The organism is Brevibacillus antibioticus, assembly GCF_005217615.1.
GTDB classification, from domain to species: domain Bacteria; phylum Bacillota; class Bacilli; order Brevibacillales; family Brevibacillaceae; genus Brevibacillus; species Brevibacillus antibioticus.
Window position 1 is genome coordinate 1,436,682 of record NZ_SZNK01000001.1, and the last position, 57,671, is coordinate 1,494,352.

The window sequence follows — 57,671 nt, forward strand, 5'->3', positions numbered from 1 at the left end:
CAGGACCGCCCCTGCCAGTTCCTAATGGATCGCCTGTTTGAATCATGAAGTCTTTGATAATGCGGTGGAACTTGATGCCGTCATAGAACTTGTCCTTTGCAAGGAAAACAAAGTTATTGACTGCAAGCGGGGCATCTTTTTCGAATAGATCAATCGTAACGTCTCCCATTGAGGTACTGATGGTTGCATGATAATCTTTCTTTTGATCAATTGTCATTGCAGGATACTCCTTATATTTTCCCGGAGTAGCTGGGTGTGCTGGCGCGGTGTCTTTTGGCTTTTCCTGCTGCACAGGTTGCCCCTGATTGTTTTGCTCAGGCGCGGCAGAATTGCTACACCCCACAAGTAGACTTATTGAGAGTAATACTGAACTTACAGTTATCAAAGTGCGTTTCATCTAACCGTCATCCCTTTCTATTTATGTTACGTGTTCCAAAACAGATTATAATAAAAAATAGGGAGAGGTCAAACTTGACAAGTTCTTGTTAGGGTGTTGATTTCTTGATTTTACTCAGTAGCTGGCAATATCGGGGCTAGTAAATGTAAAAAAATGAATAAATGGAAGGTGAGTTCATTGAAATCAAGTTTAAAAATTACCATTCTACTATGTTTCACACTCGTTGCTTGTACACAGAATAATGATAAACAGCCAATTAAGATCCCTGTTGAAATTTCAGAAGTAAAAACATTCTTGAATGATATTCAAGCAGAGAAACCACTCGGCATACAAGGTAACAAGATGATTGTTGATGGGACACCTGACGCATTGGATGAATTAGATAAAAAGATGGATGAATTACTTCCAACACTTGAGCCTGTTGAAAAAGTAAAGCTCGAAAAAGCCCAAGAGCAGACAAGTATCATGATTAGTTTCGATCATGTGTACTTTTATTTCCCCTTAAATGAATCGAAGCAAGAAAAACTTTACCTGAAAATCTCAGACGATGAAATATACGAGTTAAAAGGGGATGTGCAAAAAATTAAGGAAGTCAAATCATTTGCCGCAAAGAAAGGTATAATTTAAAAAAGACTGAATGTTGGAAAAACATAACGAAAAGTATATAAATGGAATGGATTGCCTGTTTGAATCAAGAAGTCTTTGATAACGCGGTGGAACGAGATGCCGTCATAGAACTTGTCCTTTGCATTGCCAATCTGCATAGCCGGAGCCTTCTCGTATGTCTTCTCTCCGGTTGGACCCGGTGGGCTAGCTGGCTCGGTTTCGATTACAACACAAATCGTCGAGCTTTTGCCAATCCGTTAGTTTCCTTTCCAATCTCACATGGTATGATTGGGGGAAGAGGGTGATCAATGTGGCAGAGCGATTTGAGACCAAAACGGTACATATTGGACATGACGCTTTGCGGGGAGTAAAGAGTAAAACTACACCGATTTATCAAACCTCTGTTTTTGCCTTCGAAGGCTTGGAAGAAGTAGAACAGTACTACGTCGGCGAAGGAGATTACTTGTACACCCGAAATGGCAATCCCAACCAAGCGGAGCTGGCTCGAGCAATCGCTGTTTTAGAAGGCGCAGAGGCAGGTGTCAGTGCTGCCTCCGGTATGGGAGCGATCATGGCGGGTTTCCTTGCCGTTCTGTCCCCTGGCGATCACGTTCTGGCTTCCCATGAAATTTATGGCGGTACATACGCTTTACTGCACAAGGAGCTGTCGCGATTTGGGATCGAGCTTGAGTGCATTCAGCTTGGTCAAATGACACAGCTTGCTGATCATGTTCGCCCAACGACGCAGCTGTTTTTCGTGGAGACCATCACCAATCCGCTATTGACTGTTGTAGATCTGCCTTACTGGATCAAGGAAGCGAAGAGTCTTGGCTTAACCGTCATGGTGGATAATACGTTTGCGACACCGTATTTGGTACAACCCATTTCATTTGGAGCAGATCTCGTGGTACATAGTGGAACCAAATATATAGGTGGACATAGCGATGTGACGTCAGGTGTTCTGGTTGGATCACAGACCACGATCAAGCGTGCCATAGAGATCGTAATCAATTATGGTGCATCGCTCAGTCCTTTTGAAGCCTGGTTGACATCACGCGGTTTGAAAACATTGGCAGTGAGAATGGAGCGTCAATGCGAAAATGCTAGCCAGATCGCTGCGTTTCTTCGTGAGCATCCTGCAGTTGGACAAGTGTATTACCCAAGTCCTACGGATACCTTCTTTTTTTCACGGCAAAAGCAGGGGGCAATGGTATCCTTTGTTCTGGCAGACGAGACGAAGATCTACGACTTTTACCGGGGACTTGACTGGATCAAGCTGGCTCCGTCCCTTGCAGGTGTGGAGACGAGTGTCTCTCATCCTGTTACGACGTCCCACCGTGCTTTTTCTGAAGAGCAGCGCAAGGAAATGGGAATCACGATGGGACTGGTACGGTTATCGGTCGGAATCGAGGCAGTTCAAGACATTCAGTTAGCATTAGATGCAGCATTAGGGAAATAATTCAAAAAACTTTGCCATATTATGAAACTTTCTTCCTAAGAAATACGTAATACTTAGTTAGAGTAGTCTTAGAATGCAGTGGAGAACGTCCATTCTGAGAACATGCTTTAGTCTGGAAGAAACCGAGGAAAACGCAAATGGGAATGGCTATGAAGCAACCGTCGGGGCCATCATCCGGAGATTATTATGAATCTCGTCCATTTACGGAACTGTATGACGAATATTTTGATCGCGTCAACCGGTATTTACGATGCCGGGTTCAAAGTACGTGGGATGCGGATGATTTGACCACCGTGGTTTTTTTAAAAGCGCTAGAAAAATTCGAGCAATATAGCAGAACAAGTCCTTTCGCATCATGGATTTTTCGTATTGCTCACAATACATATGTAGATTTTATGCGGAAAAACAGGGAGTTACCGGTTGACCAGGAAGATTTCCTAGGAGCAGAACCGGACGACACATGGCAGCCGGAACGGCAGGCGTTGACGAATGAAGAGATTCGTCTGCTTCGTGATCGTCTGGACTTGTTGTCTCAGGATCAACGGGACGTGTTGATGCTCCGGTACTTTGCTGACCTCAAAATCAGCCAGGTAGCTGAGGTGCTCGGCAAAACAGAATCGAGTATCAAAATGATTTCTTATCGCGGATTACAGAAACTTCAGAAGATGTATGAGAGGGGGGACTCCGAATGAGAGAAGAGGAGAAGCGCCCCCAGGATCATCAATCGGATGATCAGACCGTAACCCAACTCCTGACCCATTTGAAGCAGATGCGCGGATCGGTTCCAGTCAATTATCAGCTAAAATCAGACCTCAAAAATCAATTACTCCAGAAAATGAGAGAACTTGAAGCCAAACAGGCAAAGGTCCCAAATGTCGCACCCAAAAAGTTTGGGAAGTTGGTTTGGAGCGGAATCGCTGCTGCTGCTCTCACCCTTGCCATAGGCGGATTTGTGTGGTGGAACGATACCTCTTTTGCCGTTCGAAAGCATGAAGTACTCAAGCTGCCAGCACAAGCAGCCGTGGAGCTTGTTGATATTGACTGCAAAGCCACTCAGCTAGCTTATATCAATCACAATACAGAGCTGAAAACCATTCCAATCGACGAGGAATTAAAGCCAGTTACGATCAAGTTACCACCAACGGAAGGCAAGTACACGGGGGTAGCGTGGTCTAATTCTGGGAAGCAAATCGCTGTCGTTGAGCAGGATAAAAAATTATCGCGGATATGGATTGTGGAGATGCCGACGCCTTACAGCATGGGAAGCAGCCGATTGCTGAAGGAAGAAGAAGGGGTATTGTATTCTTCACCAAGCTGGTCTGAACATGATGATTCGCTTGCCTTTACACGCTCTAAAAATGGCGTAGAAGAAATTTGGGTGAGCAGCACAATTTCATTCCAAGAATGGAAGCTTGTAGAAGGCTCTCAGCCTGAATGGTCACCAGATGGCAGCTTGCTTGCCTTCAATAAAGCCGGTGAAGTACAGCTTATGGAAATGCGAACGGGGAAAGTTACCTCGCTTGCAGTGGGACAGTGGGCATCGTGGAGCTCCGATACGAGATTGACCTATACACACCCAAATGGAACGTTGATGGAAGTAAACGTGGGTGTAGAGCCTTTTGTGACACGCGAGCTACCATTGCGAAACCAGTCATCTGAAGAGCTGATCAAAGGAAACTGGGCAAACAAAGGTAAGTACTTACTGCTTATCTCACGTCATGATCAACTGCAACAACTGGTTATCTCTTTGGCGTCACGAAAATGAGCGGAGGAACAAGCATGAGATGGAAATGGGTGTTAATCTTTGTCATCACATGGCTTAGCTTTTCGATACGCCCAGCTATGGCAGAGAGCAACGTAGACATACAATTCGAAATACCTTTAAGTGGGATTGTCAAATATGAATCATGGATGAGACTAAACGTAAAGGTAACCAGTCAGGAACAGAATTTCACTGGAGCTGTAGAGTTATCGCAGCGACAAGTTAAAAAAAATAATGAATTGAATCTTCGGCGTCCAATAAAGCTCGAGCAAGGAAAGAGTACAACCGTATACTTTGATATGCCTTCCCAAATATTGCTCGATGATTGGTACGTCCAGGTGACGAAAAACGGTCAAGTTGTCAAAAGTGAAAAGCTGCGTATCTCATATCCAACAGACGGGCGCACCATTGGTGTGATCAGCGAGGAGGGGAATGCGTTTCATTTCCTAGCCGTCAATCAATCACAATCTAAAATGAATCGCCCCTTGTCCGTACAAAATCTCACGGAACAAATGTTGCCTGACCAATCATGGATTTACGAAAACATAGACATGTTAGCGCTGGCAGGCAACAGTGGCTCCACGATTAATGATCAACAGATGGCAGCGATCAAGGAGTGGATCCAGCTGGGCGGGATCGTGGTTGTTTCCGCTGGTCCCAATCAAGATGGAATGATCCAGCGATTTGCTGATATTCTCCCTGTGGAAGCCGGAAAAGCTGGTGATATTGAGTTGCAACAAGCACTCAGTGAGTATGACATTGCAAAAGTCGCGCCAAATGGCAGTATCGGTGTATACAACCGTGACTTGCCCTTATTTGTGTCAAAATCGCACGGCAGAGGGTTGCTGCTATTTGTTAACTATGATGTGACAGCAGAGCCGTTGGCATCGTGGCAGTTCAACTCACAACTGTGGCAGAATGCCATGACCCACCATGGGGCCAAGAAGATTTTTGAAGAGAAGCCTTATAAGGATCAAATGACCCGGCCTTTTCTCGACTTGAGCAAGAAGATTCCGGAAGTACAAACTCCTCCGCCGATTTGGATGGTGGCGTTGTGGGGCGGATATGTAATTGTACTCGCACCATTGACATACTTCGTTCTAAAAAGAATGAGAAAACCTGAATGGGCGTGGGGAGTCATCCCGCTAGGAGGAATTTTCTTGACCGTCGCTATATTCGCGGTCGGAAAGCCTGCTGTTGTGAAAACGAGTACCAGCTACGCCGTAACCAAGATCGACATATTAGATGAGTCTCTTGCTCATGTTCGCTCAGCCGCAACGTTTTTAGGAGTGGATCAGCACGAATACGATGTTCAGCTTGAACCTTCGATTGTTGCACTGCCCTTGACAGTTGGGCGAAATGATTATCAGCCAGAGGGGCTAATGGATGGCGGTGAGGTTCTCTCTTTCCGTAATCTCCCCTATTTGACACCGAAACAGGCAATCGGTATCGGGGTAAAGCACGACATGGGGGCTTTTGAGGCTTCTTTGCGTATCAATGAGAATCGTCTGCAAGGGCATGTGAAAAACAATACGGAGTTTGCCTACGATCAAACTTATATTCAAATTGGTTTTCAACGAATATCGCTTGGGTCATTGAAAAAGGGAGAAGAAAAGCAGATTGACAGTGTGCTTGAGCCCCTGTTCATGCCAAGAAAACCACAATCAACAAACGAATCGCAAACGATGGAAGAACGAATCAAAGAAATGCAGGAAAGAGTCGTTGAGTATGAAGACGGGAATCAGATAAGTATCATCGGCACAACGAAAGAGCCTCTTCCTCTGATGACAATGCAGGTGCCTCATCAAGCGCAATACTGGAATGTCATCCAGCAGCCTATTCAAGTCCAGCCGAATGAACAAGGCTTAGTGACTTTTCCTTATGGCCTGCTTGATGCCGACATGTACGAAGTGACAGGAGACTTCGACAGTACCGGGTACATTTGGCAGCTTGGAAAGGGCAGCGTTACATTTGAGCTGCGTACAGACAAAGCCGCGATCAATATGAAGCGAATAACGGTACCGTTGAATCACAGTTCATTCAAGCCTTTCCGGATCGAATACTTCCACCAAAAGAGCGGTAGGTGGATACCTGTTGAGCGCGGGAGGAGACTTGTCCTCGATAATGAACTCCAGCAAATATTGACGCCCAATCAAACATTATTGCTTCGTTTTTCCCACAATGGAACGTCGCGATTAGCTCTACCAGAGCCAATTTTCCAGGTAGAGGGGGTGCGGAAATGGTAATCGAAACCGTTCATTTAGGAAAAAGATACGGCAATTTACAAGCGTTGACGGATTTGAACCTTTCCATCGAGCCAGGAAAGGTGTTCGGTTTCATTGGTCCAAATGGCGCCGGAAAATCTACCACGATGCTTATCTTGTCTACCCTTTTGGAACAGAGTGAAGGGGAAGCATTTGTCTGTGGCTATAATGTACGAAAAGACCCTGCAAGTGTGCGCCAATCTGTTGGCTACATGCCTGATTTTTTTGGTGTATATGACAATTTGACAGCGGTGGAGTATTTGGAGTTTTATGCCGGAGCGTACAAAATTCCTGCCTCGAAAAGACGAGCACTCGTCGGTGATCTTTTAGAACTGGTGAATTTGTCTCACAAAGCAGACGCTTTCGTCGATTCTTTGTCTCGAGGCATGCAACAGCGCCTGGGGTTAGCTCGTTGTCTGGTACATGATCCGGCCGTGCTGATTTTGGATGAACCCGCATCAGGACTGGACCCACGAGCTCGTATCGAATTGCGCGAAATTTTGAAGCAACTACGCGGAATGGGCAAGACGATTATTATCAGCTCCCATGTTTTGCCGGAGCTAGCCGAGCTGTGTGATGATATTGGTGTCATTGAAAAAGGCAGATTAATTGCGTATGGATCTGTGCACGAGGTAAGTAATCGGGACACAGGGCAAAGTCGGATGCAACTAAGAGCCCTGCGGAACTTGGACAAAGCGGGACTTCTGTTAGCGAGCTCACCGTATGTGCATCAATTGACGGAGTATATGGGAGGCTTTCGCTTCTACTTTCAAGGGACGGAGCAACAAAAAGCTGAATTGCTTCAAGAACTGCTGGATGAGCAGGTCGCAGTCGTCTACTATGGCGATTCCAAGAAAGATTTAGAAGACGTCTTCTTAGCGATTACGGAAGGAGTCGGTATGGAGTGAGCGACTTCTTGTTCAACCCTCTTTTGGTAAAAGAAATGCGGGAAAGATTCCGCTCGAGAAAGACCATGCTCATATTAGCAATTTACTTATTGGTCATGGGGGGGATACCGATGGGCTTTTTGCTCATGGACCCCGTAAAGGCCGAATCGTTAGGAGATAACCGGGATTTGTTTCTGATATCCGCGGGGATACACTACGCGATGGTTTGCTTTGTGGCACCTGCACTGACTGCTGGTGCGATTAGTGGGGAGAGAGAACGCCAGACCTTGCATATTTTGCTGACGACCCAATTGTCGACACGCACGATTATTTTGAGCAAGCTCATTACGTCTTTGGCGTTCTCCACACTGCTTTTGGTTGCCTCGATGCCTTTGTACAGCATCGTGATGCTGTACGGAAGCGTCTCCCCGGAACAAATGGCCCAGCTCGTCCTTTTTCTCGCGGTGAATATGTTTTTTCTCGGGTCGTTGGGATTGTTCTGCTCTACTTGGATTAAACGAACGTCGATCTCGACGGTCACCACATACGGCATTGCCTTCTTTTTTGTGGTAGGTACTGGCTTGCTGTTCTTTTTTATTGGGGAGTCGTTGCAACAGGCGTATCCGGAACGGTACGTCAATTCGAATGTTTGGAGCATGTATGAGCTACAAATGTTGGCAGGCATGAACCCTATCATCGTGTTGTTCGATATTTTGGGCGAGTCATTCGATCAATCCGATGACATCACTTTTGCACCGTGGTTGTTTTTTACATGTGTGTACGTGGTTCTTTCCTTTGTGCTCGTTATCTGGAGCGCTTATTTGTTAAAACCAATTCGCCGAAAATGGTGGAGTTGGAAGAAACGACCTGTTCGTGTACAATGAAAAAGGTGCATGGGGAAAGGGAGGTTTTTTTATGAGCGATCAAGATGTACAGATCATTGATTTTGAAGAACTGCTTCGTGCGATTGAGAGCCGTCTGGCATCTGCTGGCATGTATGTCAAACGTGAAGCGATCGTGACGATTCTTCAGGCAGAAGAAGCATTTTTGCTTGAAAAAGGTGTTCTTCAAGAATATAGTGAGTAATCAGCTAACAACCTGCCTACCGTGGTAGGTTGTTTTACATGGCCAGGAAAGGTACAGAGTTATTCGCCGGTTTGCTTCTCCCGGAAAAAAACGGTATGATGGAACAGAGTACGAATATCTGCATAAGGACGTGAACACATTGACAGAAGAGAACAAAGACCTCGAGTTGGGCGATATCATTACATTGGACGATGAAAATGGTGAACCGTTAGGGGATTTCGAAGTATTGGCTATGTTCGACCTGAACGGTAAAGAATATATTGCCTTGGCTGAAGCTGTGGAAGATGAGGAAAGCGAAGAAGACGAAGAAGTAGATATCTTCGTATTCCAAGTGGACGGCGGCGAAATGGTACCATTGGAAGAGGACGAGGAGAGCACAGTTTACGCGAAGCTGAACGAAGTGCTGGAAGGCATCGAACTCATTAAAGAAGACAAGTAATCTCGGCATGAATGAAACAAGCCACTGCTGGCGTTAGAACCCAAGCAGTGGCTTTTTCTTGCGGTCGATCAGTCATTCATTTTAATAATGTTATCCTTAAGGTCTCGTACAACGAGAAGGCATGTATAGTCCGTATCTTGCAGTTCCCGAACCAATGCTGAGCACTCGTCTTTGGTTAGACCTAGCTTTTCGAGACGGGTACGGAGTTCTTCGCCGCCATTGTCAAAGAAATGCGCCATGCTGTCAATATGACCGACGGCACTTTCAAAGTGGGTACTGTATTTATAAAAATTGTTTCGTTGATTAGAGTGATTTTTATCAGGATTCCATTTCAAAACCCAGATGTCATCACTGTTGTACCCGGAAGAATTTAAGGCATGAACGTCAGAAGCTAGCTCAGCATCATACTTATGGAATTTGACAAACGGCTTGGTAGCACTGATCAAAAGTATTCCCCCCTTTTTGGCCTCAGGAATCGATGCCTTAGTAGGATGCCCAAAGCCAAAGAGCGAATGAATGGAAATACCTGAGGCATATTTTCCTTGATAGTAGCAGGATTTACGTAGATGGGGGAAGAAATAGAGAAAGGGAAACAGATGTTTTGGTTTTTCATTTTGACCAATCTTCACCATTAGTGCTACACTAATTAATGGAATATGCTTGTCATGCACAGAACGAATGAGAAACGAGGAATACTGAGAAGAATCGGCCATCTCGCTAGGGGCGAGGTGGCTTTTTTGCCCCATTTTGCTACTGGCGTTGAATACTATGGGAACCATACGGTACAATAGCGATTAAGTGTTCGCTTTTATTAGGAAAACGTTCCTCTCATGGGGATTGAATCATCTCGGCGTTTTTCAAAAAAGGTGAATACGTCGCTAGCCATCAGTAAAAAAGGCATGATCGTTTTTCTACGTGTCCGAAGAGTAGAGGGGAGAGCGCGATTGAAGGAAACAGAAACACAGCAAACATTGACGTATACGGAAGAAGATATTCAGGTCTTAGAAGGCTTGATTGCCGTTCGAAAGCGCCCTGGAATGTACATTGGCTCCACGGGTTCGCGTGGCCTGCATCATCTGCTGTGGGAAATTGTAGATAACGCCAAAGACGAGGCGCTTGCCGGCGTTAACGATAGCATCATCGTCACTTTGTACAAGGATGGCAGTGTCAGTGTAGAGGACCATGGACGCGGAATTCCAACGGGTATGCATAAGACTGGCCGACCTGTACCAGAAGTTATTTTTACGACGCTCCATGCCGGTGGGAAATTCGGCGGTGGCGGATATAAAAAAAGTGGTGGCTTGCACGGGGTAGGCTCCAGTGTCGTTGTGGCCTTGTCCAAATGGCTTGAGGTCGAGATCCACCGGGAAGGCAAAATCCATAAGCAGCGCTTTGAATATGTTGTGGATGCAAATGGAACGGAGCATGTCGGTAAACCGGTTACCGGTCTTGAAATCACAGGGAACACCAAACGCACAGGAACAACGGTACGTTTTCTGCCGGATGACGCGGTGTTTGGCCATGCTCGCTTTGACTATGAGACGATTCGTGATCGTTTTCGTGAGACGGCATTCCTTCTGAAAAAGCTGCGCATGGTTTTGATTGACGAGCGTGGACCTGAAAAGAAACGGGAAGAGTTTTACTTCGAAGATGGCTTGAAATCATACGTTTCTTATTTGAACGAGGGGAAAAATGCGCTCCATCCGATCGTTTACTTCGAAGGGGAAAAGGACAATATCTATGTCGAGCTGGCTTTTCAGTACAATGACGGCTATGCAGAGACACTCGTGTCCTATGTCAACTCGATTGTAACAACGGACGGCGGAACACATGTCACGGGCTTCCGCAACGGTACGACCCGGATCTTTAACGAATTTGCCCGGAAAAAAGGGTACTTGAAAGAAAAGGACCCGAACTTGACTGGAAACGATTTGCGGGAAGGTTTCCTCGGTGTATTGTCATTGCAAATGGCTGACGTCCAGTTTGAGTCCCAAACAAAAGACAAGCTGGGGAACGAAGAAGCACGGGCAATCGTAGAACAGATTGTTTCGGAAAAGCTAGGCTTCTTCCTCGAGGAAAATCCGGAAATAGGCAAGCTGCTGATTGACAAGGCATTGCGTTCTGCTGAGATTCGCGAAGAGCTGCGCAAACAACGCGAAGCCCTACGCGGCGACAAGAAAGGCAAAACCGCGAAAAAGCGCAAATCGATTTCGGAAAAGTTTACTCCACCGCAATACAGAGACTCCAAGCGCAATGAGCTCTTCCTCGTCGAGGGGGATTCCGCAGGTGGATCTGCAAAACAGGCGCGTAATTCAGAGTTCCAAGCCTTGTTCAGCCTGCGCGGGAAGCCGTTGAACACGGAAAAAGCGAAGCTTTCCGAAGTATTGGCGAATGAAGAGTTCCGCACGATTCTAGAGGTGCTCGAAACTGATATTGGCGAAGAGTTTTCCATCGAAAACTGTGCTTTTGACAAAGTGATTATCATGTCCGATGCGGACGTTGACGGCTCGCACATTCAAACACTGCTCTTAACCTTCTTCTTCCGCTACATGCGCCCAATGATTGCAGCTGGTCACTTGTATATTGCCCAACCGCCTTTGTATCAGGTGAAAAAGCAGAGCAAGGGCAAGCAGACAGAGGCGATGTACTGCTGGAGTGATTACGAGCTGGAACAGGCGTTGAAAAAGGTAGGACGCAATGCTGAAGTGCAGCGCTATAAAGGTTTAGGTGAGATGAACGCCGATCAGCTCTGGGAAACAACCATGGATCCTGAGACGCGCAAGCTCATAAAGGTTGAACTAGAAGACCTCGCTCACTGTGAGAAGCTGGTAACCGTTTTGATGGGTGACAAAGTCCCACCACGACGTGAGTGGATCGAGAACCACGTCACCTTTGAAGTGGGGGAGGATGAATAAGCATGCTGTCCAATCAAATTATTAAACAGAGCTTCGCGGAGATTATGGGAAAGCGCTTCGGGGACTATGCCAACTTGGTTATTCTCTCACGCGCGATCCCGGATGCTCGCGATGGACTAAAACCGGTACAGCGTCGTATTTTGTATGCCATGTACCAAGAAGGCAACACGAACGATAAGCCATACCGGAAATCAGCGAAAACGGTCGGGTACGTGATGGGTACCTATCACCCGCATGGTGACTCGGCGATTTACGAAACGATGGTGCGGATGGCGCAATGGTGGAAAATGCGACAGGTGCTCATTCAAGGTCATGGAAACTTTGGTAGCTTGGACGCAGACCCACCAGCTGCTATGCGTTATACCGAATCCAGACTGTCGGCATTGGCCAATGAGCTTTTGCGCGACATTGAAAAGGATACGGTTACATTTATCCCGAACTATGACAACTCCGCACAACAACCGGCAGTATTGCCTTCACGGTTCCCTAACCTTCTTGTGAATGGTGCTGCCGGGATTGCGGTTGGTTTTGCAACTGACATCCCTACTCACAATTTGGGAGAAGTCATCGATGCGGCTGTTGCACAGATGAAGAACCCGAATATCTCGTTGGATGAGCTGATGCAGCACGTCAAAGGTCCAGATTTTCCGACAGGCGGTATTGTTCAAGGGCTGTCCGGAATTCGCAAGGCGTTTGAGACAGGCCGTGGACAATTCATCATTCGCGGGAAGACCCATGTAGAGGAGCCAAAAGGCGGCAAGATCAAAAAAATCGTCGTTTCCGAAATCCCTTACGAAGTGGTCAAGTCGAAGCTCGTCGGCCAAATTGATGAGCTCGTGATGGACCGCAAAATCGAGGGGGCTCTGGCGGTTCGCGATGAAACGGGTCGCAAAGAGGCCGAGCAGAAAAAAGTCCGTATCGTAGTGGATATTCGCAAGGAAGCGGATGAGCAGGCGATTCTCAACTACCTGTACAAAAATACAGATCTGCAAATCTATTACAATTACAACATGAACGTGATTCATGAGGGGACCATCCGCCAGATGGGGCTCAAGGCTTTGTTAGGTGCGTATATCGACCACCAAAAAGAAGTCGTCACGAATCGCTGCCTATATGATCTGAATCGAAAGCAAAGCCGCGAGCATATTGTAGAAGGATTGATTCGCGCGAAGTCCATTTTGCGTCAGATCGTCGATACGATTATGGATTCGGAAGACCGTGCAGATGCCAAGAAAAACATCATGGAGAAATACGGCTTTACTGAAAACCAAGCAGATGCGATTTTGAGCATTCAGCTCGCTTCTTTGACACGTTTGGATATTGTCAAGCTGGAAAAAGAATTGGCTACTTTGGCAAAAGAAATCGAGGAATTGAAATCGATTTTGGCAAGCGAGAAAAAGCTGATTCAAGTCATTACAGGCGAGCTAAACGAGATTAAGAAAAAATACGCAGAAGAGCGCCTGACCGAAATCCAGGGTGAGATCGAGGAAATCAAAATCGATATTGCCATGCAAATCAATGCAGAGGATTGCATCGTAACCCTCACAAACGAAGGATATATCAAGCGGACGAGCCCGCGTTCCTTCAAATCAGTGGGGGGAACGCTGGAGACATGTGGGGTAAAAGAGGGAGACCGTGTCCGCTATTTCATGGAGACGAATACCTCTCACACTGCTCTCTTCTTTACCCAGGATGGTAAATATTTCGCTACTCTTGTCAACGCCTTCCCGGACGATAAGTGGAAGGATATCGGTTCGGCCCTCGTCAACATCATCCCGCTGGAGAAGAATCAGCGGATCGTTGGCTTTACGATCGTAGAAAACTTCAAACAACCGCTGTATGTATACCATGTCAGTAAAAATGGTTTGATGAAAAAGACGGCGTTGTCCGAATACGAAACGAATCGTTCCAGTGCGTTGGTAGCTGCGAAGCTGAAAGCCGACAATGACGAGTTTGTGAATGTATTTGTGGCGGACGAAGCCGGGGCGATACTCGGTGCGACAAAAGATGGCATGGGCATTCGATTCCAACGCAGTGAAGTCAGCGCAACGGGTAGAGCGTCGAGCGGGGTAAAAGCAATCGTGCTTGCTTCTGGCGACGGTGTCATCACGATGCTTCCGATTGAGGAAGACGATTCTCGTGCCTTTAGCTTGTTAACGGCTGAAGGGGTTGTAAAGCGTACTGCCATTGCTGCGATCCCACTCCAGGCTCGTGCAGGCAAAGGCGTACAGTTGATTCGTAAACGAAAAAATAATCCGCATGAGCTTGTTGCGACGTTTATCGAGGAAACGGTTTATGCCTGGACGTCTCAGAACGAATGGTCCCTTGTCGAGACTGAGCAAGTGATTGTCAACGAACAAGGTGGCATCGGTAGACTACTGGTGGAGGATGGAGTAAAAGCAGTTGCTTTTGAAACTATTTTGCCGACAGATTCACCGAAGGACGAAGCGAGTGCAAAAGGCTCAGGAGACGGAGCTGGCACAGCGGGACAATAGAAAATACCGAATGTCTAGGCTAGCCTGTTCAATGGAGATCGTGAATAAAAGGAATGATGAATAGATGGCGTTTGAAGCCTTTGTTTCACCGCTAAGCTGGCAGCAGGTTTCTCTGCTCCTCGATACTGTGCAATATTTCGAAGACGCGCCGAAACTGCTCTCTCTTCCACAAGAGCAAGGAGCAAGTGTGCCTGTGCCGATTACGTCAGACACATTGAAGTCGATGCTTGATTGTCTGGACCAAGAGGAAGCCTTTAGCCGCAAAGCTTTTTCATTGAGATGGGAAACAACTGAGGACAAAGAGAGTGGCTTTCTCGTTGTCGAGCTCCCGAATGGAGACATTGTGAGACAGCCAGCCGTTCTATCTGCTTTTTCTCCAGTTTAACAAAGAAACGCTTTGGTGACGCGCTTGCATTCATGACAGGATGTGAGCCGATTAGCCAAAGCGTTTTTTTGCATACAAAAAGATTGCCAGCGAATTGGAATATGTGATACAGTTTGAACACGAGTTGTTTCGTAATAAAGTTAGTAACTTACTAAAATGGCATACTTACCACTGGAGGATGGAATCATGGAACAAGTCATCGATCAAAAGGCTTTTATGGACGTCATTCGGGAGCGTCGTTCCGTACGTCATTACGATCCAACAGCAAAAATCTCGCGGGATGAACTAAAGGAAATGCTGGAGGAAGCGACCTTGGCACCTTCCAGCTCTAACCTCCAGCCATGGCGGTTTTTGATAATCGATGAACAGCCATTGAAAGAGAAGCTGCTCCCCATCGCATTTAACCAAAAGCAGGTGGTAGAGTCTGCCGCGATCATTGCAGTCCTGGCTGATTATGAGGGCTACAAGCAAGCCGGGAGCATTTACAAAAAAGCGGTAGAAGCAGGCTACATGACAGAGGAAGTAAAAGCTACACTCATCGACAATATTAACAAGCGTTATGAGAATCGGGATCGAGCCATCATCAAGGAAATTGCTTTGGTAGACGGAGGTCTCGTCTCGATGCAATTAATGCTCGTTGCCAAGGCAAGAGGGTATGACACGGTGCCAATGGGAGGCTATAACAGCGAGAAATTCAAGGAAGCTTTTCAAATCCCAGATCAATATGAAACAGTCATGTTGATTGCAGTCGGCAAAGCGGCAGAGCCTGGTCACCCGACGACTCGCCTGGATGTAGAAGAGATTACGTTCTGGAATGAGATGCCGAGTAAATAAGCGTGGAGAATGGGAATAGCCTTGGCCTGATCTGATTTTTGGGCCTGGGCTTTTTTTCGTTTGCACGCTTCGGAGGGACAGACATGCTGGCAATCAGGTGAAAGGGGGCGTACAATAGGGAGACATGACAGTAACGAAAGAGAAGCCGCAGACGAACGAAAGAAGGGTGTAGGATGAAAAGATTGTTGGCAATCAGCGATATTCATGGGGAATTGGAGAAACTGGAATCGTTGATGGAGCAAATTCAGTACGATCCACAAAACGATCAATTGATCCTGCTAGGTGATTATATAGACCGTGGACCAGAGTCGAAGGGGGTCGTCGAAAAGGTAAAACAGCTCCATGCACAAGGGGCAATTGTGTTGATGGGCAACCATGATCATATGATGGTTAAATCATTCGAGCAAGACCCTGTCTTTATCGAACGATGGTTCCGAAACGGCGCACAAAAGACGTTGGCGAGCTATGGTCATGTAGCAGCAGATACCGAGTCTGGCGCACCGGAGGCATTGGAAATCACCTCTTCAGTCAAAGAGCATTTGGAATTTTTGGCTGGCTTGGACTGTTATTATGAAACGGATGATTATATTTTTGTTCACGGGGGTGTACATCCCGAGACTCCGGTCGCAGAGTCTGACCCGTACCTGCTGATGTGGATACGTGAAGAGTTCCATAAAGGCTACCAGGGTGAGAAGACCGTTGTCTTTGGTCACACGCCAACCAGTTATTTGCACGGTAAACATGATGTGTTTTACGGAGAAAATAAAATCATCGGCATTGACGGAGGTGCCGTATATGGCGGCCGTCTGCATTGCTTGGAGCTTCCCAGCCGAAAGGTTTACTCGGTAGAGTAATAGAACAAAAACAAAAGGCTTTCACTTCTCTTTAGAAAGAGCGGGTGAAAGCCTTTTTTGATAGGCGTCAAGATAAGTTCAGAGTAATATTGTAATGAATTTTATTTAAATAAATTGCAAAAATTAACAATTAAAGGCTTGTCTTCTAATATTTGGGATAGTAAAATATTTCCAAACTACTCATATTCTTATTATTTACCACCATCATATTAACCCACGTGAATATTTGCAAATCAATCACCAATTTCCCCTGCCATACTCACTGCAATGTGACCGTTGCTCTAATCGTCGCTCTTATTCCACTACTAAAAAAGAGAAAAGAACTAGCCATTTTCAAAAAATCATTGATCGATACATTCATTCCTGAAAAAGGTAAGAATCACTCATCTCATTTTTCGGGTTTCTTACTGCTTGCAGCTTCAAAAAAATCAAATAAAGGGAATAAAAGTAAATTCGTGCATCTGGTCGTTGCGTTCCAAAGTATTGAACGAAACAGAAGTGGCTGAGCTTTTTCTTCCGGGTAAGTGGCGCTATCGATTCTAGGTAAAGGTTCCCAATATTCAGAATGAAAAGCTGTTTTCTTATTCCGCGTACCAGCCTGCGTGCTGCCCGGAAAAGAGAGCGGAAAACAGGCGATTCGTACAACGAGTCACAGCAGCTTGGGGAAATTCATTTCTCTTGTATGCACGTGGGGAGCAATAGGGAGCATTTGGAGTGGTTATGCTCACTTGGCAAGCTAGAAACTATCAAACACGGGACAAGGGAGGAACAACGCTTTGCATTTTGTTCAGACATTAGTAGAAGCGCTAGAATTATGGAAGAACGTGGATCGAAAAGGCGTTACCTTCATTTTGGGAGACCAAAATGAGGTGTTTGTTTCCTATAAAGAATTGTATGAAGAAGCCCTCTGCTATTTATTCGTCCTCCAAAAAAATGGAATCAAGCCTGGTGATGAAGTCGTTTTTCAAATTGAGGATAGCAATCTCCGAACTTTTGTCTGCCTTTTTTGGGGCTGCTTACTCGGTGGAATGATTGCTGTTCCTATCTCTGTAGGGGATAACGAAGAGCATCGTCTGAAGCTTTTAAAGGTTTGGAAGACGTTGATCAATCCGTATCTGATTACGACAGACAGCGTCTGGAAACGACTGGAGGATTTCTTTAGTAAACACAATTACCTGACGGAAATGGAATCGTTGAAGTCAAAGTCCTTCCTGCTTGATGAGACCGAGAAAAAAGAGGAGAAGGGTACAATCTATTATCCATCTGCTGATGATGTGGCCTTTATTCAATTTTCATCTGGTTCTACAGGGGATCCAAAAGGGGTTACCCTGACGCATGAAAACCTTGTCCATAATGTGCTTGCGATTAATAACAGACTTGGAACGACTGAGTCTGACTCATTTCTAAGCTGGATGCCCTTAACTCATGACATGGGGATGATCGCGTTCCATTTATCCCCGTTGTATGCAGGAGTTCAGCATTATTTTATTCATACCTCACTGTTTATCAGGAGGCCTACGCTATGGCTGAAGAAAGCAAGCGAGCACAAAGCGACAATTTCTTCTTCTCCGAACTTTGGGTATAAATATGTGTTGTCTAGATTTAAACCGGAAGTGGCAGAAGAGTGGGATTTGTCTACGCTTCGCGCAATTTTAAATGGAGCAGAACCCATCGCTTCAGAATTAATGGATCAGTTTTTGGATCAGATGAGCCCTTATGGATTGAAGAAAACAAGCATGGTCCCATGCTACGGATTGGCTGAAGCCTCTGTGGGAGTAACGATTCCGGATCAGAACCTACATTTTACAACGCTTTCCCTGGATCGTAGGTTTATCCAGGTAGGAAAGCCAGTCAAGATGACGGATCAAACAAATCCAGAAGCTCTCACCCTGGTAGAAGTGGGTTACCCCATCGATTTTTGCGAGGTTAGAATATGTGATGACGAGGATCACGAGCTGCCGAGCGATACGGTTGGCCATATCCAGATTAGAGGGAAGAATGTAACCGCAGGATACTACAACAACCCTGCTGCCACCGCAAATGTAATGGCGGCTGATGGATGGCTCCGAACAGGGGATCTGGGTTTTATGCGAAAGGAAAACCTTGTTATTACAGGGCGTGCGAAAGACATCATTTTCGTGAATGGTCAAAACGTTTATCCGCATGATATTGAGCGGATTGCGGAAGAAGTCGAAGGAGTCGAGCTTGGGAAGGTCGTTGCTTGCGGGGTATTCAACGAGGAAAGCAAAGAAGAAAACATTCTTGTGTTTCTCCTTCACCGGAAAAGTGTAGACGAGTTCATTGCGCTTTCTAAAAAAGTGAAAACGCATTTGAACGAGCGAACAGGCTGGAGAATAAGCGAGGTCTTGCCGATTCAGCGCATCCCCAAAACAACGAGTGGAAAAGTCGAACGATATAGAGTGGCTAGGGAGTATCAGTCTGGAGCATTTCGCGATGTTTCCGAGGAAATACAGCGCCGAATCACCGAAGAGGTAAAAGAGGAGAGAACCGATCAATCACCTCAGTTACGTGAAGAATTAGAAAAACAACTGCTTGCCATTTGTCGCGAGGTGCTTCAATCAGACAGATTGGGACCAAACGACAGTTATTTTGACGTAGGCGCTTCCTCTATGCAGTTGGCCCAGTTAGCAGGGCGGATAGAGGAAGAGATGGCGATCTCGTTGGCGGTAACAGATTTGTTTGCCTATCCGACGATCTCCAAGCTTTTAGGCAGTCTCTTCCACGACGATCAAGCGACTGAACACATAAAAGAGACAGATACGAGCCAACAGAAACAAAAGGATATCGCGATTATCGGGATTTCTTGTAAGTTCCCGCAGGCTCAGGATGTGGATCAATTTTGGCAAAACATCCGGGAAGGAAAGGATTGTATTCATGAGCTTCATGGTCAGAGACGAAAGGACACAGAACAATATGTATCGCTGGTCAGAGGCGAACAGGGCAATTCTAGCCTTGTAGAGGGTGGTTATTTAGAGGAGATCGATAAATTTGATTATCCTTTCTTCTCGATCACCCCGAAAGAAGCGAAGCTAATGGACCCTAACCAAAGGCTGTTCCTTGAAAATGCTTGGCATACGCTAGAGGATGCAGGCTATGGCGGACACAAGCTTTCAGGGGAAAAAGTAGGGGTGTATGTCGGCTTCTCCAAGTTGGGATACGATTACGAACGCCTTTTGTCATTGGTAAGTCCCAAAGATTTGCCTTCTTATGCAGTAGGCAATCTTCCTTCCATTATTGCGAGTCGTATTTCGCACCTGCTTGATTTGCGCGGCCCTGCTGTCACCGTGGATACAGCCTGCTCTTCTTCCTTGGTTGCGGTTCATATGGCGTGTAAGGCAATCCAAAACGGGGATTGTGAGATGGCATTGGCAGGGGGAGTCAAAACCATCCTGCTGGCGCTAAAGGTTGGAATTGGAATGGAATCCTCCGACAACCGCTCAAGGGCGTTTGACGATCAATCTGATGGAACGGGTTGGGGTGAAGGTGTAGCTTCTGTTCTGTTAAAACCTTTGGAAAAAGCCATCGAGGACGGGGATCACATCTATGCCGTGATTAAGGGAAGCGCTGTTAATCAAGACGGGGTTACAGTCGGGATTACCGCTCCGAACTCACAGGCCCAGGCAGAATTAATCGTAGACGCTTGGGAGGATGCGCAAGTCGACCCTGAAACGATTAGCTATATAGAGGCGCATGGAACGGGTACAAAGCTGGGGGACCCCGTTGAGCTGGATGGAATTCAGAGGGCATTCCGACAATATACACAGAAGAAACAGTTTTGTGGAATCGGCACTGTCAAAACGAATATTGGACATTTATATGAAGCAGCGGGAATCGCTGGCTTGATTAAGGCTGCTTTGCAGTTAAAACACAAAGAGCTGCCGGCTCTCGTCCATTTCCAGAAACCCAATCGGAATTTCACATTTGAAAAGTCGCCAGTTTATGTGCAAAACAGACGGGAAAAATGGGAAACGGATGGACATCTGAGGAGATGTGGGGTTAGCTCGTTTGGGTTTAGCGGGACCAATAGTCACGTTATTTTGGAAGAGTATGTGCCGGTGAATGAAGCGGAGATGACAGTCTCAGACGAGGTGCATGTGTTTACCTTGTCGTCCAAATCCGAGTCAGCCCTTCAACGATTAATTCAAAAGTACAGGGAGTTTCTCTCTTCCAGTGGACCGCTTTCTTTATCTGATTTGTGCTATACGGCAAACACCGGGAGAGAAACACTTCCCTATCGGATTGCGCTCATTTTGCATAGCCGCAGCGATTTCGAACAAAAGCTCGACCGATTGGCGGTTCGGCTTGAAAATGATCGAGACGTTTTTGTCTACTCACCTGGGAAAAAGCACATTCCAGAAGAGACTGTTCATCTGTTGAGTCAATCCGCGCGGGATGTACAGGAAAAGTACCACAAGGCGAGTACCGAGATGAAGTATTCCTATGCAACGACATTATGCGATTTGTACGTACAGGGCGCTACGGTTGACTGGGATGCGTTCTACAGGGATGGCAAAAAGAGAAGAAAAATGCCATTGCCGGTGTATCCTTTCGATCAGCATCGCTCTTGGATTACAGATGATATGAGCAGTATCATTCCAGAACAGACGAATTCTATTAGCGGAAATAGAGGTGCTACTGTGTCAGAGATAGGAACTGCGCCAATCGCAAAAGTTCTGAAAGAGTTGGTTCATCAAGCTTCGGGTTTTGCTGTAGAAGAAATTGATCCATCCCTTCATTTTCTGGAGCTAGGCTTAGATTCTATTATGCTCGTACAAATCAATCGTGAAATACAGGAAAAGTTTGGAGTGGTCATTCCGGCTCAAGAGTTGTTTGAAACCATTACCAGCGTTGATAAGCTAGCAGCGCATATCGCACTGGAGTTATCCAGCAGCCCGGCTGTGGCTTCAGCCAAACAAATGGAATGGATGGCAATCGAGCAACCGAAGGCAAACGTAGTTGTGGAACAAAATGACGTTCAGAGCATTCAACAGGCAGAGCCGAGAGAGCAATCCAAGAAAATGCCAGTCCCAATAAACACAGGGGCGGTTGAAACCATTATCGAAAAGCAGATTTCGCTCTTGTCCGAACACCAAAACCACATGGCTACGCTGTTACAAAAGCAATTGGAGCTGTTGAATCAAGAACAAAGCTTTGTACCAAAGCAACAAGTTGAATCTGTGCCTGTTGCTCCTGCGATCAAAAAAACGGAGACAAAACCACCCGTCAAGGTGAATGAAGAGGAACGACAGAAGCCATTTATACCGTATCAGCCATTGATGATCGGTGAACGAGGCAATTTTACACCGACACAAAGAGAGTATCTGAACGCATTCATTCAAAGCTATACGGAAAAGACAAAGCACTCCAAGAAGTATACGCAAGAGCACCGATTCGTTCATGCCAACAATCGTAATGTGTCTGGATTCCGTTCTTATTGGAAGGAAATGGTTTATCCGATCATTACACAAGCATCATCTGGTTCAAAAATGTGGGATCTGGATGGGAATGAATATGTCGATCTGACGATGGGTTTCGGTGTAAACCTGCTCGGTCATAATCCCGCATTTATCATAAATAAGCTGGAGGAGCAGATTCAATCTGATCTGCCTCCGCTGGGTCCTATGTCGGATGTAGCTGGAAGGGTAGCGGAATTAATCAGCGAGCTGACTGGAGTAGAGCGTGTCGCGTTTTACAATTCGGGGACAGAGGCAGTAATGGTGGCACTACGCTTGGCTAGGGCTGTTACAGGCCGCTCGAAAATTGCCTTATTCTCCGGCTCCTATCACGGTACATTTGACGGCATTCTGACTGTTGCTGATCCTGAGTCCCAAGATGGGAAGGCCATACCGATGGCACCGGGTATTACCCAGCATACGGTGGATGACGTTCTGGTCTTAAACTACAATCATCCAAAATCAATTGAGCTGATCAAAAAACATGCTCATGAACTGGCCGCAGTATTAGTCGAGCCTGTTCAAAGCCGTCGTCCAGATTTGCAGCCGGTGGAATTCTTGAAGGAAGTCAGAGAGATTACAAGCCAATCAGGCACTGCCCTTATTTTTGACGAGATCATTACGGGATTCCGTATACATCTTGGTGGTGCACAGGCATGGTATGGAATAGAAGCAGACCTTGTTACGTATGGGAAAGTTCCGGGTGGCGGCATGCCGATCGGGGTTGTAGCCGGGAAAGCTGCGTTCATGGATGCAGTAGATGGGGGAACCTGGAATTTCGGGGATAATTCCCACCCGGTAAATGCCGAGAAAAAGACGTTTGTGGGCGGAACGTTTTGCACGCATCCACTGACGATGCATGCTGCTATCACCACTCTGGAATATTTGAAGGAACAGGGGCCGCAGCTTCAGGAAGCGATCACGCAAAAGACCCTCTACTTGGTAGAAACGCTTAACGCGTATTTTAAGAACGAGCAGATTCCAATCCAGATGATTAATTGTGGTTCCTTGTTCCGCTTCGTATCGTTTACCGATATCGAATTGTTCTTCTATCATCTGATCAGCAAGGGCATTTATATATGGGAGGGCAGAAATTGCTTCTTGTCCACTGCTCATTCTGATGAGGATATTGAGAGACTGATCCAAGCAGTGAAAGAAAGTATTGATGATCTGCGTCGAGGAGGCTTTTTGCCGGAGCCACCGCCAACTTCTCCGAGTGGAGGACGCAAACAAAATCAAGTTATCGAAATGACAAACTTTACGAGACGCGATGAGCAAAAGCCCGAATCAACGCTTGTGGAAAGGGTGGGGGAAGAACTCAGGCTTCCCCTTAGCCCAGAACAGAAACAAATGTGGTTTGCAGTCAAATATCGCGTGGAAGCATCCGCGGCTTTTAACGAGACAGCCTCACTACAGGTCGAGGGAGAGCTTGATATCCCTGTGTTTGAGCAGGCTGTCCAAGCCATGGTGGATCGTCATGAAGCATTGCGAACTATCATTGATACCAACGGAGAGTATCAGGTGGTTCTACCCAAGAGGGATGCACGTGTTCGATTCGTGGATTTGAGCCACCTTTCGTCTGAGGAACAGGAAGAAAAAAAGAATCAGCTGCTGGAGGAACAAACAGGCACGCCATTTGAGTTGTCTTCTGAGGACCCCCTGTATCGGGTAAGTGTCATCAAGCTGGCTCCCGCCAAATTCCTGACTTCCTACACCTTCCATCACATGATTGCGGATGGGTGGTCCATGGCTGTATTTATCAAAGAGCTGGATGATATCTACTTGGCTCTTACACAGAAACGCCCAATATCACTCGAGCCTTCTACACCGTTTTCTGCTTACCGAAACTGGCAAGAAGATCAGATGCAGCAACCAGCGTTCCAGGATGCGCTCGCGTACTGGAACGAAAAATTCGCAGCTCCAATCCCAAAGCTTGTTTTTCCTTTGGAACTACGAGAGACGGGAAAACCATCTTTTACAGGCGAGAGAATTACGTTCAAGATCGACAGCAGCATCACAAGGAAGGCAAGAAAAAGAAGCATTCAAAACAAGAACAGTCTGTTTATTACCTTGCTCGCTTCTTTTAACCTCTTCCTGCATCGTCTTCTTGGAAATAGAAAAATGGTGGTTGCGATTCCTACTGCGGGTCAATCCCATATCGGCAAAATGTCCTTAATCGGAAACTGCGTTAATCTTTTGCCGATTTGCACGGAGATTGACGGCAATGATACGGCTGCGGATTATTTGTCCCGAGTGAAACAGGCGGTTGCGGAGATGGAAAAGCATCAAGTCTACTCCTTTGCAGCATTAGCTGAGAATTTGCCGCATCAAAACTTGCCAGAGCTTTCTGTGTTGTTCAATATGGATCGGCCGCTTCACAACCTGACTTTCGCTCAAATGAAAGCTACACTGCTGCCCAATCAGATCATTTACAGTAAGTACGATCTTTTTGTAAACGTGACAGAAGTGGGCGGAGAGCTTGTGGTTGATGTGGATGCACGAAGCGGGGTAGTGACCACGGAGATTCTTCGCCAGTGGGGTGTCTACTTTGCGAATCTTTTGCATCGTATTGCAGAAGACGATCAGGAAAAAATTCGTGCACTATCACTTTTACAGCCCGACGAGATGAAAAGAATGATTCGCGAATCCAATGGCAACCTGGGCAAATATGTAGCGGAATGGACAGAATTTTTGCAGGATATGCCAGATGATCAGGTGGGACGAGCTTCCCTCTATGTCCTGGATCAGTATCAGCAATTGGCGCCTGTGGGTGCGGTCGGACAGGTGTATCTGGCTGATGGGGGATTCGAGCATGCAGACCCGTCTCATTGGCAGCGAACAACGAAATCTGCTGTTCCACTAGGAAATGGAGAAATCGAAATTGTCCATTTATCCGAAAGGCTTGCCGGGCGAAGAAGCATGAGCGACAGAGAAGTAGAGCCGGCTGGAACGGCGACCGAAGAGACGATCAGAGTCATTTGGCAAGAAATCTTGGGAAGCGCTCCGATGTATCTGGATGATAATTTTTTTGAACAAGGCGGGAACTCCTTACAAGCGACTGTCATGCTCAGCAGAATCTACAAGGAATGCCACGTGCAAATTCCTTTGCATCAAATTTTTCAATCGCAGACGATACGTGAATTAGCCAAATATGTAGACTCATCAAAGCCTCAAGCTTTTACACCCATTCGCACTTGCGAGTTGCAGCCATACTATCAGGCTTCTTCCGCACAGAAAAGGATGTACATCCTCCAAGGGCTGGATGGAGGAACTGCTTATAACCTATCCGGCTACTTACAATTGGATGAAGAACTGGAACTTGATCGTCTGATTCATTCTTTGCAACAGGTTGTACAAAGACATGATTCTTTCCGTACGAACTTTGTCATCAGAGATAATGAAGTCGTGCAAGTTTTACATGACGATCTGGCAGTGGATATTGGGGTCGAACAATTGGCCGAAGAGGATGTAAATGAGGCGATTCGCACCTTTATCCAGCCGTTTGATCTCAGCAAAGCACCACTTATTCGGGCGAAAATCTTCCAAGTGTCAGCCAAACGCTTCATTGTGGCTGTGGACATGCATCACATTATTTCGGACGGCTATTCGGTTTCTCTGTTTATCCGTGAGCTGCTCCATACGTATAGAGGAGAATCACTGCCTGAGCTCGGCGTGACGTATAAAGATTTCGTGGCATGGGAGCAAGAGAGGGAGCAGTCAGAAGAGCTCTTGGCTCAAAAGGAGTACTGGCTTGAGCTATTTGGCCAAGGAGAACTTCCAGTATTGAAACTTCCCATTGATTATCAGAGACCGCCGGTTCAAACCTTTGATGGTGACCGTTTGATAATGGGAATCGGTGAGGAAGTCAGGAAGCAGTTGCTCCAATTGGCTAGGGAAACTGACACGACCTTGTACATGGTATTGCTGGCTGCTTACAATGTAATGCTTTATCGATACACCGGGCAGGAGGAGCTGATTGTCGGTTCTGCTGTGGCGGGAAGACAACACCCTGATTTGGAACGAATGATGGGCATGTTTGTAAATACGTTGGCTATTCGTAACTACCCAACAGGAAGCAAGACCTTTTCGGACTTCCTGAAAGAAGTGAAAAATCAAGCCATCCATGCATTTGAAAATCAGGAATACCCGTTTGAAAAGCTGGTTGATGCTCTTCAACTAAACAAAGATTTGAGCCGCAATCCTTTATTTGATACCATGTTTGATTACCATTATGATTCCTTTGACGACGTGGTCTCAGAGGATTTCAAAGTGACGACGTATGAATATCCAAAGGGCGTGTCCCTCTTTGATCTCAGTCTTGATGTTCATGACGATGGGACAACGCTCACTTGCCAATTTGACTATAGTACTCATCTGTTTAAACGCGATACGGTTGAGCGAATAGCTAATCACTTTATCAAGATTCTTCACTCCATTCTGCAGTCTAGTGAGAGTTGTCTAGCTGATTTGGAGTACTTGTCCAGCGAAGACGTCAAGCAGGTGGTTGTCGACTTTAATCAAGCGAGGAAGCAAATACCCGCTCCTCTCTATCCAACGTTCTATGAATGGTTTGAAGCGGAAGCAGTACGCCATGCGGAGCAAGTCGCTGTTTCTTACGGGGAAGAGCAGATCAGCTATCAGGAACTGAATGCGAAAGCAAACCGCTTGGCACGGACGTTGCGTGATCAGGGTGTAAAACCAAACAGCTCCGTGGCGATTTTGGCAGAACGCTCGATAAACATGGTCGTCGCTGTTCTGGCCGTCATGAAGGCGGGCGGAGCCTATGTTCCGATTGATCCCCAGTATCCGAAGGACCGCATTTCGTTCATGCTGGAAGACAGTCAGGCAAAGGTCATGCTGGTCAATCAAAATGGACAGAGCGGAGTAGACTTTAGCGGCGCCATTATCGATCTGGACGCAGAGACCAGTTACAGGGAGGATTCGTCCAATCTCGACGTCATCTCCGGACCGAGCGATCTCGCCTATATCATCTATACATCCGGCACTACGGGCAAACCCAAAGGGGTCATGATTGAGCATCGCAATTTGGTGAGTGTAGCCAATACATGGCGGTACGAGTACGAACTCGAACAGATGAATGTGAATCTTTTACAGATGGCGAGTTTTTCTTTTGACGTGTTTGCAGGGGATTTGTGCAGGGCCCTTCTACATGGTGGGCATTTGGTGATTTGTCCTAGTGATGTAAGGATTGATCTTCCAGCTCTTTATCAATGGTTGACTCGGTATGAAATTTCCTTGTTTGAATCGACACCTGCTCTTGTTCTTCCTTTTATGGAGTACATTTATCAAAATGGATTGTCGCTCGATTATCTGAAACTACTGATTCTTGGTTCAGATACATGCCAAAGCGAAGCGTTTGTACGCTTGGTCGAGCGTTTCGGGCAGATCAAAATCATCAATAGCTATGGGGTCACTGAGGCTACTATTGATTCCAGCTACTTCCAAATGGCTGGCGATACCGAAATGACAACCGGAAATGTTCCGATCGGAAAACCGCTGCAAAACACAGAATTTTATGTGTTGGATTCCCAATGGCGGCCACAGCCGGTGGGCGTGTACGGTGAACTATATATCGGGGGAGCAGGTGTTGCGCGGGGGTATCTGAACCGAGAAGAATTAACCCGTGAGCGCTTCATCGAAAATCCTTTCCGTCCCGGTGAGCACATGTATAAGACCGGCGATATTGTGCGCTGGATGGCAGATGGAAATATGGAGTTTGTTGGTCGTTCGGACTACCAATTGAAGATTCGTGGATACCGTGTGGAGCTGGGCGAAGTCGAAAATCAGCTGTTACGGCATGAAAAGGTTCGCAATGCCATTGTGCTCCCGCAGACAAAGAGAGATGAGTCTGTTGTATTGTGCGCTTATTACACGACGGATGAGGAAGTAAGTCCATCCGAAATCAAGGGGTTTTTAGCCGATTCCCTGCCTGAGTTCATGGTTCCAACCTTTATCATCCAATTGGCAGAGTTGCCTGTGACGCCAAACGGCAAAATCGATCGTAATGCTTTGCCAAAACCCGATCTGTCTAAGCTGGTGTCTGAGGAATACGTAGCGCCTGCGACAGAAAATGAAAGAAAACTTGCAGGAATATGGCAAGAGGTCTTGGGGATCGAACGAGTCGGCGTTCTCGATCGATTCTTTGAAATCGGTGGACATTCCCTGCATGCTGCCATTCTTCTTGCCAAAGTGAACAAGGAGTGGCAGGTAGAAATTCCGCTGCGAGCCGTTTTCCAAAATCCTACCGTCAGGAGTTTTGCCTACGTCATTTCCGAAGCGACTCAAGCAGAAATGCCGTTGATTCAGGCAGTTGGAAAACAAGAGAATTATGAGCTCTCTCCTTCACAAAAAAGGATTTTTACCGTTCAATCACTCGATGAAACAAGCGTGGCTTATAACATGGCAGGCGCTCTGGTACTCTCCGGGCAGGTGGATTCTGCGGCATTGGAACACGCATTCCAGTCTCTCATCCAAAGGCATGAGGCGTTCCGTACGTCTTTTGACTACATAAATGGTGAGCCGAAACAATTTGTCCATGACTCTGTCCGTTTTGCCATCGATCATGCTAGCGAAAAGGACAGTTCTGAGAGTATAGAAAATCTCATTCGGACGTTCATCCAGCCATTCGAACTGAGCCAGGCACCATTATTGCGCGTCAAATTGGTAAAACTGGTGAAAGACAAGCATTTACTCCTGATTGACATGCACCACATCATTGCAGATGGAACATCGGTGAGCATTGTGATTGATGAGTTGAATCAACTGTATAACGGGCAAAATCCAGAACCACTCTCCGTTCAGTACAAGGATTATTCGGCTTGGTTGAAACAGATCAAGACGACGGGGCAGTCGCATAAGCAGGAGAAGTTCTGGATAGATGAATTCAGCGGGGAATTACCTGTTATGAATCTGCCTACGGACTATCCGCGACCACAGTTTCAAAGTTTTGAAGGGGGTACGGTCGAAAGCGAGATTGAGACGGATGTATCCCGCAGATTGCAGTCCTTGGCGAAGGAAGCAAACGTAACGGTCTTTTCGATTCTATTGGCGGCGTACAACGTTTTGCTGTCCAAATATACCGGGCAAGAGGACATTGTCGTAGGAACCCCAGTGGCAGGGCGAAACCACACTGATGTTCAAAATGTAGTGGGAATGTTTGTAAATACACTTGCCCTGCGAAACTATCCAGTAGGCACCAAAACGTTCCGCGAGTTTGTCCAAGAGCTAAGTGAGAAATCACTCCTGGCGTTTGAACATCAGGATTATCCATTGGAAGACCTGGTAGAAAAGCTTCAAGTTCGACGTGACCCAAGCAGGAATCCGTTGTTTGACACCATGTTTTCCTATGACAATGTGGCCGATACGGCATTTGACTGGAACAGGATTGAGGTCAGCTCATATCCATTCCAAACGAAAATATCCAAGTTAGACATCGTCATGAATGTCGAGTCGAGAAATGAAAGCTTTTTTGTGGAGTGCGAATATAGCACCAGTCTATTTAAGCCTGAAACGATGGAGCGTTTTATCAACCATTTTACCAACGTCCTGCGGCAGGTAGCTGCTAATATGGATATTCTTGTGGGCGAGATTGACCTCATGTCTCTGGAAGAAGTGCAGTTTTTGGAGAAGCTCAGTAATGATACGAAGCGAGAGTATTCTGTGGTACAACCGATCCATGTTGCCATCGAGGAATCAGCCAAACTTTATCCAAATCGAATTGCCGTTTCCTACCAAGGCTCGACAATCACTTACCAACAACTGAACGAAAAAGCCAACGCAGTCGCAGCTGATCTGCTGAAGCGCGATATAGGAAAAGGCAAGTATGTACCTGTGCTGATGGAAAGAAGTTTGGAATTGGTCGTAACGTTATTGGGTGTAATGAAGACGGGAGCAGCGTTTTCACCATTGGACATTCAGTGGCCTGTCGATCGACTCCAGTCTGTTATTGCCGAACTGGGTAGCGAGTTTGTTTTCGTAGAATCTGAACATGCCTTTGCTGAAACGGATTTGGGAGCGGAATTGGTTGCGATTGATCTGGCACACCTGACACCAGAAGTCGAAACCCCAAACCTGTCCGTATCGCTGGAAGACCCCATCTATGTCATCTTTACTTCTGGCTCAACAGGAAAACCAAAAGGAGTCGTCGTACCGCATAGAGGGATCGTCAACCGCTTTCTCTGGATGGATGATTACTTTGGACTAGACGCAGCGCAATCTGTCCTCCAGACCACCAACCATGTATACGACAGTGCCATTTGGCAATTTTTCTGGCCGCTGACCAATGGCGGAAAAACAGTCTTGCCTACTACGGGGATGACAGTCTCGGCTGATTACATGGCTGGAATCATTGAAGACGAACAAATTACCTTAACTGATTTCGTCCCATCTGTTTTTAATGTAATCGTGAATCAGTTAGCTGAAAATCTCGAGCTACAGGGCAAATTACAATCGCTCAAAAAGATCATTATCGGCGGTGAGGAAATTGTTCCGTCTACAGTTTCCAAATTCCTGAAAATATTCCAATATGTATCGCCAGCGAATTTGTATGGCCCGACAGAAGCAAGTATCGGATGCATTTCCTACCAAATCACGGGAGAAGAAGATCGCATTCCAATTGGAAAACCGATATTCAACACGAAAATCCTTCTACTCGATTCGTACGGAAAACGAATGCCGATAGGTGTCCCTGGAGAAATCTACATCTCAGGCATGCCGCTTGGACTAGGTTATTTGCATAACGAGGAGCTAACGAGACAAAGCTTTGTCGATAATCCGTACGCGGAACCGGGCTATGAAAAAATGTATAAGACAGGAGATCTGGCTGTCTATTTACCGGATGGGAACATCCACTTCCTTGGCAGGAAGGATTTCCAGATCAAAATCAGGGGATATCGAATCGAGCCAGGGGAAATTGAAAGCAAGCTGCTTTTGCTAGAGCAAGTAAAAGAAGCAATCGTTATCGCCAGAGAAGAAGAAAATGGAAGCAAGTACTTATGTGCGTATATTGTGACAGAGCATGAGCTTGCGGCTGATGAGTGGAGAGACCTGCTCGCTAAAGATTTGCCCGATTACATGATCCCGTCTTTCTTCGTTCGACTAGACGCTATGCCGATCACCGCTGTTGGAAAAGTAGATCGGAAAAAACTCCCTCTTCCTGATAGCTCTCTCTTGGTGGAGGAAAACATCGTCGAGTCGTCCGATGAACAGGAACAAATCATGGTCACCATCTGGCAGGATGTGCTGGGGCTTGCGCAAGTAAGTGTGACCCACAACTTCTTCGAGCTTGGGGGAGACTCCATTAAAGCACTTCAGATGATTGCGAGATTGAGGAGTCATGGGTATGAGCTCCGATTGAAAGACTTGTTCCAAAATCCGCGTATTCGCAGTGCGGCTAGATATCTCCAGACGCTGACCAGACAAATTGATCAAGGGCCTGTAATGGGAGCAGTCGCGTTGACACCAATCCAGATGAACTTCTTTGAACAAAACCATCAGAACCCTCATCATTACAATCAATCTGTCATGTTGTTTCGCGAAGCTGGTTTCGATCCAGAGCTGGTTCAACAAGCCTTTACGAAGCTGATTGAGCATCATGATGCTTTGCGAATGAAATTCCAAATGAACGAGTTAGACATTGTCCAAGAGCATCGGAAACTGGACGAGTGCCTGGTTCCCATTATGATCAGGGAGTTTTCTGCGCAAAACGTTGAGGAGATGGAGCAAGCTGCTCAGCTTATACAGGAAGGGATCGATTTGACGGATACGGCGTTGGTAAATCTCGGCCTTTTCCGAACAGAAGCTGGCGATCACTTGTTAATCGTGATTCATCATCTCGTTGTCGATGGTGTCTCATGGCGGATTCTTCTAGAAGATTTCCATACAGTGTATGACGCTTTGTTGCAGAAAGAAGAGCCTACTTTGCCTATGAAAACCGATTCCTATCAAACCTGGTCAGAAGAATTGCAAAAATATGCACAGGGAAGCGAGATTCAACAGGAAATCGGATATTGGAAGCAGGTAGAGGAAATGCCATTCTCTCCTCTGGCAAAGGCGGAAACGATTGGCGCACCGCTTATGCAAGATACAACAGATGTCACCATCGAGCTTGATGAAGCCTTCACAGAAAAGCTGCTGAAGCAGAGCCACCAGGCTTATAACACGGAAGTGAATGATTTGTTGCTTACGGCGTTAGGTTCGGCGGTAAAAGAGTGGGCGGGGATAGAGCATGTGCTCGTCAATCTGGAGGGACATGGCAGAGAAGAGATCGTGAAGGGCATCGATATTTCACGCACGATCGGATGGTTTACATCCCAGTATCCATTCGTGCTGGATATGAGCCGATCGGAATCCCTTGGCTACCAGATCAAAATGGTGAAAGACAGTCTGCGACGTGTGCCGAACAAAGGTATTGGATATAGTATTTTACAATATCTGTCTGCGAGACAAGCCGATGTATCGTTAACGTTCCAGGCAAAGCCCGAGATCAGTTTTAACTACTTGGGACAGTTCGATACAGACTTGGAATCTGGGAGCATGACGACTTCCTCCCTTTCTCCGGGCCGAGAAATTAGTCCGACCGCCATTCGCTCCTTTGCGCTTGATGTGAATGGAATGGTCGTGAATCGCAAGCTGACACTTACTTTTACGTATCATCGTGAAGAGTTTGAAGAAGGAACCATTCAGCGCCTCGTGGATGCCTACCGAGAAAAGATCGTAGAAATCATAACGCACTGCTTATCGAAAGAGACAGTCGAGCAAAGCCCAACAGATTTCACATACGATGAGATGTCCATTGAGGAATTAGATCATCTTTCCCAACTGCTGGGTGAAAAAATTCAATGATAGATGGTGATGAGGTTTGAATGGTGTTCAAATTAAAAATATATACCGCTTGACACCTATGCAAGAAGGCATGTTATATCACTTTATCCTTCATCCTGAATCAGAGGTTCACTTCGAACAAACGGTGATTACGATGGAGGAGTCGTTGCGACTTGATCTCCTGGATCAGAGCTTTCGCGACCTCGTCGAAAGATTCGATATCCTGCGAACAGTCTTTCACTATAAAGATAGTAAAAAGCCGCTGCAAATCGTGTTGAAGCAAAGAGAAGCAGCTATTCAGATCGAGGACATCTCTGATCTGACTCAGGATGAACAAGAAGTATTTGTCGAGCAATTTCTTGTAAGGGATCGGGGCAAGAGATTTGATCTGGAAAAAGATCTGTTGTTTCGGATGACTGTAATGAAATTGAGTGAATCGAAATACAAGATGGTGTGGAGCTTCCACCATATTATTATGGATGGCTGGTGCTTGGGGATTGTCGCAAAAGACTTTTTCCATATCTATCGCTCGTATCTTCAAAATAAGAAGGCTGAGCTGGCTCCACCGTATTCCTTCAGTAGCTATGTCACTTGGCTTGGTAAGCAAAATAAACAAGAAGGACTCTCGTTCTGGCGAGATAGTCTGGATGGATTTGATCAGCAATCTCCTTTACCGGTTGAATATATTTCAACCGGTAAAGGGTACCAACGAGAAGCGATCGTGTTCCGCATTGATCGGGAAACGACTGCCCGTTTGGAGCAAATAGCGAGATCAAATGATGTGACACTGAGCATCGTCTTTCATTCGCTTTGGGGATTGTTGCTGCAACGATACAACTATGCCAATGATATTGTCTTCGGATCAGTCGTTTCAGGCCGTCCCTCTGAGCTCGTTGGCGTAGAAGAAATGGTTGGGCTGTTTGTCAATACGATTCCCATGCGGATTCGCAGTGAAGGCAAAGAGACATTTTCAGAGTTGCTTCGGCAGGTGCAGCAATTCTTCACAGCCACAAGCAGCTATCAATACATGTCTTTGGCGGATATTCAGTCCGAAACCGCATTAAAACAAAACCTTATTCAGCATCTCTTGGTCTTTGAAAACTATCCATTGACGGAGGAGGCATCCGGCGAAGATGGAAAAGGCGGTTTATTCGGAATCACGGATGTCCAAGGATATGAGCAAACCAGTTACGACTTTAACTTGTGCATGATTCCTGGAAAGGAATTAGAAATTCACTTTATTTATAATGCACTTGCCTACAGCGATGCCTATCTGCAAAAAGTACGAGCGCATTTGAATCAGTTGATTCAAAGTGTCGTCCGCAATCCCGACCAGCCGATTGCAACAATGCAAATGGTCACGGACGAGGAGCAGGCTCTCATTCTGCAACAATGGAATGACACGGATATGCTGGTTGATCAAACATTAACCATTGACCAGCTATTTAAGGAACAGGTCAAACAGGGACCGCATCACATTGCCGTGGTTGATCAGGAAAGCACCTACACGTACCAGGAATTAGATGACAAATCCGATGCACTTGCCCACGTGCTGCGTGAGAAAGGGGTAAAACCAGGCAGCATTGTTGGTGTGATGGTGGAGCGCTCTACCGTTTACAGCCTTGCCATCTTGGCCGTTTTAAAAGCGGGCGGTGCCTTTCTCCCCATTAGCACAGACCATCCAAGCGAACGGATCGGCTATATGATCGAAGATAGCGGGGCCAGCATTGTTTTGGTCCATGATCCGACTGCAGTGGATGCAGAGCGTATTCTCTCCGCAACAATGTTGATCAATCTTGATGATAGGAGCATATACACCGACGTTACACCTGATGTACAGACCCTTCATCGTTCTAGTGACCTGGCCTACGTCATTTATACCTCCGGGTCAACGGGGAAGCCAAAGGGGGTAAGGCTGCACCACGTCGGAATCGCCAACCTCCAGCAGTTTTTCATCAACGATCTCGGTATCACTAAAAATGACAAGGTGTTGCAGTTTGCCAGCATCTCCTTCGATGCCTCTGTCTGGGAGTTTACGATGGGGGTATTGACGGGGGCGAGATTGGTCATTGTTTCAAAGGATGTCGTACTCGATCCGCAGGCTTTCAGTGAGTATTTACTGCGGCATGAAGTAACGGTCGCGACGCTCCCGCCTACCTTTGTGACGTATTTGGAGCCGGAAAATTTCCCGAAATTGAAAACGTTAATCACCGCAGGTTCCGCAGCAAACTGGGAGCTCGTCCATAAATGGAGCGCCCATTGCCGATACATCAATGCATACGGTCCAACCGAAACAACGATTTGTGCAACGACTTGGACGTATGAAGGACATGAGGAGCTGCCGCAGCAAGTGCCAATCGGAAAGCCCATTGCCAACACAAAAGTATACGTGCTGGATGCGCATGGTCATTTGCAGCCCCAGGGAATTCCAGGTGAGTTGGCAATCGCGGGCATTAGCGTCGCTGATGGCTACATCAATCGCGAGGAATTGACGAACGAGAAATTTGTGGCAGATCCGTTTACTTCCGGTTCAAGGCTCTACAAGACGGGAGATATGGTGAAATGGCTTGCGGATGGAAGTCTGGAATATTTGGGGCGAATGGACAACCAGGTCAAGATACGCGGTTTCCGTATCGAGCTTGATGAGGTTGAAAACGTGATCCAATCCCAGACAGGAGTGAAGGAAGCGGTGGTGTTGGCCAAAAAAGAGCAGGGAGGAGAAGCCAACCTGATTGCTTATCTGGTCTGGGAGCAGCCTGAGTGGAATAGAGATTTGCGTCAGGAGCTTTTGGCCACTCTTCCAGCCTATATGGTACCAACGTATATCCACATCCTTGAGAGAATGCCAGTAACGCCAAACGGAAAAATAGATCGGAGGGCATTACCTGAGCCTGTCATGATCCGGGAGGCAAATAAGCAACTGAATCCACCTGTTACAGAGCAGGAGATGAAGCTGGCGGAAATCTGGAAAGAAGTACTCGACCTCCAGGAAATTAGTGTGGATGACCATTTTTATGATCTGGGCGGGCATTCTATCAAAGCGATCCAACTGGTAGCGCGACTGCATAAAGAAGGAATAGAAGTGAAGATACAAACGATCTTCCAATATGACACAGTCAGAGAGCTAGCAGGATATGTAGATACCGTGAACCGGATTCGCACCACAAAAGCGCAAGATAAAAGAGAGCTGGAAACTTTGATCTACGCTCATTTCCAAGTACGAAGCAACTATGTAGAGGTGCCGTTCGGCAGCAAGCACCGAGCTGTTCTGTACGTAGAGGAAAATGCGCGGGACAAACACCAAGAAATCCTGTCCTTATTGCGTAGCTCTTGTGAGCCTGCAATACAGCCGCACGCCATTCAATATCTGGATCTCTCGCAAAAAGCATGGGAAAAAGAGAAGGATCATTTCCAAGAGGCCACACTTGATGAGAAGGAAACCTTGTCATGGCAGGAGCGCTTCGTCAACGATCTTGATCAGCAGCTCCTTCGTTATTCGGAGGCAATCGTCAATCAGCAGACTTTTATCAGACAGCCGCTGTCACCTTCACAGCGCTATCATGTACAGGAAATGGACATTTCTGGAACAGTGATTCGCTTTGAGCGGATGATCGATCCTAAGACGTTGGAAAAGGCCCTTCTTGACGTCTTGAAGCGGCATCATTTACTGCGATGCACGTTGGCTTTTGAGGAAGGAGAGCCGTATTGGAAAGAATATCCTTGCCCGAGTGAGATAACGCTCCCTGTTGTTGATGTATCGAGTGATTCGGATGACAGAAAAGAAGCAGTGCGCCATCTTTTGCTGAGCGAATACTTTTACAAGCAGCATGATTCGATCGGTTCTTTGTCTTACAAAGCGATCTTGCTGAAAGAGAGCGAGAAAGAGTACTCCCTTATATTCCCGGCATCGCATCTCATATTTGATTTTATTAGCAGTGAGGTTCTGCAAAACGACATGAACCTGTATTACGAAGCAATGGAAAATGGCACAGACCTCTCGGAAAAAGATCGGAATACGTATTGGGACTTTGTCCAGCAAATTACGAAAGGTCCAGTCGGAATCGAAGATCAGCAGCTCATGGAGGAGTTTGATCTTCAAGCATTTGAGAATAGTCTTTTATCCATAGAAACACAGCTTCCATCTTCATCCGGTTTGGACGGATACACGATTGTTACCTGCGAACTGGAAATGGACAACCCGCAGGAGATAGAAAATGCGCGCATTCCAATTGCTCTTTTAGCCAGATTTTGTGAAAGAAGGTATGGAGTCCAAATGGCCCCCATCTTCCTTATGAATTTTGGCAGATCCTTTATGGGGAACCATTTCTTCGATGTGCTTGGCGAGTGCATCGATCATATTCCGCTTCATATTGATTCGTCGTGGAGTCTCGATGAGCTGGAAACGTATGTGAAAGTACGGTTGGATCTCACGAAGGAGAGGAACATCCATTTCACCAATCTCGTGCAAAATCCTGACGTAACGGCAAACTATCCTCTTTCCCATCACTCACTCATCCAATCCTTGCAGATGACGCCAATTATTTGCAACTTCCTGGGTGAGCAGAACAAGAGTCAACCAAGTGAATACGATCACTTGTTTATAAAAGGGAAAAAGCGAATTCTCTTTGAGGCTTCTTATACATCCACGGGTAAAATGACTATTTTTATGGCTTTGCCATATCGAGAGGATGAACGGAAGCTGCGAGCGATCTTGGAGGAGGAAGCGAAAAAATTGATAGGAATGCCTCTAGTCATACGCTAAGAGTGGCCTAGGCATCGCATTGAAAATCGGCAGATGGATTCCGCTCTATTCCGGGTTTATGTCCGTGATGTGTAGCGGGATCATCTTGCCGAAATAAATCGTCACCTAGAGGGATTACTATTCAGGGAGGTTAAGATGGGCAACCAAACATACGGATTGAATATTTTTCTCTTTTCTTTTACTCGTTTCATTACAGAATTAGGTAGCGGTGTATACAAATTTGCTCTCGCCCTGTACATTGCGGATGTGACGGGTTCTTCCGCTGCATTTGCAACTGTTTTGGGCTTTTCATACTTACCAGGAGTGCTAATTAATATTTTTGCTGGCGCCTATATTGATAGACACAATAAGAAAACAATCATGGTCGTCACTGAGCTACTAAGCGGTGCGCTCGTTCTCTTGTTTTTACTATTTTTCCTCCAGTTTCCCACGAATCTATGGCTGTTTGTCGGATACGCCTTCGTGATCAGTACCATTCAGGCTTTTACGTATCTCTCTTTGCAGGCATCCATTCCTGAGCTGGTAGATGAGGACAGAGTAGGAAGCATGAACTCTATTTACCAAGCAATCAGCGCCATTCTCAATGTAGCGGGTCCTTTGGTAGGGGCGATTGCCTATCGTTTAATGGGGATGGAAATGATCTTGCTGATCGATGGCCTTTCTTTTATCGGAGCAGGTATCTTGCAGATGTTCCTTCGTTTTCGCAAGGCCGAGGCAGCACAGGAGACAACGCAAAGCTATACAGAAACAATCAAGGAAGTCTTCCAATATATCCGAGAACAGGTTGTCATCAAGTACTTGTTCCTGATTTTCCTGGTGCTCAATTTTATTTTCCCTCCGCTCATGTATGTGGGGCTGCTGCATATTGCCTATCGAGTCGAACAAGTATCGATGGAGCAATTCTCCTTTATTCAGTCCTCCTGGTTTATCGGGATCATTATCGGAGCGGCTATTGTCTCTATGAAAAGGGTGAGCAAATACGTTGAGAATAAAATCTTCCTCTTGATTCAAGTGCAAGGGATTCTCTTGATGACGTGGGTATTTCCGATTTTTGTTCCGGAAACGAGTAACGCCTCGTGGATCATTACGGGCGTGTTTGTCGGGATTTTAATGGTCTCCGCAATCTTCAACTCCATGGGGAACATCCCGATGTTTACCTTTGTTCAATTGAACACGCCTGAGCATTTGCGTGCCAGCATGTTTGGTGTGGTCGGTACTTTTACCGGAGTGGCCGTACCGTTTGGGATCTGGTTGTATGGTATTTTACTCGAGGCCGTTTATTGGCCCTATCTCTTGTTGGTCTCAGGTGCCATCATTTTCGTGATCGCCTTGATCGCTCATCTGAACAAGCAAGTGAGTCAATACTTTAAGAAAAAAGAAGAACCCGTGGTTGCAGACAAGTCTGCTTGAGCAAGTTCACGATAACGAGAGAGAGAATAGGATGTCAGTTTCAATCAAAAAGACAATGACAAAACTACTGGAGGACTCTACGTGTAGAGTATGCACTATGTCGTTTTGACCGTTGTACTGATGTTCATCACGTCATTCACCTTGTCGACAGCTCGGAAGTGAAGCAAAAGGTCGATGTCCCATTGGATGTGTTGGAAAACTACAAGCAAGGGGGCTCGGCGCTGTTGAACCAGCGTTGTGCCCTCTAACCACTTCATAGAGCCGAATAGCATGATGACAGGTGAGTCGACCAAGGATGAAACACAACAATTTTTTGCAACAAAATATTGGATGATTGCCATGTTGCTTGGTCACACTAAGGTGGGAGGTGTAACCATGGAACAAACCATTCAGGTCAATGGTGAGGATTATCATTTCGAGTCAACATACGATGGGGATTCACAGTATAATGTTCAAGTACGATGTGGCAAGAAAGTGGTATCGAGCTTCAAAATCTCAGCCGGATCGGAAAGTGAAGTGTTTGAGGCAGCCCGTGCTCATTTCAGTGCGGATAAGGAATTGGGCAATCTAAATGGATAGAGACTGGTCTCGGAACGCAGCTTGCGAATGCAGGGCTGCGGTTTTTTTCTTGCGCAAAGGGAAATCTCATGATAAGGTTATTTTGTTTCCGCGGAAACAAAAATCGAAATAGATGAGGAGCTGATGCTGCATTGGACCCTAAAAAGAAAATTTGGAATCGATGGATCACCTTTCTACATAAACAGGAGGAGCGCAGCAAGCTACGTGAAGAAATGCTATTGCGTCAGATCAAAATCAGCGTGCCTGATTATGATAAAGTTGGAAGGTTATCCGTAACAGAGCTCCACGTCCTTCAAGAGGTAGGGGGAAAAGATCGAGTCAATGTTACGACAATTGCACAGCATATTGGGGTAACAAAGAGTGCGATATCCAAAATAACAGTCAAACTTTTGAAGAAGGGATTACTGGAGCGCTATCAGCTCGAAGACAATCAGAAGGAGGTTTTTTTCAGGCTGACATCAGTAGGAGAAATGGTAAACGAGATTCACGAACACTACCATCAACGCCTGGAAAATGACATGTACCGATTCTTGGATAGGTATACCCCTGCTGAATTGGCATTTTTGGATGAGGTCATAAGAGAAGCAACAGAAGATTAGGGGAAACATTCAACTGGTGTTCATTATTTTTTTTACGAAAATTGTTTCCAAGGACACAATATGAACGAGACAAGAGGAGAGCAATCATGAATCCAAAAAAAGTACTGTACCTACTTGGGATAACGCTAATGCTAGGTATGTTCGCGCAAAATTTGTTCATGCCTATTTTACCAGCCATGCAAAAAGAGTTTCAGACGAGTGTAACCATGATTAACTGGACCGTTTCAATCTTTACCGTCATGCTCGCGATTATGCAAATCATCTACGGACCATTTATTGATCGGTTCGGGCGAAAACGTGTCATGATACCTGCCCTGATCCTATATACGATCGCGTCAATCGGATGCTATCTAGTCGATTCTATTGATGGGCTATTATTTTTCCGGGCTTTACAAGGGGCGGGGTTTGCTGCTATTCCGATCGTAGCCGCAACGATCATCGGAGACTTATTTACAGGAATTCAACGTGCATCTGCGATGGGTACTTATCAGATGCTGCTTGCACTCAGTCCGGCACTTGGTCCACTGTTAGGTGGCTGGATTGGCGGCATCGGTGGACATTCTGCAGTCTTTTTGTTTTTGGCGATCTGCGCAGTCTTTCTCGTCGGAATCAATGCTACATGGTTACCCGAAACGAAAAGGACCCAAGCTACATCATCAGGCGGTTTTACATTAGGGTCTTTCCGTAAGATTTTGCTCCACCCAGTCGGTGCATCTGTCATTTTGATCGGTTTTAGCCAAATGTACGCCTATTATTGCTTTCTGCTGTTTCTCCCTGTTCAATTGACGAACAACTACGTAGTCTCTGTTGAAATAATCGGATTGGTTTTCTTGCTCGTGTCAGTCGTCTTTATTATCAGTAGCAAGTTGTCTGCTGTATTGCAAAATCGATGGGGAGCACGTAAAACATTACTGGTGACGACCGGTGCAAATGCTTTGGCAATGTTTCTTTTTATGACTGGGGCTGATGTTTCTTTTCTCCTGCTTATGATAACAAGTACGCTGTTTGCCTTAACCTTGGGGGTAGGTATGCCTGCACATACGATTTTGCTATCCGAAGTATTTGAAGCAGAGCGTGCAACGTCCATTGGTGTGTACAATTTCATCCGCTATACGGGGATGGCTGCAGGTCCGGTTGTAGGTGCGATCCTGTTAGAATGGGGAGGGGTTTGGCTTGAATTTGGTATGGCCGGTATCCTCATTGCTCTGACGACCATATTTGCACGACAAAAGGTGAAAAGAACCGCAGTGAACATGCAAGAGGAGTTCTAATGTTCGGACAGACTTTTCATGTTGGGCTAAATATGCTACAACAGGGATGAAACAATGGAGCGGGAGGAGCAATCAAAAGATGCAGCATCAAGAAGAACGGGACCCAAGGGCACTGATTGCAAGTTTTACTAACAATCCGTCCAGCATCCAGTCACTATCCGAAGGCGAATGCCTGACATTCCTGCAAATGCTTGAACAGCACCGCCAAGAACATCCGGGCGAAGAGCTTGATTTGACGGAAGCGATGGTACTGGCGCGGATGTCTGCTTTGCGGATGCACAAGACAGGAGGCCATACACTAGCTGCTGAATGGGTAGATCGTGCCCTTCAACTAGCCCCTAATTATCGCTACGCTGGAGAGGTTAAGCTCGAGCTGTACTTTTCACAGTTGCGATCCCATGCCTTTCTCACTGAATTCAAGTCTGTGCGTGAAACGGATAACGTCGTCATGCGCAGGAGAACAGTTGAGGTGCTGGAAGAGCAGGCAACCAATGAGCTGGCTGAAATCACGAAATGGCGCTCTCTTGCGGAAGAGACGCAACAGGCAGCGCAAAAGTGGAATGATTCGGAGGCGGAAGCCACGGCAGCTGGCCTCGTGCTGTTATACACGGAGCGACAAAATTTATTAGTACAATTGCAAGAACGTGTTCAAGCGTATGGAGCGTCTTTATCCGGGGTCTTTTATTCCAGTGAAATGCTCATCCAATTGCAAGAGACAATTCGCGCTTTAACTAACCAGCAAGAACAGAAGGAAAAGCTCCTGCCGCAAAGGAACGAAAGGGTAGAAGATCGCGAAAAAGCACCTCAGCAAGATTTGAGTGCTTTAGAGCAATTGGAGCAGTTGATCGGCTTGGACGAGATCAAACATCGGGTTCGGCAGTTGGCGCAATTTCTGCAGTATCGCCAGCTACGTGAAGAAAAGGGCTGGCATATGAAAGACCAGCTCCCCCTTCATCTCGTACTGATGGGGAACCCAGGCACGGGGAAGACGACTTTGGCTCGCTTGATCGCCAAGCTGTATCAGGAGCTCGGACTATTGGCAAAAGGACAGCTCATTGAGGTGGATCGTTCTGCGTTGGTCGGCGCTTACGTGGGACAGACGGAGCAGCGCGTCATGGAAGCGATCAAGCAGGCAGACGGCGGCGTCTTGTTTATCGATGAGGCATACAGCTTGAAGCGTCCAGATAGCTCCGGCAGTGATTACGGACAAGTGGCGATAGACACACTTGTATCCGCTATGACAAGTGGTGAATATGCAGGACGCTTCGTCGTGATGCTGGCGGGCTATCCAGAAGAAATGCGTCATTTTTTGTACGCCAACCCTGGGCTGAATAGTCGTTTTCCAGAGACGGGCCACTTTTTACTGCCGGACTATCAGGCAGACGAACTGGTACAAATCGCAGTAGAAGTAGCCTTACGGAACGATTTTACTCTGACAGAGGCGGCAAAAGTTACGCTGCGCCAGCGCATTGAAAAAGCGCAAGTAGATGAGACGTTTGGCAATGCTCGGGCGGTCACGAATATCGTGCTCGATGCGATCTTTGCCAAAGGACGCGAGACAGACGGTAAGGAACTGAAATGGGATGACTTTACGATTCTCAAACCAGAGGATGTACGTGGCTGCGATCCGCCGCAAAAAGAAAGAAATGCGGGAGCTCGACTGCAAGCGTTGATTGGCCTTGCTCAAGTGAAAACGGAGCTGAAAAAAATCGCTGCGTATGTGTCCGTCCAGCAAGAACGCGCAGTAAGAGGCCTGCCGAAAAGTCCGATTGAGCTCCATGCCGTCTTTACTGGAAATCCAGGCACAGGGAAGACGACGGTTGCCCAACTGTATGCGCAGATTTTGCAAGAAATCGGCTATTTGAAACGCGGTCATCTTGTTACGGCAAGTAGGGCCGACTTGGTAGCAGGGTATGTTGGGCAGACCGCAATACTTACACGCAGAAAAGTTCGAGAAGCTTTGGGCGGCGTTTTGTTTATCGATGAAGCGTATTCGCTACTCGGCGGGGGTGAGCGGGATTTTGGACAGGAAGCAGTTGATACGCTCGTAGAGGAGATGACCAAACACGAAGAGAATCTGGTCGTGGTCCTCGCAGGCTACCCACTCGAAATGAATTCATTATTGATGAGCAACCCCGGACTCTTGTCACGGTTTAAAAAATATATTGCGTTCCCCGACTACACCGTGAAGGAACTTGTGCACATTCTTGAACAGGCTGCAAGTGATGTGGGGTATGCGATTGAGAAGAACGTGCTGGAAATGATCTCGCAGTCTTTGGATAAAGCAGTCAGTGTTCATCGATTGAACGGCAATGGTCGTTTTAGCCATAACCTGTTGCAAGAGGCGATTCAAAACCAGGCTGTGCGACTGATGGATACTCCGAAGCAGGAATGGAATCAGGAAATGCTGATGCAGTTGGCATGGGCCGATTTTCAACCGATTTTACAGTGGACGGTAGAAGAGGATGGGACAAAAAAATAGTTTTTGTCCCATGCCTATGTCTTCTTACTCTTTTGACAATTCACTCTTTCTCTTATAATGGATAGAAATGGTTTCATTATGCCATGGGGGAAGGGTGTTTGGTTTGCGAAAAAAATGGCAAGCAGCTTTATGCACGACACTAGTTCTAACACTATCGCTGGAAGGAATTCCGGTGGATGCCAAAAAAGAGGGAGAGCGTCGGGGCAATATCCAGATCGAAGCGGATAAGGGTCTTGCACTGGACAAGCTTTCGTCGAAAAAGAGAGAATCTGAGCTTGTCGTTATTCAGTTATCTGGTCCTGTTCGTGAGGAGTGGAAAGAAGAACTGGAAAATATCGGCGTCACGCTTGGTGATTACATACCGGATTATGCATTCATCGCGAAAATCGAAGATGAACAGGTAAGAAGGGAAGTCAAAGGACTGTCCTTTGTCGAAGACGTTATGGCGTTTACACCGAAGTCCAAGGTATCATCGGAGCTTCGTTTTGATGGAGGAAAAAGAGAACGGGTCGAAGTCGCCGTCATCGGTTTCAATCAACGGGTGGACATGTATCGAGCGATGACGGAAATGACGGAGGATCAAGATATACGCGACATTCAAACGCCGGAGGATGCTCCACATATATCTATCGCTAAGATGGATCAGCAAACGATTGAACAAGTGGTTGAATCAGATGATGTCATTGCGGTTGTCCCCGTGCCAGAAAACAAGCTGCACAATGATGTAGCAGCTACCATCATTCATTCGGACAAGCTGGCCTCGACAGGGTACACAGGCAAGGGACAAATTGTCGGAGTCGCCGATACCGGACTTGATACAGGGAAGCTCCAAACGATGCATCCAGATTTTAAGGGCCAGATTGAGAAGCTTATTTCACTTGGCCGACCGAATAATGCGACTGATGTTCACGGTCATGGTACGCATGTAGCTGGCTCCATTGTAGGCACAGGTAAAGCATCAGATGGACAGTATAGGGGAACGGCACCGGGTGCGAAGCTCGTTTTTCATGCGATAGAGAACACGAAAGGGAAGCTCAACACGGATGTCGAGACCATTTTGCAGGAAGCTTACGAAGAGGGAGCCCGCATTCACTCTAATTCATGGGGGGCGAATGATAAGGGAGAGTATAGCCTGTCATCGCTACTATTTGATCGCTTTTTATGGGAGCATCCAGATATGACGGTGCTTATTGCGGCTGGAAACGATGGAGTGAAAGGCTATAAAACGATCGGGAGCCCAGCCACGGCTAAAAACGTTATCGCTGTTGGCGCTACGGAAAATGCTCGTCCCAGCTTGGGGAAGAACTCCGATAAAGCGGACGACGTGTGGGTATCGAGCAGTCGTGGGTTAACAGGCGACGGGCGTTTGAAGCCGGATATTGTCGCGCCCGGTTCAGCGATCTTGTCCACGCGCTCTTCACTGGCACCGAGCAAAAATTTCTACAAGCGTTTTAATGATCATTACGCATATATGAACGGAACGAGCATGGCTACGCCAATTTTAGCGGGCGGTGTGGCACAAATCAGGGAATTTTTGCAGGAAAAAGGGGAAAAAAATCCGAGTGGTGCATTAATAAAAGCCATGCTGTTGACGAGTGCAGACAATTTGGATAAAGACATGCGCGAGCAAGGCTTCGGACGAGCCAATCTGGCGAATGCGATTGAAACGAACTACAAGGACGAGAAGGTTGGCATTCGCACGCGTGAAAAGGTTACGTATGAGGTCAATGTCTCGGATGATTCCAAGCCGTTGGCAATTACGCTGGCGTGGACGGATTATCCCGCTGCCATTGTCGCAAAGCGCGCGCTCGTCAACGATTTGAATCTGAAGGTGACGACACCGAGTGGAGAAAAACTGAACGGCAATGACTTTTTTGAGGCCCCGTACAACGATGAAGTGGACAACCTGAACAACGTCGAGCAAGTATGGATTACCGAGCCGAAAAAGGGAACCTACACCGTGACGGTCGAAGGCTATAACATCCCGAAAGGACCTCAGCCGTATGCGCTAGCAACAACGGGAAAATGGCAAAAGACCGATAACGAGGAAGAGGAAGAGGAAAAGCCGGCGGTTGAACAAGAGCCTTTCCGAACAGGAAAGCTGACGAAAAAGCAGGAATACATGGACTATTTAATTCGCGTCAATGAGACGGGGGATTTGGAATTGTCCGTAGACTGGAAAGAGGATGCCGATGTTGATGTGTACGTGTATAACATTCATTCAAAAGAGCTTGCGTCTGCCACGACGTCCAACACTCCTGAGGAACTAACAGTGAATATCGAGCAAATCGGCCTGTACAAAATCCGTGTCGTGCTAACGGAAGGCAAAGAAGCGAAGTATCGCATGTATATGAATAAGCCAGGAAAATAAAAAAAAGACACAACCTTCGTCTTCTGAATCGATGAAAGGTTGTGTCTTTTTTAGTGCTGCTCTTCCTTGCTCAACCATTCCCGCGCACGCATGGCGATCTCTAGGCAAATCCTGTTTTGCGTTGCCGTATAATCCTTACCGAGAATTTCCTCGATTTTTTCCAAGCGATGATAGAGTGTTTGACGATGAATGAACAGTTTTTCCGCAGCTTCTTGTTTGGACAGGTTACTATCTAAATAGACACGCAGCGTTTGAACGAGCGAGGAGCCGTGTGTTTGGTCATAGGCTAACAGCGGGCCGAGGTAATCGCTTATGAAGGTCTTTAACACAGGCTCACTAGGTACGTGGAACAGGAGCCGGAACAATCCGAGATCAGCGAAAAACGGACTGGGTGATTCCTGACAAAAAGCTAGTGCCTGTTCCGCCTCCGCGAGGTGCCGTCCAGCGTCAGACAAACGTTTTCCGGCTCGACTGACACCCATCCAGATTGGAACATCCGCTCCTAGTATTTGCGTCATGATTCTTTTTACATCGCGAAAAGCTATCTCCAGAGTACGCCGGGAATCTACAAGCGGACGCTGCTCGATCAGCATAAAGTAAAAGCGATGGCCCATACAACGTATGAATGGCCGAAAGTGATGACGAGTCAAAAGTGAGCGGAAGATAGCTGTCAGATCGTGCGGCGGCAGGGAATCCTCGGCCAGATTCTTCGGCTTCTCAAACGATAAAAGAATCATGTGATAGGCCGAGGCTTTACCGCTGCCCGTGATACCGAGTAAGGAACGCACTTGTTCCTCTGGTATGGAGCGGTTGGCAATCCATTCATCAAACAGCCGGTTTTCGGTAGCGAGCGCCTGTTCTTCCACAAACATTTTCCGCATTAAAATTTGGGCCATCGCACTGACTGTATTGTCTAAGGTCAGGAGCAAATACTCATCTGGACTGCGTTCATATAAAACAATGCCGACATAGGCGAGCACGTGACCCATTGCCATCACGGGTTGATAGGCAAGCTGCCTGGTCGCAGAGAGAGAAAGGAAGCGGACGCCAGCTTCACTACTATCCAGTTCGGAAAAATGAGACCGCATCAAATCACTCATCTCCACAGCAACATCATGCGGTACCACCGGAGCAAATTGTGGCGAGCCATTTGGAGAGTAATAGAAGACCTGTGTCTGAACTGCCACCTGAAAATGCTGCAATAGCTTAGGTATGCCCGCTGCCTGTAGGCTGAGCTGTTGCAAACTGCGTGAGTAGGCTTCGAGATTGCGGAGTGCTTGCATCTGCGCATGGATCAAATGCTCGTGCAAATCTTGCGTGATATCCACAAAGCGGACAGGCTGATGAAAAACAAGCAACGGAAACTGGTGGTGGTTCGCCAACTCTAGCATATCTTCAGGGATGGAAGGGATGTATCGTCCTAGCTCGATGCATAGCCCGGCTGCTTTTCGCCGGATGAGCTCGGATAAATACGCAAGTCGCTTTTCCTTTTCTTCGCCAAATCCTAGCCCGGTTGATAGAATCAGCTCGCCGCCATTTAAAAACTGTCCGGTATCGGCTGTCTCCAATACGTGAACCCAGCGAACAGGCCGTGACAGGCCGTGATGTCCCGCTACCACTTGGGCATGTTGAAACAATGGTCGCTTGATGATTTCTCCAATGGTTAGGCGCAAATCGTTACTCATCAGGTTCACCTCTTCCATTTACACTCTGTATGATTAACCCTACGTAATGCGTTACGCTTTGTCTAGTGCTTACAGGTGTTATTTTTGGATAAAATGGAATTGTCAATCAATTGATCGTGAGGAGTTGAAGGGATGAACACAGCTATCGTTGGAAATCCGTTGAAAAACTACATCGGCGGCCAGTGGCTAGATTCACTAACGACACGTTTTGAGGATGTACCCAATCCAGCAACAGGAGAATTGCTGTCACGCGTACCGCTATCGACGAAAGAAGATGTGGACAAGGCTGTTGCGGCTGCAAAGGAAGCGTTTATGAGCTGGAGTGCTACCCCTGTTGTGGATCGTGCACGCATTATGTTTCGTTTTCATAGTCTTCTCGTCAAGCACGAGGATGAACTCGCCCGGATGATCACCATGGAGAACGGCAAAAATCTGCCTGAGGCACAGGCGGAGCTATTGCGTGGGCTGGAAATGGTAGAGTTCGCTTGTGGGATGCCAACACTGATGATGGGGGAAACCTTGCCCAATATCGCAAACAGCATCGACAGTCAGGTGATTCGATTCCCGTTGGGGGTAGTCGGCGGGATTACACCGTTTAACTTCCCCGTGATGGTCCCGATGTGGATGTACCCGATTGCGATTACCGCTGGAAATACGTTTGTCCTGAAGCCCTCGGAGCGCACGCCTCTGTCTTCGATTCGAATCGCCGAACTACTAAAGGAAGCAGGGTTGCCAGATGGTGTATTCAACGTCGTAAACGGAGCGCATGATGTCGTGAATGGTCTGTTGGAGCATCCAGACGTAAAAGCGATCTCATTTGTTGGCTCGCAGCCGGTTGCAGAATATGTGTACAAGACAGCAGCGGCGAACGGGAAACGAGTGCAAGCACTGGCTGGGGCGAAAAATCACCATTTGGTCATGCCTGACACGGATTTGAAGCGCGCAGCAAAAACAATTACGAGCTCAGCATTCGGCTGTGCAGGAGAGCGGTGTATGGCAGCCAGCGCTGTTGTTGCTGTCGAGGAGATTGCCGATGAGCTGATCGCGCATCTGATCGACGAAGCCAATGCTCTCGCGATGGGGAATGGTTTGGAGGAGGGCGTCGATCTCGGGCCTGTCATCCGTGATTCGCACTTGTCCAAAGTACATGACTACATTGAAAAAGGTGTCGGATCTGGCGCCGCGCTTGTTCGCGATGGTCGCGAGGATGCGAAAAAGCTGCGGGATGGTTACTTCCTCGGGCCAACGATTTTTGACAAGGCAGATGCCGAGATGGTCATTGTCCGTGACGAGATTTTTGCGCCTGTTCTGAGTGTCATGCGTGTGAAAGGCTTTGAAGAGGGCTTGGAGACGATCAGCCGCTCGCGTTTTGGCAATGGGGCGACCATCTATACGAACAACGGAAAATGGGGAAGAGAATTCGTACAGCAGGTGGAAGCGGGGATGGTCGGTGTCAATGTAGGGGTGCCTGCTCCGATGGGCTTCTTTGCTTTCTCGGGCTGGAAACAGTCCTTTTACGGTGATTTGCATGCTAATGGAAAGGATGGCGTCCTCTTTTTCACGAAGAAAAAAACGGTCACATCCAGATGGTTCGAAGACGGTGATACCAGCATTGACTCGCAAAAAGTTTTTGTAAAATAAACGCTTACGAAATAGAAGGAGGATTGTGCGATGGAGCAAGAACAAGTGACGAAAGATTTTGATAAAGAGAGCTTGCTGGATGCCGACCGTTCGCATATGTGGCACCATATGTCCCCCTACAATCCCAATCCGATGATCGTAACGGAAGCGAGCGGATCGTGGATCACCGATATCGACGGGAATCGGTACCTGGATGGAATGTCTGGCTTGTGGTGCGTCAACGTTGGCTATGGCCGACAGGAGCTCGCAGACGCCGCTTATGAGCAGTTGAAGCAATTGGCTTATTTTCCACTCACACAAAGCCACGTCCCTGCTATTCGTCTATCCGAGAAGATCAGCGAATGGCTTGGAGAGGAGTATCGCGTTTTCTTTTCCAACAGCGGCTCGGAAGCGAACGAAGTCGCATTCAAGATTGCCCGTCAATATCATCACCAGAACGGGGAGCCGGATCGTTACAAATTCATTTCGCGCCATCGCGCTTACCACGGGAATACGATGGGAGCTCTCGCCGCAACAGGTCAATCCATACGCAAGGAAAAATACGAGCCATTAGCGCCTGGCTTCCTTCATGTACCGCCGCCTTACTGCTACCGTTGTCCGGCTGGAAAATCGTACGGCAAATGCAATCTGGAATGCGCCCAATATTATGATCAAGTGATCAATTGGGAAGGAGAAAAGACAGTGGCTGCCGTCATCATGGAGCCGACCATTACCGGGGGAGGCGTCTTGGTTCCTTCACCGGAATACATGCCAAAAGTGCGGGAAATCTGCGATAAGTACGGCGTGTTGATGATCGTAGACGAGGTCATCTGCGGATTCGGCCGCTCCGGTCAAAAGTTCGGCCACCAAAACTTCGGCATCAAGCCAGACATCGTGACCATGGCCAAAGGTATTACGAGCGCCTACCTGCCACTTTCTGCAACGGCTGTGCGGGCAGAAATCGCAGACAAATTCAACGAGCAAGGGAATAATTTGCATTTCCGTCATGTCAATACGTTTGGCGGCAATCCGGCGGCATGCGCACTTGCCCTGAAAAATCTTGAAATTTTAGAAGAGGAAAAGCTGGTGGAGAGAGCGGAGGAGCTCGGTGCAGAATTGCTTGCCAAGCTGGCGTTTCTCGCGGAGCATCCATACGTCGGCGATATACGTAGCTTTGGCTTTCTGATGGGAATTGAGATGGTAGAGGATCGCAAAACGAAGGAACCTGCGGCGCCTGCGAAATTGACACAGGTCATTGCTGAGTGCAAGAAGCGTGGGCTAATCATCGGGCGCAATGGCGATACCATTCCGAGCTTTAATAACGTGCTGACGCTTTCGCCGCCGTTTACTACGACGAGCGACGATATCGATTTTATTGCGCAGGTCATGAAGGAAGCCTTTGATACATTGGCGTAAACGTGTTTTAGATGATGAATGAAAGCAGCGGCTGTTCGCTGAAAATATAGTATTAGACCGGAACTCTTATGGGGAGTTCCGGTCTTCTTTATCACTCGATATTTGAGAATTCGTTTTAGACTGACTCATTTATCTATCGTTCCGCGTTAGTTAAATGATTAATTACGAGTATTCAATGAGTTTCTTTCTTGTCGATTTCTGCAATTTCGCTTCTTTCGCACTCCACTACGATTAAAGAATGGGTTATTGGAGCATCGAGAGAACTGTAAATAAGCTAGTCTATGCGATTCATTGTAGGATAATTCACGGTGAACCGTATCACAAGAGATGGTAAAGGAAAGGTTTGAATTGACGGTACCATATAAAATGATAAAATATGGTTTATATCAAATTTATGTAACTAAAGAGGGATATATGGATTATTTAATTGATAATAAAGAATGGATATTTTCAGGCATTGGGGTTCTAATAATCGGAGCAATAATTAATTTCTTCAAAAAAAGGATGATTCTAAGAATCAAGCAAGCATAAATCAAGGCGGACATAGTAATTTCCAGGTTAATGGGGATGTTTCAAACAGCAATAATATAACAACTTATGTTAATATGGAGCCGGAAAAGGAACTAGAAAAAAAAAAGTCCACTGAGTGAATTGATAAATAAGTTTTATTTTATATTTGAGCAACACGGGGTCAAAAGATCGCAAATCCCCTCCTTTATTGATAAAAAATTCAATTTAAGTTATGCAGATGTGGCTAGTGAAGATTCAATTATTCCTAAACTTAATGATGAATTGCTAGAGTGGGTTTCCTCTAAATTTGGCATTAGAAGAAGCTGGTTTGATACAGTGGATGAGGTCTATTCGAGCAGGTATATCTATGATACGTTAGATTGTTATAAGTGTGTCGGAGCATTTATCAATTTGTTTAGTAAGCTTATAGATGAACTAAATGTTTATCGTTATAGAGATTCACTACATGTTTATTTCTTGAAAAATTTCGATAAATTTAAAGGTGATAAATATGGTGAAACTGAAAAAGCGGATGTTATAGTAATAGTTAGTGTGAAAATTGGTAAAACAACTACTAATTCTGTTGAAAAATATATCTTGATTACGCAAAATCTAAGATGGGATTATTGGAATTCTAGGCAAGATGTAAAACGAATGATCAGAATAGTTGACAAGCTAAAAATTTCCATGACTGGGTATGACATATCGATTGAAGAGTACAATGCAATTGGGTCAGCCGAAGTAGTACCTAGAGCTATACTGAAGCAAAAAAAGAGAGTCACTTGGTATCCCTACGATTATGATGGATCTCATAATGATAGGATTGATAAAGTTGAGTATGAACCCGACAATGAGTTTTATGAAAGCTTAAAATGGATTGATGAAAGTATAGCTCAAATGATTAATGAAAAAGAGATGAATATAGCAGGAGTCTAGACGGCTCAGGGGTAACACCTTTTTATTTACTTCAGATAATCGCCTACTGTACGTTGGGTGAAAACTGCGCGAATCTTCGGCGTGGTTTTTTGCGATACTTCTGAAGTTTGGATAGTGGTATCCGCAACATGAACGAGCATCCATTATTTCAAGGGTAAAACTAGGAATGAACAAGAGAGCATCAGAAGGGAAATGGAACGGTGGAGTAATTTACCGTTACAACTGCTTTGATAAGAAACTCGTTATAAATGAAACGGAGAGCGAAGTTATTCAGTATTTTTAGTATTAGGACAATACTGACGAACCCGACCTATATTGGACAGAATCGGTGGTCATCTCGCAAGCCTGATTGCGGATGAAGCGGATAGCGATCATATGGTCGAATACTACCAACGATGTGTCCCCGCGTATTACAAAGGCTTTTCGGAGTACGCGGATGTATCCTCTATCACTGATCATTGCGTCTACGAGCTGATCCTTCTCGTATTCGGGTACAGGCTTGTGGAGTGGTATCTCCACACAGAGGACGATGACGAGAAGACAAAGCATGTCCATACGCTCCAAAAAATCTATGAAATGAAGACCAGCCCAGCGCTGGGTTGACTCTAAAAAAAGAACTCCGAAAACCCTTGAATGTGGTGGGTTTTCGGGGTTCTTTCATTACTCCCATTCGATCGTCGTCGGCGGCTTGCTCGTGAAGTTTTCAGTCTCCACTGCTTGATAGCGTTTTTGCAGCTTCGCTCGATGCGCGTCCAAGATCTCTTCAAAAGAAACCTCGTATTGGTTTGCCAGCAAGATAAGGTTCCCAAGTACATCACCGAGCTCTTCCACCAGCTCTTGACGCGCCTCTGCTGCTGCCTTCTGGCCTTCATCCGGACGATCTCGGCCAATTTCAATTGCACGTACCGCCCTTGCTAACTCACCTGCTTCTTCCATCAAAAAGCCAACACGAATAAAAGGCCCGTAACCAGTCCAGCCGCGTTCTTGATAAAAATCTCCCACCCATTTTTGAAACTCGGTAATATTCACATATATCTGTCCCTTCCTGATTTTAGTATAATTATATTACACGCAAAGCAATTTATGGGAAAAGCCATTCTACTTCAACAAGTTTTGGGAGGATGACATGAAACGTATTTGTGTTTATGCAGGTTCCAATCCGGGAGTAAATCCACTTTTTGAGCGGTACGCACAGGAGTTGGGAAAAGAACTGGTCGCTCGTGGTCTTGAATTGGTCTATGGTGGTTCTAGCATGGGATTGATGGGGCGCGTTGCAAATGCAGTACTGGAAGGCGATGGAAAAGCGATTGGCGTCATGCCTACGGGATTGTTCCGCGGAGAAATCGTACATAAAGGGCTGACAGAATTGCATGAGGTCCTAACGATGCACGAGCGCAAAGCGAAAATGATCGATCTGTCTGATGGCTTCATTGCTTTGCCGGGCGGATTGGGTACCTTTGAAGAAATTTTTGAAGTGGTGAGCTGGGGTCAAATTGGCATTCACCAAAAGCCGATCGGACTGTTGAACGTGGACGGCTACTATACGCCGTTGATGCAAATGGTGAAGCATGCGACTGAAGCCGGATTTATTCCAGCGATGCAGGGTGAATTGATCCTGTGCGAAAGTGATCCCGCTATTTTGCTTGATCGGATGCGAGATTACACACCGCCAGTGAAAGTGAACAAATGGTCGGAACTGGATAAATAAGAGCGTGAAAAAATAACCCGAAGTCCTCCATTTGTGCGAGGAAGTCGGGTTATTCTAGTTATTGACAGGATGAATGCAGAAGTGCTAATGTAGTTGATTATATCCCTAGTAAACAAATAGGAATAATAGTAATATAATTTGTCTTCATACGTCAGGAGGATACTTCATGAACAGATCAGCGAAATGGCTACAACTCTCCACATCAGCTGCCGTACTCTCAGCGGCGCTCGTTTTTCCAACTGCCGTCGGTGCAACAACGAAAACAACGGTAGAAGCACACGTAGAGTGGAACAGCTTTTTGCAGCAGCAATACGGTGTGAAATTTGACAAGACGGTTACTCGCGAGCAATTTGAGAAAGCATTGCTCAAGATCGTATCTACTACCACAAGTATATCGGAAAAAGACTTGTCAGCCAAAACTTTCTTACCTAAATCCAAAGATGTCTCCAAGCTGATTGTATGGGAAGCAGTCAGTGCTGCCGCAAAAGCTGCAGAGTTAAAAGAACTCGGGTATACATATAGCGAGGAAAAAGTAGCGACTGCCTTGAAAAAAGCAGGAATTTCGTACAAAAAGGGCGGCACGCTTACCTTGCAGGCGGCACAAGAGCTGGCTGTAGCCATTGACACGGGGCTTGTGTCCGCCAATGCTTTGAAGTCGGCAACTGTAGAAGGGGTAGTATCCGCAGAGCTTGCGAGTCAATTGCTAGCAAAAGTAGCAGAGTTCCATGGCTCAGCCAAAAACTATTTGGGTACAATCGCCGATGAAGAGATTTTTGGCAAGCTCGCACAGGCGTGGAATGAATCGCAAATCATTAAAGCCGGTGAATTGCAGGCGCTTGTAGACAAAGGCTTGAAGCAAAACCTGATTACTGGCTACAATCTGAAGGATGCCGCATTCGATCCTCATTTTGATCCACAGCGCACGATTACGTATGGGCATAGTGATCTCGCTCACGCCATTCAATTAATCGGCCTGCTAAAAAGTGAAGGCGTCAATGCCAAAGTTCAATTTGAGCCAAAAACATCTGCCTTCATTTACTTGAAGGAATGGGGAGAGCCCGTTCAAACAGCCGATTATCAAGTCGTTCAGATTGAAAACGGCAACTACATTGCGTATGCCAAGGAGTATGATCTCAGTCTGGAATTCGACAGTGTAGAAGAGAAAAAGAAGTTCCAGCCACTTGTTTTGAAATATGCCAAACGGGATCAAGAGGACATGACCGGATTGCTCAAGGCTTCTTGGTGGCAGCCGCTTTATCATTCCCGTACCGAGCTGGCAGATTATGCTGTCATTACGAACAACGTGTTAAAAGATGGCCGTTATGTCGTGCAGTCCTTCTCCCTGAATGAAGAATCACCAAAAGTCGTGGAAGGCTTCCAAAAGCTGAATGACAAAGTAAAGGTAGAGATATACAAATTTTGGGTAGATCAACCGTTCTTTCATTATCTCAACGGCGAATCGAAGTAAACTCCGTGAATCAAAAAGCGTCCTTCCCTTCAGAACATCGGGGAAAGGACGCTTTATTTTATTACATGGAGGATGGACGATAAATCCTTTTAGCGGATTTTGTCTTTTTCTGGTATCATTTAGGGATAGCCGTTGTTTTATGGCGATGGTTGTATAGACTTGCTGATAGTTTGGGAGGGAATGAAGTGAAAAAGAAAGCGATAATGCTACTGTTGTCCTGCTGTTTGTTCGCTTCGGCAGCATCCGCAGAAAACGCATCAACGACAATGCCAGTCACGCCGAAAAGCGCTACGGGAACATCCGTGCAGGCACCAACAAATTTGTCAAAAGGGCTGCTCGTGAATACCTTCACTTCCCATCAGTGGAAACAAGAGTCGCTTACAAAGCTACTGGGGAAATCCGTGAAAGAATTTGATGATTATGTGTATTATTCACAAGGAATCAGCATGAAGTGGGACGAAAACAAGCAAGCGTTTGCCGTTCTCGTTGAACCTTCCTATAAAGGCGAAGTTATAAAAGGGATTACGACCGCCAAAAGAAAAGACGAGATCGTCCGAATCTTGGGTAAACCACATTTTTCCGATGAAAAGCTTGCGTTGATTGGCTATGCGGAAGAGGGCTATTACTTGTTTTTCACGTTTGCGCAGGATAAAGTAAAAGCCATTTCTATGTATCGTCGTGATCAGATCGCCGATACAACAGCACTTGTTGAAATGGCTAAAAATTTGCAAGACTATGGTGAAAAATTAGGGGCACCCGCTGAATACGCTAATTTTTCTATCTTTGGTGCATGGGGAAAGCCGGACTTTTCGTACCACCTCAGAGGAATCGGTACATACGCCTGGGAATATCCATCCAGAGGCATCGCCTACGATGGTATGCCAGATGATGCAACGCTAACCATCTACAGTAATTTTCCGAGCAAAGACAAGCTCGCTGATTTAAAAAACGTAAAGAACATCGTTTTTTCTAAAGAAGATTCCTTGTTCTTGATCGAAAAACTGAGAATCGAAACGGAAAAAGAAAAAATCGAATTGGCGAAAAAAGCTGGAATCCCATCACCAGACAAGAAAAAAATCGCGGTGATTGATTCAGACAATTTGTACAATACCGCAAATATTCGTTTCTACCAGCCAGATTACACACCGCAAGCTCAACTGTTTCCAGGTTATTTTATTGATGAAGTAACATGGCTGGACAACAACTGGATCTTGTATCAGACAATGATGGGTGTGGGAGTTTATCATGTCGCTACACATGAAAAGATAGAAATTGTAGGGATGGAGAAAAAGGCAAAAGAGCCATTTGATATGTTGGATCTCAATTCAGTCAAGCCTGATCTAACGAAAAAAGCAATTGTGTTTGAAGTCAGCACGAAAGAGAAAAAACAGACGTACACCGTCCGCTATCAAATCACCGGGGACAAAATCAAATTCTCCTGGTAAAGAGAGGAACTAACGTTCTTTTTTGGCGCTGATGGGTGAGCTGGCTGCTTCCTTTTCGGCTAGATACGAGCGCATGCCTCGAACAAACAACTCACGCAGGACTTCCTGCTGCGTTTTGCTGCTGACAAGAGAGCGAATCAGCTCCAGTTCAGCTACCAATTCTGAATCGAGGTGAAGGTTGACAGTCTTTCCTTTGGTTCGTGGGTGTAGTTCGTAGTACTCCGTTGATTTTTTTACGATTCCTTCGATGGCAACAGCTTCGTTTAACCATTCCTGATCGGGGATATACAAGCATGGTGCTTCTAAAATAATATGGGTCAGTTCTTCGCTAAAACGAATGGCGAGGGTCTGGCCCTTTTTTTTATGCAAATCGCGGATTTGTCGTGATCTCTCTTGATTGGCAACTGTATTTTCCAGTGTGATTACGGCCAGTTCCATAGTGCCTCCTTAGGGGATGAGCAGTTCTTCTTCTGGTACCGACAACAATACTTCTCCCGTTTTTTCCAATTGGACTTGATAGATGAAGTGCTGATCGCTTCGCTTGACGGAGGTGATGATTCCCCAGCAGCAAGTGCTATCTCTTATGAGCTGGATACGATCCAACACCTCATAGCTCGGGCGAAGATACCCTTTTTTATATAGATAAGTGAGTACGGATTCTCGAGGAAAAAGAAATCGTTTGTTTCCTTGTTTACTGACCAAAAGGGGAA

At 46.4% G+C, this 57,671-nt stretch carries 35 protein-coding genes and 1 pseudogene (2 of these 36 cut by a window edge); 29 read left to right on the forward strand and 7 right to left on the reverse strand.

The window, feature by feature from the left end:
• Positions 1 to 397 carry the 5' portion of a peptidylprolyl isomerase gene (locus E8L90_RS06955; RefSeq protein ID WP_137028571.1) on the reverse strand. 290 nt of this gene lie to the left of the window's left edge, so 397 of the gene's 687 nt are visible here — the first part of the coding sequence; it begins with the start codon at positions 395 to 397; the stop codon falls past the left edge of the window.
• 177 nt (positions 398 to 574) lie between these two features.
• Here E8L90_RS06955 and E8L90_RS06960 point away from each other — a divergent pair, with 177 nt between their 5' ends.
• The gene (locus E8L90_RS06960) at positions 575 to 1,024 is read left to right on the forward strand and encodes a hypothetical protein (RefSeq protein ID WP_162309062.1); all 450 of its coding nucleotides are present in this window, start codon (positions 575 to 577) and stop codon (positions 1,022 to 1,024) included.
• Here the strand turns inward: E8L90_RS06960 and E8L90_RS31345 are convergent.
• Positions 1,021 to 1,161 (reverse strand): peptidylprolyl isomerase, encoded by a 141-nt coding sequence (locus E8L90_RS31345; protein WP_425267099.1) that lies wholly within the window; start codon positions 1,159 to 1,161, stop codon positions 1,021 to 1,023. The genes E8L90_RS06960 and E8L90_RS31345 overlap by 4 nt on opposite strands.
• Before the next feature lie 143 nt (positions 1,162 to 1,304).
• On the opposite strand from E8L90_RS31345, the gene E8L90_RS06970 reads away from it, so the two are divergent.
• The 8 genes from E8L90_RS06970 (at position 1,305) to E8L90_RS07000 (ending at position 8,900) form a co-directional block, all read left to right on the forward strand.
• Complete coding sequence (locus E8L90_RS06970) at positions 1,305 to 2,462, forward strand: trans-sulfuration enzyme family protein (RefSeq protein WP_137028573.1); 1,158 nt, start codon at positions 1,305 to 1,307, stop codon at positions 2,460 to 2,462.
• Between the two features lie 137 nt (positions 2,463 to 2,599).
• Positions 2,600 to 3,154 (forward strand): RNA polymerase sigma factor, encoded by a 555-nt coding sequence (locus tag E8L90_RS06975; RefSeq protein ID WP_047067599.1) that lies wholly within the window; start codon positions 2,600 to 2,602, stop codon positions 3,152 to 3,154.
• Positions 3,151 to 4,227, forward strand: coding sequence for a TolB family protein (locus tag E8L90_RS06980; protein WP_137028574.1), 1,077 nt, complete (start codon positions 3,151 to 3,153; stop codon positions 4,225 to 4,227). Before E8L90_RS06975 ends, E8L90_RS06980 begins: the two co-directional genes overlap by 4 nt.
• A 14-nt stretch (positions 4,228 to 4,241) precedes the next feature.
• Positions 4,242 to 6,470 (forward strand): hypothetical protein, encoded by a 2,229-nt coding sequence (locus tag E8L90_RS06985; RefSeq protein ID WP_137028575.1) that lies wholly within the window; start codon positions 4,242 to 4,244, stop codon positions 6,468 to 6,470.
• Complete coding sequence (locus E8L90_RS06990) at positions 6,464 to 7,396, forward strand: ABC transporter ATP-binding protein (protein WP_137028576.1); 933 nt, start codon at positions 6,464 to 6,466, stop codon at positions 7,394 to 7,396. The genes E8L90_RS06985 and E8L90_RS06990 overlap by 7 nt, the downstream gene beginning before the upstream one ends.
• Positions 7,393 to 8,259, forward strand: a complete 867-nt coding sequence (locus E8L90_RS06995) for an ABC transporter permease (protein ID WP_137028577.1) — start codon at positions 7,393 to 7,395, stop codon at positions 8,257 to 8,259. The genes E8L90_RS06990 and E8L90_RS06995 overlap by 4 nt, the downstream gene beginning before the upstream one ends.
• Positions 8,260 to 8,290: 31 nt before the next feature.
• Complete coding sequence (locus tag E8L90_RS30180) at positions 8,291 to 8,461, forward strand: hypothetical protein (RefSeq protein ID WP_007718825.1); 171 nt, start codon at positions 8,291 to 8,293, stop codon at positions 8,459 to 8,461.
• Between the two features lie 139 nt (positions 8,462 to 8,600).
• A complete protein-coding gene (locus tag E8L90_RS07000) occupies positions 8,601 to 8,900 on the forward strand; it encodes a DUF1292 domain-containing protein (RefSeq protein WP_007718819.1) in 300 nt (99 codons plus the stop codon).
• A 68-nt stretch (positions 8,901 to 8,968) separates the two neighbouring features.
• Here E8L90_RS07000 and E8L90_RS07005 read toward each other — a convergent pair whose 3' ends face one another.
• The gene (locus tag E8L90_RS07005; protein ID WP_137033309.1) at positions 8,969 to 9,346 is read right to left on the reverse strand and encodes a YflT domain-containing protein; all 378 of its coding nucleotides are present in this window, start codon (positions 9,344 to 9,346) and stop codon (positions 8,969 to 8,971) included.
• A gap of 498 nt (positions 9,347 to 9,844) precedes the next feature.
• Here E8L90_RS07005 and E8L90_RS07010 point away from each other — a divergent pair, with 498 nt between their 5' ends.
• The 13 genes from E8L90_RS07010 (at position 9,845) to E8L90_RS07070 (ending at position 46,173) form a co-directional block, all read left to right on the forward strand.
• On the forward strand, positions 9,845 to 11,815 hold the full coding sequence (locus E8L90_RS07010) for a DNA gyrase/topoisomerase IV subunit B (protein WP_137033311.1): 1,971 nt from the start codon (positions 9,845 to 9,847) through the stop codon (positions 11,813 to 11,815).
• 2 nt (positions 11,816 to 11,817) lie between these two features.
• Positions 11,818 to 14,310 carry a DNA topoisomerase IV subunit A gene (gene parC, locus E8L90_RS07015; RefSeq protein ID WP_137028578.1) on the forward strand — a complete coding sequence of 831 codons (2,493 nt, stop codon included), beginning with the start codon at positions 11,818 to 11,820 and terminating at the stop codon, positions 14,308 to 14,310.
• Between the two features lie 64 nt (positions 14,311 to 14,374).
• A complete protein-coding gene (locus tag E8L90_RS07020) occupies positions 14,375 to 14,695 on the forward strand; it encodes a hypothetical protein (protein WP_137028579.1) in 321 nt (106 codons plus the stop codon).
• A 186-nt stretch (positions 14,696 to 14,881) separates the two neighbouring features.
• Complete coding sequence (locus tag E8L90_RS07025; RefSeq protein WP_137028580.1) at positions 14,882 to 15,529, forward strand: nitroreductase family protein; 648 nt, start codon at positions 14,882 to 14,884, stop codon at positions 15,527 to 15,529.
• Positions 15,530 to 15,702: 173 nt separating this feature from the next.
• Positions 15,703 to 16,383, forward strand: coding sequence for a metallophosphoesterase family protein (locus tag E8L90_RS07030; RefSeq protein WP_137028581.1), 681 nt, complete (start codon positions 15,703 to 15,705; stop codon positions 16,381 to 16,383).
• 776 nt (positions 16,384 to 17,159) lie between these two features.
• Positions 17,160 to 32,720: a hybrid non-ribosomal peptide synthetase/type I polyketide synthase gene (locus E8L90_RS07035; protein WP_137028582.1), complete on the forward strand. Its 15,561-nt coding sequence runs from the start codon at positions 17,160 to 17,162 to the stop codon at positions 32,718 to 32,720.
• Positions 32,721 to 32,736: 16 nt separating this feature from the next.
• The gene (locus tag E8L90_RS07040) at positions 32,737 to 37,461 is read left to right on the forward strand and encodes a non-ribosomal peptide synthetase (protein ID WP_137028583.1); all 4,725 of its coding nucleotides are present in this window, start codon (positions 32,737 to 32,739) and stop codon (positions 37,459 to 37,461) included.
• 135 nt (positions 37,462 to 37,596) lie between these two features.
• Positions 37,597 to 38,871, forward strand: a complete 1,275-nt coding sequence (locus E8L90_RS07045; RefSeq protein WP_137028584.1) for an MFS transporter — start codon at positions 37,597 to 37,599, stop codon at positions 38,869 to 38,871.
• Between the two features lie 375 nt (positions 38,872 to 39,246).
• Complete coding sequence (locus tag E8L90_RS07050; protein WP_167497587.1) at positions 39,247 to 39,450, forward strand: hypothetical protein; 204 nt, start codon at positions 39,247 to 39,249, stop codon at positions 39,448 to 39,450.
• Between the two features lie 131 nt (positions 39,451 to 39,581).
• Positions 39,582 to 40,049 (forward strand): MarR family transcriptional regulator, encoded by a 468-nt coding sequence (locus E8L90_RS07055; RefSeq protein ID WP_137028585.1) that lies wholly within the window; start codon positions 39,582 to 39,584, stop codon positions 40,047 to 40,049.
• A gap of 86 nt (positions 40,050 to 40,135) precedes the next feature.
• A complete protein-coding gene (locus E8L90_RS07060) occupies positions 40,136 to 41,320 on the forward strand; it encodes an MFS transporter (RefSeq protein ID WP_137028586.1) in 1,185 nt (394 codons plus the stop codon).
• 79 nt (positions 41,321 to 41,399) lie between these two features.
• Positions 41,400 to 43,802 carry an AAA family ATPase gene (locus E8L90_RS07065; RefSeq protein WP_137028587.1) on the forward strand — a complete coding sequence of 801 codons (2,403 nt, stop codon included), beginning with the start codon at positions 41,400 to 41,402 and terminating at the stop codon, positions 43,800 to 43,802.
• A 94-nt stretch (positions 43,803 to 43,896) separates the two neighbouring features.
• A complete protein-coding gene (locus E8L90_RS07070) occupies positions 43,897 to 46,173 on the forward strand; it encodes a S8 family serine peptidase (RefSeq protein ID WP_137028588.1) in 2,277 nt (758 codons plus the stop codon).
• A gap of 50 nt (positions 46,174 to 46,223) precedes the next feature.
• Here E8L90_RS07070 and E8L90_RS07075 read toward each other — a convergent pair whose 3' ends face one another.
• The gene (locus E8L90_RS07075) at positions 46,224 to 47,858 is read right to left on the reverse strand and encodes a PucR family transcriptional regulator (RefSeq protein ID WP_137028589.1); all 1,635 of its coding nucleotides are present in this window, start codon (positions 47,856 to 47,858) and stop codon (positions 46,224 to 46,226) included.
• 132 nt (positions 47,859 to 47,990) lie between these two features.
• Between E8L90_RS07075 and E8L90_RS07080 the strand changes: the two genes are divergently transcribed.
• The 4 genes and pseudogenes from E8L90_RS07080 to E8L90_RS07095 form a co-directional block, all read left to right on the forward strand.
• Positions 47,991 to 49,499 carry a CoA-acylating methylmalonate-semialdehyde dehydrogenase gene (locus E8L90_RS07080; protein WP_137028590.1) on the forward strand — a complete coding sequence of 503 codons (1,509 nt, stop codon included), beginning with the start codon at positions 47,991 to 47,993 and terminating at the stop codon, positions 49,497 to 49,499.
• 30 nt (positions 49,500 to 49,529) lie between these two features.
• Entirely contained in the window at positions 49,530 to 50,894 is a 1,365-nt protein-coding gene (locus E8L90_RS07085; protein WP_137028591.1) for an aspartate aminotransferase family protein, read from the forward strand.
• A 750-nt stretch (positions 50,895 to 51,644) separates the two neighbouring features.
• Positions 51,645 to 52,340 carry a hypothetical protein gene (locus tag E8L90_RS07090; RefSeq protein WP_162309063.1) on the forward strand — a complete coding sequence of 232 codons (696 nt, stop codon included), beginning with the start codon at positions 51,645 to 51,647 and terminating at the stop codon, positions 52,338 to 52,340.
• Between the two features lie 324 nt (positions 52,341 to 52,664).
• A pseudogene (locus E8L90_RS07095) lies at positions 52,665 to 52,943 on the forward strand (aminoglycoside phosphotransferase family protein); the annotation flags it as partial.
• Between the two features lie 57 nt (positions 52,944 to 53,000).
• On the opposite strand, the gene E8L90_RS07100 reads toward E8L90_RS07095, so the two are convergent.
• A complete protein-coding gene (locus tag E8L90_RS07100; RefSeq protein ID WP_137028593.1) occupies positions 53,001 to 53,369 on the reverse strand; it encodes a MazG nucleotide pyrophosphohydrolase domain-containing protein in 369 nt (122 codons plus the stop codon).
• Positions 53,370 to 53,466: 97 nt separating this feature from the next.
• Here E8L90_RS07100 and E8L90_RS07105 point away from each other — a divergent pair, with 97 nt between their 5' ends.
• The 3 genes from E8L90_RS07105 (at position 53,467) to E8L90_RS07115 (ending at position 56,961) form a co-directional block, all read left to right on the forward strand.
• A complete protein-coding gene (locus E8L90_RS07105; RefSeq protein ID WP_137028594.1) occupies positions 53,467 to 54,048 on the forward strand; it encodes an LOG family protein in 582 nt (193 codons plus the stop codon).
• Between the two features lie 166 nt (positions 54,049 to 54,214).
• Positions 54,215 to 55,516 carry a hypothetical protein gene (locus E8L90_RS07110; RefSeq protein WP_137028595.1) on the forward strand — a complete coding sequence of 434 codons (1,302 nt, stop codon included), beginning with the start codon at positions 54,215 to 54,217 and terminating at the stop codon, positions 55,514 to 55,516.
• A 185-nt stretch (positions 55,517 to 55,701) separates the two neighbouring features.
• Positions 55,702 to 56,961: a hypothetical protein gene (locus E8L90_RS07115; protein ID WP_137028596.1), complete on the forward strand. Its 1,260-nt coding sequence runs from the start codon at positions 55,702 to 55,704 to the stop codon at positions 56,959 to 56,961.
• Between the two features lie 9 nt (positions 56,962 to 56,970).
• Here the strand turns inward: E8L90_RS07115 and E8L90_RS07120 are convergent, their stop codons facing one another.
• A complete protein-coding gene (locus E8L90_RS07120) occupies positions 56,971 to 57,399 on the reverse strand; it encodes a hypothetical protein (RefSeq protein WP_137028597.1) in 429 nt (142 codons plus the stop codon).
• A gap of 9 nt (positions 57,400 to 57,408) precedes the next feature.
• Positions 57,409 to 57,671, reverse strand: partial view of a hypothetical protein gene (locus tag E8L90_RS07125; protein WP_244297171.1) — the 3' portion only. The gene runs 220 nt beyond the window's last position; only the last 263 of its 483 coding nucleotides appear in the window; its start codon lies beyond the right edge, outside the window — the gene reads right to left on this strand; it ends in the stop codon at positions 57,409 to 57,411.

Bases quoted from the DNA above. Each gene is read 5' to 3' on its own strand.
- E8L90_RS31345 (WP_425267099.1), bottom strand. From the start codon at position 1,161: ATGCAGATTGGCAATGCAAAGGACAAGTTCTATGACGGCATCTCGTTC.
- E8L90_RS06975 (WP_047067599.1), top strand. From the start codon at position 2,600: ATGGGAATGGCTATGAAGCAACCGTCGGGGCCATCATCCGGAGATTAT.
- E8L90_RS06980 (WP_137028574.1), top strand. From the start codon at position 3,151: ATGAGAGAAGAGGAGAAGCGCCCCCAGGATCATCAATCGGATGATCAG.
- E8L90_RS06985 (WP_137028575.1), top strand. From the start codon at position 4,242: ATGAGATGGAAATGGGTGTTAATCTTTGTCATCACATGGCTTAGCTTT.
- E8L90_RS06990 (WP_137028576.1), top strand. From the start codon at position 6,464: ATGGTAATCGAAACCGTTCATTTAGGAAAAAGATACGGCAATTTACAA.
- E8L90_RS30180 (WP_007718825.1), top strand. From the start codon at position 8,291: ATGAGCGATCAAGATGTACAGATCATTGATTTTGAAGAACTGCTTCGT.
- parC (WP_137028578.1), top strand. From the start codon at position 11,818: ATGCTGTCCAATCAAATTATTAAACAGAGCTTCGCGGAGATTATGGGA.
- E8L90_RS07020 (WP_137028579.1), top strand. From the start codon at position 14,375: ATGGCGTTTGAAGCCTTTGTTTCACCGCTAAGCTGGCAGCAGGTTTCT.
- E8L90_RS07025 (WP_137028580.1), top strand. From the start codon at position 14,882: ATGGAACAAGTCATCGATCAAAAGGCTTTTATGGACGTCATTCGGGAG.
- E8L90_RS07030 (WP_137028581.1), top strand. From the start codon at position 15,703: ATGAAAAGATTGTTGGCAATCAGCGATATTCATGGGGAATTGGAGAAA.
- E8L90_RS07045 (WP_137028584.1), top strand. From the start codon at position 37,597: ATGGGCAACCAAACATACGGATTGAATATTTTTCTCTTTTCTTTTACT.
- E8L90_RS07050 (WP_167497587.1), top strand. From the start codon at position 39,247: ATGGAACAAACCATTCAGGTCAATGGTGAGGATTATCATTTCGAGTCA.
- E8L90_RS07060 (WP_137028586.1), top strand. From the start codon at position 40,136: ATGAATCCAAAAAAAGTACTGTACCTACTTGGGATAACGCTAATGCTA.
- E8L90_RS07065 (WP_137028587.1), top strand. From the start codon at position 41,400: ATGCAGCATCAAGAAGAACGGGACCCAAGGGCACTGATTGCAAGTTTT.
- E8L90_RS07075 (WP_137028589.1), bottom strand. From the start codon at position 47,858: ATGAGTAACGATTTGCGCCTAACCATTGGAGAAATCATCAAGCGACCA.
- E8L90_RS07080 (WP_137028590.1), top strand. From the start codon at position 47,991: ATGAACACAGCTATCGTTGGAAATCCGTTGAAAAACTACATCGGCGGC.
- E8L90_RS07085 (WP_137028591.1), top strand. From the start codon at position 49,530: ATGGAGCAAGAACAAGTGACGAAAGATTTTGATAAAGAGAGCTTGCTG.
- E8L90_RS07105 (WP_137028594.1), top strand. From the start codon at position 53,467: ATGAAACGTATTTGTGTTTATGCAGGTTCCAATCCGGGAGTAAATCCA.
- E8L90_RS07110 (WP_137028595.1), top strand. From the start codon at position 54,215: ATGAACAGATCAGCGAAATGGCTACAACTCTCCACATCAGCTGCCGTA.
- E8L90_RS07120 (WP_137028597.1), bottom strand. From the start codon at position 57,399: ATGGAACTGGCCGTAATCACACTGGAAAATACAGTTGCCAATCAAGAG.